Raw genomic sequence first — 57,671 nt, 5'->3', positions numbered from 1 at the left:
ATGGTTTAATTTGAAGAAAACAACTTGTTCCTATGACACGTCACTAATAAAATCTCGGATACAGATGAACTTGTTATTGTTGCATCGACTTCAAAAATTGAAATATTGAAGTTGAAACTCCTAATAGTTTTGAAATTTTGAAGATTTATACAAACACAATCTAAGAAAGACAACAAGGAAATTAATGGTATTAATGACCATACCATTTTTTTCTCCTTAAATGGAAAAATCTTAGTTTACAACCATCACGTCAGGTTATAACATCTTTTATTATAGTAACAAAAAATATTATAAGTCATCTAGGTTTTGCAAGGTTAATTTTCGATGGATTTGAGATAATATCCTTTAATTTTGATACGGTAATAATGGCAAAAAATGCGCAAATTTTGATCATGCTCATTTCAATATCAAAAACAGGAGTAAAGATAGGAATGATATTTTTTTTCTAACTTATTTATTTACAAAAAAAGAGTTTTGCATTTTACCAACTGTTATAATGCCCCATACCTGTTCTACAAGGATTAAAACATTAAGCACTCGGGGAGACCTGCAGGATTGGTTCTGATTATTCGAGAAATTTACAGATCACACACTTACCGAATTAGTGTTCAAGAAAGTCAAAAAGCCCTAATTATGCATTATTATTGCAATTGTATTTTAGCCTGACGGGATGCGGACTGAAAGTTCTGGTAAAGATGATTTATCGGGGAAATAATTGATTCTGTAAGCAATTCCAACAACATCAGCATTTTTGACATCTGAAAATCGCAAGTAACTTATCCGCGGCAGCACTGGATGTTAATGTTCCGGTTTCTACAGCATGTTCTAAGTGGGGAAGAGAGGCTGCGACACCGGGGTGATTGCGAAATGCATCTTCAAGACGCTCACGGATTAATGTCCACAGCCACGTACGCTGCTGTGTTGCACGTAACGCAGCAAGCTCTCCGGTCGATGTAAGCAGATGGCGGTGCTCCTCAATCACGGCCCAAAGTTCGTCGAGACCTTTACCCATTAGACCTGACGCAGCCAGAGCGCGAGGTTGCCAGATTGCACGCTTACGTGGAAGGTAGCGTAATGCTGCATTCAGTTCCGCTAGCGCAACCCTAGCCTGGCGTTCGCCTACACCATCAGCTTTGTTAACAACAAGCATATCGGCTAGCTCAAATACACCCTTCTTTATTCCTTGCAACTCGTCGCCTGAGCCAGGCAACACGAGGACAAGAAAGAAGTCGACCATGTCAGCGACAGCAGTCTCACCCTGCCCAACACCTACAGTTTCGACAAGGACTATATCATAACCTGCCGCTTCACATAGTAGCATTGTCTCCCGTGTGCGGCGTGCTACGCCTCCAGGTGATAATCCGCTCGGCGATGGACGTACAAACGCTCGCGGATCCAGGGAAAGGCGTTGCATACGTGTCTTGTCACCGAGAATCGACCCTCCTGAAATATGGCTCGTGGGATCGATAGCAAGAACTGCTACACGATGACCAGCATTCAGCAATCGCATGCCCAGGTTGTCGATAAATGTGCTCTTACCCACACCAGGGACACCTGTGATACCAATGCGATGAGCACGACCAGTATAGGGCAAAAGCCTTTGTAAGAGGTTATGGGCTATTTGTCGATCCTCATTAGAACGGCTCTCGATAAGTGTGACTGCTCGTGCGAGCGTGCCGAGGTCACCATTAATGATACCGCGCTCATATGCCTCAACAGTAAGACGAGGCGGTCTAGATGTCATAGTTGTTGTTCGAGGCGATCGAGCAACTTCATCGCGGCATCGGCGATAACAGTGCCTGGTCCGAAGATCTCAACAGCACCGGCCTCGCGCAACGCCGGATAATCGTCGGGCGGTATCACGCCGCCAACAACGACGAGGATATCAGGGCGGCCAAGGCTTGTAAGTGCTGCGCGCAGTGCAGGTACAAGTGTCATATGTCCGGCAGCCAATGAACTTACACCAATCAAGTGAACGTCGTTCTCAACCGCGGCACGTGCTGTTTCTTCCGGAGTCTGGAACAACGGTCCGATATCGACATCAAAGCCGAGGTCAGCGAACGCAGATGCTATCACCTTTTGACCACGGTCATGGCCGTCCTGCCCCATCTTTGAGATTAGAATACGAGGTCGGCGTCCAGTGCGTTCGAGGAATTTCTGCGTGCGATCGCGCACCCGTCCGATTGCGTCGGATGACTCTCCTATCTCACCACTGTATACTCCGGAAATGGCTTGGATGTTGGCCTGATGACGTCCCCATACTTTCTCCAGGGCCCATGAGATTTCCCCAACCGAGGCTCGCGCGCGTGCTGCGTTGATGGCGAGTGCAAGCAAGTTGCCTGTACCTGTCTCAGCGCATTTCGTAAGGGCGTCGAGAGCACGCTGTGTAGCTTCTGTATCGCGCTCAGCGCGTAATTTCTTGAGTCGCTCAATCTGTGTTTTCCGAACAGCTGCATTGTCAACTTTTAGAACTGGGATCATTTCTTCATTAGCAGGTCTATAGCAGTTCACACCAATGATCTTCTGACGACCACTGTCAATGCGAGCTTGAGCACGTGCTGCTGCTTCCTCTATACGTAGTTTCGGGATACCCGCTTCGATCGCTTTAACCATACCTCCGAGCTTTTCGATCTCGGCAATATGAACACGAGCCCGTCGTGCGAGCTGGTCAGTAAGCCACTCAACGTAATAACTGCCCCCCCAAGGATCAACTGGACGTGTCGTGTTTGACTCGATCTGAAGTTGAAGTTGGGTGTTGCGTGCTATACGAGCGGAGAAGTCAGTGGGCAATGCGAGTGCTTCGTCAAGTGAGTTAGTGTGTAGGCTTTGTGTATGGCCCTGTGTTGCTGCCATTGCCTCAATGCAAGTACGAACGACGTTATTGTAAACGTCCTGCGCCGTCAATGACCAGCCTGAAGTCTGACAATGCGTGCGCAGCGCCAGGCTCTTGTTGTTCTTCGGCTCGAACTTGGAGACGATCTCAGACCAAAGTAATCGTGCCGCCCTAAGCTTGGCAACCTCCATGAAAAAATTCATGCCGATTGCAAAAAAGAATGATAGTCGTGGTGCAAATGCGTCGACGCTCATACCCGCTGCGATACCCGTCCGGATGTATTCGAGCCCGTCGGCGAGGGTATATGCGAGCTCGAGATCAGCTGTTGCGCCTGCCTCCTGCATATGATAACCGGAAATTGAAATCGAGTTGAATTTCGGCATTCGCTGAGAAGTGAATTCGAATATGTCGGCAATGATTTTCATCGATGGCTCGGGAGGATATATGTAAGTGTTTCGCACCATATACTCTTTGAGAATATCATTTTGGATAGTGCCTGAAAGCTTTTCAGGCGGTACGCCTTGCTCTTCTGCGGCGACCACATAGAGCGCGAGCACCGGCAGGACAGCGCCATTCATCGTCATTGAGACACTCATCTTGTCCAGTGGGATCCCATCAAACAGAATACGCATATCGAGGATCGAGTCAATAGCCACCCCGGCCATACCGACATCACCAACCACACGGGGGTGGTCACTATCATATCCGCGATGAGTAGCGAGGTCAAACGCAATAGACAGACCCATTTGTCCTGCGGCGAGATTGCGTCGATAGAACGCATTAGAGTCTTCTGCTGTCGAGAAACCAGCATACTGGCGCACGGTCCAAGGTTTTTGTACATACATGGTAGGATATGGACCGCGAACGAATGGAGGTATGCCTGGTAACGAACCAAGGTGAGTCACTCCAGTGAGATCAGTGGAGGTATAAACTGAGTGATGTGGTATGTCCTCTGGTGTATCCCACCTATTGTCTAAGCTTCCAGGAAGGTGTTTTCGGGGAGACAGTTCAATTGCGTCGAAATCAATCTCTTCAAAGTGGGGCAGAGTCATAGCAATAACTCCTCAAGCGTTTCAACTACGTTACAACCCAGATACAGAAATGAGTCGACACCGGAAGTTCGAAGCTCGGCTTCGAGCGGACCTGGACGCCCAGCTAGCGCAACCTTTTTCGCTCCGGCAGCTTTCAGAGCGCGTGCGGCAGCCGCGGCTTCGGTAGCATATCGTTCGTCAGTGCCACAGATTACGGCAACATCAGCACTTGTAGGCTGGGTCATCTCACGTGTACGCATGCCGGCTATACCAAAAAGACTGGTTGAATATCCAGTACGCATACGATGCTCGGATGGGGGCCCGAGAGGGAGAAGAATTACATCACGCCGGGCACCTTCGATCCTACTGCGTAACTTCTCGAATATCTCGGCATCGCGATGCTCGGCGAGCGCTGGTGCAGCCGGCACGGAAACGGTTGGGATTGGATCCCCTGGCAGCGTCTCGCCAATTAGTGCGAAGTCTGAAACACCTATTATAGGCTCCTTGCGCTTCGAAAGATTATTCAAGCGCTTAGTCCATGCTGCATCAAGTCTGGCTCGCAGAGCTCCTGATTTGATAAGTTCAGCTACACCTCCATCTTTCTCAATCGCGGTGAACCGTTTCCAAGCCTCACGGGCCAACGCATCAGTCCGGTTCTCGATGTAGTAGCTTCCGCCAGCTGCATCAATAACTCGGCCAAGGTGACTTTCATCACGTAATATGAGAACTGTGTTTCGGGCAACACGGTGACCGAGTGCAGACACCGTTACAAACTGGTCGTCAAACGGACGGGGTGTCACGATCTGTGCACCACCGAGAATCGCAGCAAACATTTCTGTTGTGACACGCAGTATGTTATTCCAAGGATCGTGCAAGGCTTGAGTACGGGCCGAAGCGATGGCGTGAATGGGCGGCGGCGGCTCATTAGGGGCGCCAGAAGCTGCAAATACCTTGTGCCAAAGTATTCGGGCCGCTCGTAGCTTACACAGTTCTCCAAAAGTATCGCGTCCTACGGGTAGTTGAAGCCAAAGCGTGCGAGCAGCATCAGTGATCGACAATCCACCATCAACGAGTGAGCGCAAATAGGCGACACCCGACGAGAGGCCAAGTGCGAGCTCATCGGCTGCGTCCGCACCAGCGCCATGGAAGGTCGTCGTTGACACACGCAACGGTCGAACGTTTGGCAAACTCTTCTGAGAAGTGCAGATGAGAGTTGAAATTTCAGACAATTGTGTGGCTAATGAGTCACTCTGAGTCACTCCTTTCGCAACAGCATTAATAGGATCGATACCAATCCAGACTCGGATGCCCACACGGCTACGTGAAATCCATTCAAGAGAGTTTTGCGGGGGGTTCTTTTCTATTTCAACTATAAGGTTAGCATTGGCGACGACTGCTGCCTCGAGGGCTCCGTCATTGTAAGCATCAATCCACAGAACATTCGCACCTCCATTTAGTTCCTCAACGGCGACCGAGTTTTCTCCATATACACGTATACACAGCTCGGTAGGGGTAACTTGTAGGTTGGTACCTCTCACGTACGGGGCTTCTCCTGGTATCGGAGGGTCAGATGGCCGCTCAGTATACAGCGGCTCTATATCTATATCTTCAGGAGTGCGGTACACTAATTTCTCAAAGGATGATCCAGCAAGCTCTCTCTCGATGAGAGCGCGCCATGCCGCAAGATCTGACATAAATAATTCACCCATTGTGGCGGAATTGGCCGCCAATTAAGTAAATAGCCTGAAAAGTTTGCTCAAGTATATGCATCTTAGATAGCTTCATCGGAAGATTGAATTTGGTTTTGATTCGGAACACCCAACTGTGCATCGCATTGGGAGCCAATACCGTGTGGTCTTTGTTAGTTTTTGAAACAATGTAACACAATTCCGGATCATGGTCTTTTTCGGCCTTGGCGGTGTAGTTCATTGATGAGGAATGTGCTTTTATACTCGGTTTTTTGATTAGGAAATTGTGCTGGAATGGAGGGTCGGAAATATTGCATCGATTTTGGTCAACTCTTTCTAGGGAAATTATTTTTAAATCTTTAATCATAGTTATACGCACTCCAACAAACCACACGAAGCTACTTCGACCGATTTGATTGTTTTAACAAAAAAAACATTTTTTGATTTTTTGATTATCCGTCTGATTTCTCTATGGGTAACCTTTAATAATATGAAGGCTTCTTTCATTTAGAATTCTCCTTAATTCTATTTATTTCAATGTAACTATTGTCACTATTTGAAATGTTATCACTGTTGTTTATTACACGATTTAAATTGCGTCTATGATGCATAGATTTAATCCGCTTATACAAATCGTAAAATTGCATACTAGATATATGTGAGACTATGTTTATATGTTGATATATTTTGCTATTCTGAAGCAGAAGCTTATCTAATCTGCAAATCATTCAAGTATATATTTCAACAAACAATCTACGACGCGGGTAATTATCAAATTGTGGTGGAATATTCATATTTGTAAGGATGTAAATAACTCCTGAGACTCCACTATTATCATAGCCAAAAGTTTGTCCCTTACTTCACGTATAGTTTTTTATATCGGTGTATTCATTTGGCCTTGTCAGATAATATTTTACCAAATTTGACGTAATCTTATCATAGTTGTTATAATCATTGCAAAAAATACTGGGTTGTTTTTTTGTGATAATTATCTAAATGCCTCAAAAAATTTTCAATTTTTGATGAGGGTTACAAATACTAGGTTGACTTTATAATTAATCAATATCAGATCCTGTATTTTTAAATTCAAAAAGTTTTTCTTCCTTTTTTCTTCTTGGATTGTAAGGTATGTGATGGGCAAAAGTAAATTTAAAATTTAGTGGTTACCTTTAGAAAAGTTATCTATTGTTCTTAAACAAATCTTTATTTGGCATAAATTTTTGAAATCACTTTTATTGATAAGTTTTCTTGTTAGTAACACAATTGAGCTGGTTTAGAATAGTTAAGTAATTAAGAATCTAATAAGTGGGCCTGACATTCGATATCTATTTCTTTTATATATTTAGAAAAGCGAAAATTAACAAAAACCAATGCATCGCTTCGCAATAGATATGATGTTACCAATTGCAAAAATTACAACTTAAAAAGTATGGGCTTTCTACAGTGCGTATTCTTAAGATCAAGTAGTAAACGTGTACCACAACTATTTCAATTTTTAGCCCAATAACGCAATTAAGGAAATTTAAACTTGATAAATTAAATGCTTCAATGAGATTAAAATTAACTGGCATTCTCTTATCTTCATCATAAATCTTAACCATCAGTAATCCCAAATTTCAAATTTAATACCATTTATAAATTCCAGAAACCGCTCAAATTGTTATTATAATTGATCTTATCCTAATAAAAAATACAAATACTTGCGGTTTAAATCCTTTGCTTATAACTTAACGGGCAATACTTTGCTGCGTTCTTGAATAAATGTTTTTGAATTTGTCCTACTAACATTTAAGGACATCACACCCAAGATTCCAGTTCAAATATGCTATAAGGATTTGAATATGTGTTCCAGTAGTAATTGAAAATAAAAAACCTACATTTCTGAAGTTAAATAGGGATTATTTTCAACTCGTTTACCTAAACTTATTGCATTATGAAATATTTCTAATTGTTGCGAAATTTAGTATATCTAAACGACTTGTTAAATTATCCTATAAGAAAAGTGTAGAGCAAAATATCCTAATATTAAATCATTAATTTCGTGCTCAGTTAAATTAGAATTAGTTTTTGATAATCGGCTTGGAAACAATAAGGTGTGCTAATTATTATGGAAACCCTTGATTAATTATTTTCAACGATATCAGATATTATTTATTTCCCAATTAGGCAAAGTTATGACTTTGTGATCAAAATTAACTTAAGGTTTCAATGCTTGTGCAGAATCAATTAAATACTAAACTATATTAATTAATGCATTTGATTCTATAGATGGTTCATACATTTTCATTGGGTATGCGCTTGGTAAATCATTGAGGAGGTAAATGAATATTTTAACATGAATATTGAAATAGTGAGTATTCATCACTTTAGCTGATGTTTTTTTATAATAGTATCATGTTGTTTCGCCTTTAAGGAAGATGTCGAAAGTAACGGTGTCTTCTTGTTAGTGTAGACAATTTCAAATGTCAAAATGATGTAGAGACCAATTTAAAACTAGAAGGTTCGCAAATAAAGATCAATCATGTAATTAGGCCACTGTAGTTCATATTAAGTTGAAATGGTAAATGGCATAGTAACTTATCTCTAATCCGACGTATAATACGGAAAGAAAACTAGGTTAACTTATTACTATATACTGCTGATAAATTTCAAAATAGGATTATCTTGGGAATATGCACTCTATTTCAAACTATGCTTAAAACATTTCAAAATATTTGTTTAATATTGCAATTATGGTTCCAGACTTTCGTATAATTTAATGGAATCTTGATTATTGCTCATTATGCTATTGAAAACCTTTCTACCCACTTCAGATTTCTTGTCAATTTTTAATTTTGATCTTTTTCCTATTTGGTTACTGACCAGTGATTCATCATTTAGGAACAAATTTACTTTCTTCCCGATATATGATTCATCAACCAAAAGGTAAATACGAGAACCTGACTCCGTTATCCTAAAAGGAATTTCGTTTCCAATTGAAGGAACCTTAGATTCAACGTCGATTTTTACTCCCAAAATTTTCTCTATTTCAGAAATGGTTGAACCCCCCCTTCCAATTATTTTGGGAATTTTTTCTTTTGCCACTGCTACTTTTATTTTATTGCTTGAAATTATTTTAATTTCAGCTTGTGGGTCAAATCTTGCTATTACTTCACGAATCTTTGACTCTGCAAGTTTATTTATCTTATTGTTTTTCTCTGAACCCGGTTTACTTTCTATATTCTTTAATGGGATTATTATATTCTCTTCCCCATATGAGTAAATTTCATATTCAACCTCCTTTGAGTAAAAGTCTCTGATTTCGACAACAGGTCTGGAAAGGTCCTGCTCGATCATCCCTGATGGTACTTTGACTGTAAGGTTTAGCTCATAAATTTTATCTATCTTTCCTCCGTTAATAAAAATAACCGTGTCTATTACATGTGGTATCATCCCTAGTTCAATTTTTCCTATGAATCGCTGAATGGCGTCTAATGCTTCATTAGCGTGGATTACGCCTATCATTCCTATCCCTGTTAATCGTAAATCCGCAAATAACTCAAAGTCTTTGATCCTTCGTACTTCGTCAAAAATTGTAAAATCGGGTCTAACTAGGAGCAGCAAGTCTGCCACCTTTTCATAACTGTTTTTGAATGACCCATACTGAATAACACTTTCAGGAACTTGCAGATCCCTAGGTGACTCTAAAGTCTTTACTAGTTTACCATTTTGGACGTAATGCTCGGCGATACTACTAGCAAAGGTACTTTTACCAGAACCTGGACGACCTGCTATCAATATTCCTTCCGCATCTTTAGACAATCTTTGTACTAGGTTCTTGTCTAGGTGATAGTCTTCTATAGTCAGCCTTTTTATTGGTCGTGCTGCCGTAATCTCTATTTTGTTAGATACCGGCGGCGTTGTTATTACGATTCTTAAATTTTTATACATCAAAACATAACATCCTTCAAATGAAATTTCTATATTTGAAACTTTTTGTTTGTCATACGCAGAAAAAAGATAGTTAATGATTTCATTTAAGGTAAATTTATCCAGCTTCTTATCAGAAATCGGAACAAGTGAAAAATTACCTGGCATCCCTTTTTTTGCTAATGGCTTTACACCTTCAATAAGGTGGACACTCATAGAATCATTATCAAAATAGTTTTCTATATTGTAGGTATCAGAATAAATTGTTCTATTATGAACGCTCTCGACCCCCGATGCCAGTGCAGTTATATGTTGAATGTAATCGGCAGTATACAAAGCTGCACCCTCCTTCTTGGCTAAATCAAATATTAATGCATCAATCCGTCCGTTTTTAGCCAACCTGATATCTTCCACGCTTGGCATCTCACCATGAATTTTTATTAAAATATTCTTAGGATTGGATAACTCCCTTATTTTTCTAAGTTCTTCTAGACCAACAAATCCGTGCTCTCGATGTTTGCATGCTTGCGATTGAAGCTCGTCAATTGCAACCCTTGGAATTATTATTTCATAACTATCGTCAAATTGATTTTCTAGTATCTTTTTACTTATGAGACCATCAATCAAAATGCTGGTATCTAACACTATTTTTTTGGGCAAACTGAATATGATCTACAGAACAAATAAATTGTTAAAAAAGGTTACTACCTAAAAGATTTATTATCTAGTTTCAAGAAATAAATCTGAAAGTCGTTTTATCATTAAAAAATAACAAATATTTCAAAATTTTTTTACCATCTAACCAAATTTTTCTCTAGATTTTTTGGGATGACAATTAATGAGGATTTAAATTATATTGAGTAAAATTCCATTGTAGAATAATTTACTTGAGCAAGCTGGAACTAAGAAATATTACAAAGTCCTTCTCCGTAAAAGATTCATCCGGAGAAAGAAATAAGGTTTTAGCAATAGACAATGTAAATTTATCCATCGAGGAGGGTCAGTTTGTATGTTTTGTAGGTCCTTCGGGTTGTGGAAAATCTACCCTTTTAAACATAATAGCTGGACTTGATACTCCGAGTCATGGAGAGCTCATACTCAATGGCCAACCGGTATCTGGAACAGGGCCAGATCGCATCATGGTGTTTCAGGAGAATGCATTATTTCCTTGGCTCACTGTCATAGACAATGTGGAATTTGGATTGAAAATGGTTGGTGTAGAAAAGGAAAAGCGAAACAAAATTGCCATGCATTATTTGGAAATGATGGACTTGAGCAAGTTTTCAAAATCATACACTTATCAATTATCAGGGGGAATGAAACAGAGAGTTGCAATAGCTAGAGCCTTAGTAATGGACCCTGATATCCTCTTAATGGATGAACCTTTTGCAGCGTTAGACTCACAGACCAGAGATTTATTACTAGTAGAACTTCAACTAATTTGGGCAAAAACTAGAAAAACTATAGTTTTTGTAACCCATAATATTTCCGAATCTATCTGTCTAGGTGACAAGGTAGTTGTTTTCACAAAGAGACCAGCTCGTGTTAAAAAGGAAATACTAATTGAATATAGGAGGCCGAGACTAACGGAGGACACTAATCTTTTTGAGTATAATAGAATGGTTTTGGATGAATTGAAGAACGAGATCACTCAGCACAAAAAAAAACTCTAACTTATCAGATTACTTAATGATTTTTTTCAATACCTGAACACCTTCATCAAAACTATTGGGCGATGTTAACAAGATCTCCTTGATTCCCTCAGACTCTATTTGTTCTATAAAACTATTAAAATCTCCCTCATATTGGCTCCAATCTAGTCCTATGATTGAAGCTGCTTTTCGGTTCTTTTGAGAGGGTACCATAATACAGGGGATCAAATCAAGTTTATAAGGCTTAAGAATCTCGTTTAGAGTTCGGATTTCAGATATTGAACTGATGCTTTGGGTAATTAAGCTTTTAGGACGTGCCTCAATTTTTTTTTGTATAGATTTTGAATTCGTAATCCTGTTTGGAACGGATAGCACCAAGTTCACGAACTTGTTAAACCCAAAATTATTCAGTGCACGGACTACTTCAGTGGGTTTCTCATTAAAACTTTCAAAATTATTATGACTAAAAGTAGGTTTATCGCCAAGTATAAATAACAAACTTCTCACATTCGCAATTAACGAATCGGCTACAGACTGGATAATGGAATTTAGGTTCCTATCACGAGTTCTGATACTGCAGGAAATATTGAAAGATGAGTTCTTTAATGTGTTTGCTAATAACTGGGCTGCAAAAACACTAGACATTCTTGGAATTCCCAAAACTGAATCTGTTAGATGAATATCATTGGTAATCTCAGAAATAATTGATACTCGTTGCAAAAATTTATCTTTTTCGCTGTTCAGCATGGCTAAATCCATATGCTCTGCTTGAAGAATTTTTGGCGGATTGATTTCGTATATGATATTCATTTTGAAGCCTACCTTAAAGTTTTATTTCTCTATAAAAAAGTTTTATTAAATTCATTTTGGGATAGTATTTCCATATCCAATGAATGAGAAGAAGATTGATGACATTTTTCTAAAGAGCGTACCCCTTTCATTGGATATTTATTATTCGGAAGTTAAGAATAAAATAGTCCATGAAGACGGAGATTCTGGAGTACTAGTAATAATTTTTTTCCCCACTCCTAAAACTCCAAAAATAATATTTACCAAAAGGAGTTCTAAGTTACGAAACCATGCTGGAGAGATTTCGTTTCCTGGGGGTAGATTTTGTAAAAAAGATAAATCGCTGATTGTAACCGCAATTAGGGAAACTTATGAAGAAATTGGATTAAAAATACACGAGGAAAATATAATCGGTTGTTTAACTCCAACTAATACATACACGACAAAAATTTTGATTTATCCTTTTGTTGTCGTGTTGTCAAAACCAATACCTCATCTAAATCCAAATGAAGAAGTCGAAGAAATCCTGGAGATTTCTTTAGAAGAATTAGAAATGTCAATGGATATTGATAAAGAGCATACTACTGGAAATTATGAGATGTTCAAATTCGTAATAGGTGACTACATAATCTGGGGTGCTACAGGTCGTATTCTCAAAGATTTGATAGACATTATTAATCAAGTTCATCTTTAGGTGTGATTTTCGGACGAATCTAAAAATTATTCGTATCCTATTTCGTTGAGATTATTCATGAGTATTTGGTTAAATTCAATTGTTGAAAATTTACCTCCAATATCTTTTGTCTTGACATTGGCCTTGAAGAGATCGTCTATTACCTTCTCGACTTTTGATGCTTGATTTATAAGTTTCCTATCATTGTATTTTTGCCCTAACCAATCAAACATCATTTTCAAGGCTAAAATAAAAGATGTGGGGTTTGCGATATTTTTTCCGGCTATATCAAATGCGGCTCCATGAACTGGCTCAAACATAGCAAATTTTTCTCCAATATTTGCTGCAGGAGCCAGACCTATACTCCCAGTTACTTGAGCTGCTTCGTCAGAAATTATATCACCAAACAGGTTGGTTGTTAAAATTGTATCAAACCTTGTGGGCCTCCTTATCAACTCCATTGCACATGCGTCAACATACATTTCCTCAAATTCAACCTCTGGATATTGTTTTGAAATTTCTCTAGAGGCTTCTATAAATAGTCTATCGCTAATCCTAAGAACATTTGATTTATGTACAATTGTTACCTTTTTCCTATCTCTTTTCATTGCGACTTCAAAAGCATGTTTTGCTATCCTTTGCGAAGCGAATCTGCTTATTTTTCTAAGAGATATCGCGGTATCCTCATCACTTAAAAATTCCCATCCTAAATAGAGATCCTCTGTATTTTCTCTAACAGTTATCAAATCTACATTTGTAGAAATAGAATCGATATTGGCATAATTTTTAGATGGTCTTACATTTGCATAAAGGTCAAAGTATCTCCGCAATACTAGTACCACGTCAGCTGCCGACTCACCTACTGGAGATTTTAAACATGCCTGTGATTCTTTTATCTTTTCAAAAGTCTCGTCAGGTAATGCCTTGCCAAAATTCTTTAATGCATTATCTCCAGCTTCGACCTTTCCAATTGTGAATCTTATGCAAGAAGAGCGATCATGTATCTCATGGAGAACTCTTTCTACACAATCCGATAGTTCCGGACCTATGCCGTCCCCTACAAGTAATGAGATATCGTATGTAGTCATTTTTTGTTATCGAAAATATTTAGGCCGTTTGACTGTTGCTATTACTATGAATCAACTTCTTTAGCATTGTCTTGTTGATGGCATCAATCATAGCTTGAACTGATGTTACCACTATATCTTCTCCAGATTTTCTGGCTGAGATAATATTGCCTGCTTTATCTTCCACTTTTATTGACACTTCAGCCAGAGCATCGGAACCACCTGTAATAGAATCCAGTTTGTATTCTCTGATTTTTATGTTAGCAATGCCTGTTGCTATAGTTTGAATAGCCTTTAAAGCAGCATCCACAGGACCAACTCCTGTCTCGGAAGCTATAAAGTCCTTACCATGAATATTGAGTTTAACAACAGCTGTGGGTATGATGTTAAGGCCAGTTACAATATGAAAATCATTTAATCTAAAATTCTCGTCAAACTTTTTATTTTTTATTACCTCTGAGGCCAAAGACAAAAGGTCTGAAGTTGTAATCGATTTCCCGCTATCTGCAATTATTTTTTGCTTCTCTACTATTTCTTTTAATTGATGGTCAGTTGTCTCAATGCCAAATTCATTTAAAATGGCTTTTATCCCATGTGCTCCAGCATGTTTACCTGCTTGCATCCAACGTTTTCTACCTACAAGTTCTGGACTAATAGGTTCGTAAGTCAAAGGATTGTTTATAATACCGTGAGTATGAATTCCTGACTCGTGACCGAAAGCATTTTCTCCTATAATTGCCTTATTGGGCTGAACGATGATACCCATGGCATTAGATACAAATTTAGAAACATCATAAAGTAGCTCTGTTTTAATGTTATGTTCAATTTGATATAGGCATTGACATGCCATTACCAACTCCTCCAGTGCAGCATTACCTGCTCGTTCTCCCAGTCCATTTATGGTTACATGCGCGCATTTAGCCCCCGCCTGGAATCCTGCAATAGAGTTTGCAACAGCCAGTCCAAAATCATTATGACAATGGACACTTACCGGTAAGCCCGTCATATCGATGACCTCTGTAACTAACTCTGACATATAAGCGGGTGTAGAATATCCTACCGTGTCTGGTATATCAATCCTGTCTGCACCAACTTCGGCAACGGCTTTAAAGACCTTATTTAAAAATTCTCTGTCTGATCTCGTTGCATCTTCCGCAGAAAATTCTACTTTAATACCATGTTTTTTTGCATATTCAACTGCAAATATCGCCTTTTCAAGAACCTGCTCCCTGGTCATTTTTAGTTTGTATTGCATATGTATGTCCGAGGTAGCGATGAAGGTATGGATATAATTCAGATCACTACTAATGGCTGTATCAATATCATTTTTTGTTGTTCGGGCTAATCCACAAACTTCTGCTTTTAATCCTTGCCTATTGATTTTTCTTATTGCATCCACCTCACCTGGTGAAACCACCGGGAAGCCTGCTTCAATTGTATCTACTCCGAGCTCATCCAATTTCATTGCAATTTCTAATTTTTGATTAGGGGATACGGTAACACCAGGTGTTTGTTCCCCATCTCTCAATGTAGTATCGAAAAGCCTAATTTTGTTATTAGAGGTCATCATCTACCGCTCCTCTTGGTAATGCTGATACACCTGTCCTTGCAACTTGGAGAATTCCATAACCTGAAACCAAATCTTTAAACGCATCTATCTTATCAGGAGTTCCGATAATTTCCACAGTTATTGTTTCATTTGTAATATCCATTATATTTCCACGATATATAGAAGCAAAATTGGCAATCTCTATCCTTGTTGTGGGGTCCTTAGCATTCATTTTAATCAAAGCAAGTTCTCTGTAAACAGCATTTTCCTTATTTAATACATTGATCTGTATCACATCAATCAGTTTTTGTAGTTGCTTGACTAATTGTTCGAGGGTCTTTACATCAGAAATAGTAGTAATGGTCATTCTTGACAAGTCTGGCTTTTCAGTAATTCCTACTGTAATACTTTCGATATTGAAATTTCGTGATCTAAATAAATTTGTAATCCTGAATAAGACACCAGGTTTGTTTTCCACTATTACCGACAATATATACATTTTATTGGAATCGTCATAATCAAAGATGGATTTTGATTTACTCAATTCCATCATGCTCCTATAATCATATCCTTTAATCCTGTCCCTGGTGCTACAAAAGGATACACATCTTCATCTGGATCGATTGGGATATCTATAACAGTAGCTACACTTGACTTTAGCGAATTTCGGAGAGCCTTATCTAATTCGTCCAATGTGGATACCCTATAAGCATCAGCACCATATGATTCCGCAAGCTTGCAATAATCGGGACAATTTTTCTGATGAACTCCGCTATAACGTCTGTTATAAAAAGTCCTCTGCCATTGGGCTACCATTCCCAACATTTGATTGTTCAACAAAAATACAATCACTGGAAGATCTTCCAAAACTGATACTGCAAGCGAGTTTTCTGTCATATTAAAAGAACCGTCTCCTGCAATATCTACTACTGGAACATTACTTCTAGCTGCTTTTGCACCAATTGAGGCGGGGAACCCAAATCCCATCGTACCGAGCCCTGTGGAGCTGAAAAAAGTACCAGGTGTTATTACATCAAAATGCAGTGATGCCCACATTTGACATTGACCCACTTCTGTAGTAACAATGCCATCTGCTGGTAAAATCTCTCTAAGTTTTTTTAATGCCTTTTTGGCAGTAATCTCTCTAGAGTAGTCTTTTATGCTGTCTTCATAATAATTCACTAATTCTCTTTTTCTTCCCAACCACAATTTTATTATCTCATCATTGGTCTGGAAGTTCTTTGGAATCAGTTTAATTAGTGACCTTAAAGATGACTTGACGTCTCCTATAACAGCTGCATTTACAGATTTATTTTTACCGATCTCTGCAGGATCGACATCGAAATGAATCACGTTAATGTCCTTACCAAACTCATCAAAACGCCCTACTGTCCTATCTGAGAATCTGGCTCCAATTGCAATAATGCAATCTGCCTCTAATACCATCTTGTTAGCTTCAGCATGCCCGTGCATACCTATTGGTCCCAATGCGAGCTGATGATTTTCTGGAAAAGCTCCTTTTCCTTTAAACGTAGTGACAACAGGGATAGATAAAAGTTCGGCTAACACCTGCAATTCTGAGAATGCTCCCGATAATATCACTCCTCCACCAGCCATGATGATTGGCTTTTCTGCTTTTAAGATCATTTCACATGCCTTGTTAATCTCCGTTAAATCTGCATCAACGACAGGATTATATCCTCTTACTTTGATATAATCTGGAAACTCCATCTTCATAACCTGTTGTTGGACATCTTTAGGAATATCAAGTAATACCGGTCCTGGTCTCCCACTTTCAGCAATATAAAAAGATTTTTTGACCATTTCTGGTATCTCAGTTGCTACTCTTGGCTGAAAAGCATATTTTGTACACGGATTTGTTACACCGATGATATCAGTTTCTTGAAATGCATCTTTCCCAATCATTGGTAGCGCAACTTGCCCAGTGACTGCAATTATAGGTGAGGAATCTGCATATGCAGTCGCTATACCAGTTACCAAATTTGTAGCACCTGGCCCCGAAGTTGCAAAACATACTCCAGCCTTCCTTTTAATCCTAGCATATCCATCCGCCATATGCGCTGCAGATTGCTCGTGTCTTACGAGCACATGGCGTATCTTCGAATCGACTAGCGCGTCATAGATAGGTAAATTTGCACCCCCAGGAAGTCCAAAAATAAATTCAACTTTTTCTTTTTCTAATGCAGCCATTAATGCTGCAGCTCCAGTCATTTCATTCATATACAAAACAACTCCAATCGATAAAACTCAATATTATAGAAGAAGAAAATCTTTAGCATAAATAATACTTTCACATACCAAATTACAACTTATTTTCTCAGTTGAGTTCATCTAATTGTACTAACCCGGATTAATTTATAAATTTTTTTAGAATTTTAATCGTTTCCTTTTAAACCTTGAAATGAAAGGCTAGTTTTGAATTGTAGTAGCCTTTTTCTTTCTTGCAGTTTTCAGTGAGGTATTGGACCTAGAATTTTCTTCATAAAGTTGGAACGCGCTTTCAACATCATGATTATCATGCACAATTGCCCTTACTGCCTTTATCATGGCTACAGGATTTTCTGATTGCCAAATATTTCGTCCCATGTCAACCCCTGACGCACCATTGCTTATGGCGTCAAATGTCAGTTTTAGCGCTTCTTTTTCTTCTAACTTTTTACCGCCTGCAATAATAACTGGCACCGGACACCCATCAACTACCTTTGTAAAATCCTCGCAGTAATATGTCTTGACTAAGTGTGCGCCTAGCTCTGCTGCTACACGGCATGCCAACCCGAGGTATCTTGCATCTCGTGTCATTTCCTTACCTACTGCAGTGACTGCCAATACGGGTATTCCATACTTTTCCCCCTCATTTACCAGTCTTGACAAATTTTTGAGGGTCTGAAACTCGTACTTACTTCCAACGAATATCGATAATGCTAAACAAGATGCATTTAATCTTAATGCTTCCTCTATCGAAGTTACTATTGTTTCTTTGGAAAGATCTTCACCGACAATGCTAGAACCACCGGAAACTCGTAGCACAATTGGAGTATTACTTTCTGGGATAACCGATGTTCTGAGAACTCCTCTTGTCAACATCAGAGAATCTGCGTACTTTAGCAGTGGTTGGATTGTTTCCCTTGGATTTTCAAGTTTCTCAGTTGGCCCCAAAAAGTAGCCATGGTCAACAGCAAGCATGACACATCTTTCATTCTCTGGTCTTATAATTCTCGAAAATCTGTTTTTCATTCCCCAGTCCATTGTTTTTACGAATTTAAGTTTATTTAAAAGCTATAAAAATTTTGATAATTTATTCTGACACAATGATAATTTTCATTGAATCATGACCACTATGTGCACATTCTAGTGCCTTGTTGGATTCAGATATTCTGAATTTATGGGTGATCAATTGCTCCATGTCCACCATTTTATTTTGCATTAATGAAATTGCTTGATGAATTTCCTTTTCTGAAGTTGCATAACTTGGTATTACTCTCAATTCTTTTGAATAGATTTTGTTGAGGTCTACTCCAATTTCAGTCTCTTTTGGTGGAACTCCAAATAGTGATATACCTCCTCCCCGCCTTGTAAATTCCATAGCTTGGAGAAATGCAGAAGGACTACTAGTACAAGTAATTGAGTAATCAGCCCCTTCTGCACCTACCGCATTGTAAATTAACTTTGGTAGAACCTCCTTGTCCACTGTCTCGACGTTGATTGTAGTTACATTTGGACAAATCTTCTTTGCAAATTCTAATCTAAAGTCATTTATATCTAATAGAACAATTCGTGATGTTCCAAACACTCTACAAAGCATCAAATGCATTAGACCTGTCGGTCCGGCTCCGAAGATAACTATAGAGTCTCCTTTGTTAATCTGCAGTTTATTTATTGACCTTAGGCAGCAAGCTAGCGGTTCAATCAAAGATGCTTGATAATAATTCATAGAATCGGGAATTTTAACGACTCCGCCTCTCAAGATATTCCATTCTGGAACAAAAATAAATTCTGACAAACCACATGGTTCGATATTGCTACTTTGGTACTTGTCACACATGGTGAAGTCCCCAGCCATACAATACCGACAAATATGACATGGAACATGATGATGGATGAATACTCTGTCTCCCTTTTTGAATTCCCTTATGGAATTCCCTACCTCCTCTATTTCGCCCACAGGTTCGTGCCCTATTTTGGAAGATTTCATCCCATATTTTCCAAAAACCTTCTCTAAATCAGATCCACAAATACCACAGGCCTTCATCCTTATCTTGATTTCATTTTCTCCTGTCTTGGGATCAACAATGTCTTTAACAGTAATTTTATGATTGTCTAAAATTGCAGCCTTCATCTCAAAAGATAGCACAGTTAATTCTTTATTATTTCATTACTTTGAGTACTTTTTGGGTTTTTTCTCAAAGAGCTTCTTGCATCCCTCGCAGCAAAAGTATATTCTTTTACCGTCGTGTTCCAAAATGGTTGCTAAATCTTCACTAAGTTCTATTCCGCACACAGGATCTACTGGCACATGATGAAAAAAAATATTTAGGTATTTAATATTTCCTAAAGGGAAAGTAACCGGATTGCACATATTTTCTCAAAATGTCAATGTAATTTAACTATCAATTAATTTATAACCAATATTTTGAGAAAAAGGTATGTCTTGTCCGATAATTGAAATTTTCTGCTACCAATGTGGAAATAAAATTAAACATATGATAAACGTCAAACCCATAAGAGATGTACTACGGAACACCTTGAATCGATGCACCAAATGTGGTGTAGAGCTAAATCCCACTGATTTTATAATTGAATTAGAAAAGCAATAGATCCACAATTTCATTTGATTATTTGGGTTCTCTCGATAATTTTAAATTCTCATCTGAACCCAGCTAAACAGTGTCTATTGATACTAAATTGCACAAAGGTTATGCAACTGAAGAAGGGACTACCGCATACCGAGAATATGCTATAACAAATGGGGTTGACCCCTCCCATTTTAAGGAGGTGGAGAATTTGTTTCTGTCCTCAATTGGCATGGGATCGTATCTTGGAAATCAATCTCAGGTAGATGATGAGAACATCAAGAAATCATTAGAATATTCTGTTGGTACTGGAAGTGTAAATGTAATAGATACTGCGCTTAATTATCGAGCAATGCTATCTGAAAAAAGCATTGGAAAGGCGCTAAATAGTTTGACAGATAGGGGTATAATTAGGCGAGAAAATATCTTCATTTGTACAAAAAATGGTTATGCTACTAATGACGGGGAATATCAAAAAGTGGACTTGGAATCCTACCTGAAGGCTATGTATATTGACAAAGGCATAATTCAAGACAAGGATATCAGTCCTTCCTACAATATTATGAATCCTGACTACATCTCAAACTGCATTAATAAATCTTTGTGCAATCTAAGGATCGAAACCATTGACCTCGTTTATATTCATAATTCTCGTGAAAGCTGGTTTGATCAAGTTGATACCAACACTTATCTTGAAATGTTATCAAAGGTTTTTCAGGTTTACGAAAATTTTAGAAGAGATGGCAAAATTCGGTATTATGGAATGGCGACATGGAATTGCTTTACTTCAAATCAGAATGATCCAAAATACCTTTCACTTTGGGATGTAGTGTCGGTAGCGCATAAAGTAGGTGGACCTAAAAATGGGTTTAAATTTATTCAACTTCCATTTAATTACTATATGAAAGAACCATATTTGTTTAATAATCAAGTGGTTCCTGATTCTAAAAATCAGGTTTCTTTATTGGAGGCTGCAACTAGGTTAGGAATTCATGTCTTCACCAGTGTTCCTCTTTTTCAGGGACGTCTATTGACTGAGCAATTCTCTGACGAATCTGTAAATATGATCCCTTTTCAGTCGGCGAGACTCTTGCAGTTTGTTAGGTCAGTTCCAGGAATTGTAGCTCCACTCATAGGTCAAAAACAATTAGAACATAGCAAGCAGAATACAGCGGTATCAAAATATAAACTGCTTGAAAAAAGTGATGTTATAAGATTGTTGAACTTGTAGTTTGGAATAATAATAATATATGACTGTAATTACCTACAGATTTAAAAACGAGATTTTGTAGTTTGAATCAAAAGTTTATTGTTTGGTTAAGGGCAATTCGGTTCAGGTTCTTGGCAGCCTCAGCCTTATCTGTTACTTGTGGTCTATCTTTGACAGTATGGAACAACTTTCAAGAATTTAGCATTGTAAACGCGATTTTGGTTTATGCTGGAATATTCTGTCTTCATTGTAGTGTTGATTTATTGAACGACTACTTTGATTTTAAACGAGGTATTGATCTAAAGACTTTAAGGACTAGGTTTAGTGGGGGTACGGGTGTTCTACCTGAAGGCTTGTTAACACCGAAGGCTGTATATAGAGCTTCAATAATTTTTCTTATTCTGGGTTTAGGTATCGGTGGATATTTTGTATACACAAAGGGATTTGTTATTGGAATAATACTAACTTTTGCTGCATTATCAATACTTCTTTATTCAACAAAACTAGTAAACTTGGGATTGGGCGAAGTATTTGTAGGGACTAAAGGAATGCTAATAGTCATAGGAACATACTTTGTTCAGACCTCTGCCATTACCTTGGAAGCAACATTGCTTGGCATTATAGCCGGACTGTTGTCTTCATTGGTATTATATATTAACTCTATACCCGATATTAAGGCAGATAAAGAGGGTGGGAGAAAAACCTTGGCCATCTTGCTAGAGTCAAAGAGTGACAGACTTAATTACGGATTTTTGATAATTTTGTTCCTGGTAATCTATAGTGTCGCATTAGTATTCTTTGGTGGTATTTTACACAATTTTATACCTGTGTTACTTTGTTTTATCTTAATCCCGCAGACATTGTCAATAGTAATGGATTATCAGAAATTCATTTATAGATTTAACAGGGATAATCTCGAGGAATTTGTAAAAATTATGAACAAAACTGTATTGTTTTCAAGGACTTTTGCTTTAATTTTAATTATTGGAATTTTGATTGCAACCTTTTTTAAGATGTAAAACAAGACCTGTTGTTGTACAAAATATTTTGCTCTAGTAAAGATAAAATTGAGCCTATATCTGCGCTTTTGAAGGAAAGTAGCAATGATTTTTTATTTAAAAACTTTTATCTGCTTGACACCCTAAGCTCAACTCAGGACTTCGCTTATGATTTGATATTAGAATCAAGTACTTTAGAACCTTCAGTAATAATTTCTGACGTTCAAAGCGGAGGCAAAGGTCGCAAGGGATCAACATGGGCTTCTCCTAGAGGCGGAATATGGATGTCACTGGTATTTGATCCAAGTTTGAAAATTGATCAGTTTTTTTTTATTGTTATTATGACATCCTTGCTACTATGCAGCATCATTGCATCATTTATAGATAAGAAAACTGGAATTAAATGGCCTAATGACATTCTAGTGGAAAGAAAAAAGATAGCTGGAATTCTAATGGATACACAGATACAAAGTGGGAATAAATCAACAATTGTCCTAGGGGTAGGCATTAACACAAATAATGACCTTCAAGAAACCTGTTCTCTGATGAGTAAGTCCAAATCATCAAAGTATGAGATAACTACTATAAAACATGAAAACTTAGGAATAAGCATAAACAAGGAAGAATTGGTAACGAAATTTTTATTAAGATTTAGCGATTACTTGCTTAGGTTAAAGGAAGTCTCGTTTAGAAATGAGTTATTGAATAAATACAAGAGAATGATTGAAGAGTCTTCAAAAGATCAGCAGTACACGTTCACGTCTGGTGGCAAGCCTTTCATAGGCGAAATTGTTAAGGTGAATGATGATGGTTCTATCCTAGTACACAAATTACTTGAGCCAGATATGAATGAATTAATCCGGATTGAATCTGCTTTTAATATAGGTTAACACGCTGATTTTTTCATGAGGATTGGGTTGATGAATCCAGTTAGGCTTTGATCAAGAACCTATCATCCCAGGCATCTTGACTGGAGACCGAAATTTCTGGTCGACGCTTACACCTTCTGATGTTACTACGTTAACATTTTCAAGCTTAGCTCCCTGAGGTGGTGACAATATTAAAGTTTGACCTGGATCTATTTTCAATATGTTTTCTGTCAAAGTACGGTCATTATCGTACGTAACAACCAGGTCGTTGAGTGTCATTTTACCTGTATTTTTTAATACCACTCGAGAATTGACGAGCAAAGATTCGGGGTCTCGAAGTGCATCCACACTTAATGAATAATTTTTAAATGGAATATTAATAAAAACTTTATACAAGACGACTATAACAACCACTATTACTGCACTTATAAGCAAAAATTCCAGACTCTTTAACTTTATACCCATATTCCACTATCTACTATTTCATAAAAAAGGATTTTCATTTTTTTGTTGTTTATCGATTGAAATCTTATTTTTAACAGCATTGAATACTTGAATTAGCTTCTCTATATTTTTGCCTTCTTTTAGAATTGGGGAAAAATTGATACGTTTAAATATGATTGCAGATTAGCTATTGGTACATCGACCAAACCGAAGGGGAACATGCCTAACTAATTGATTACGGTCAGTTAGTTAGGCAATTTAAGTTATTAATTTGGCACAAATTTGAAAGAATTTACAATATCTTTTGCTACATTCTCGAAACTACCATATTTGTCGGTCGAAGCTTTGTAAGTTAAAACATAGATATTTTCAAAGTTTGAAACAACCGTTTGCATTGCTTTTCTGTTTTGTAATTTGCTATCTGTTGCTGTAAATACCACTTGAGTAGCTTTTTTTCCATCTAAAACTGTGGGAGTGACAGACTCTTGCTTAAAATCCTTATGGGCAGATTTGATTTGAGATATTAATGTGTTCGTAGCAGCAATTGAGGATACATTTTTACCAGGCGTGGGAACCACCTTTACAACGAATCCAGCCGGGCTGCTGACCGAATCAGTTTCTTTTGGGGCAATAAATATGACTTCGTCATTGAGTTTTACAGATTTTTCCCAATTATTTGGGTATTTAACTTCGTAATGGAATTTGTTGTCTGTATATGTAAGCATAGCTTGGGTTTGGCTTTCGTGAAAAAAACTAAATGCTACATTTTGATGTGCTGGTAAGATTGTAAAATACAATACAAAGATACTCGTAATAATAAGAAATGAATTAATCGTGAATGAAATCTTTGTCATAATGTAATTTAGTAATACCCTAATATCAAATTATTTTTATTTAACAGAATATTTCACTATGAAATTGAAAAATCTCGAAATATAAAATTATTTTGATCTAGAAATCGATACTTCAATAGTAGAAACATTTCTAGGTTTATCATCTTCATTCCCACTTAAAGTATCCGAACCCAACTTGACACTCTCAACTCTGTATCCCAAAGTATTCATCCTCTTTACAATGATTTGAGCCACATCTACAGCTCTAGTAATGCTTTTTCCTCTTGCTTTAATTATTACAGTCGGTTCGTTTGCTAGCTGCACCAGGGTTGCTGTGACATAAGTCATTAATGGTTTTTTCCCGATAAAAATTTCATTGCTCTTCCTATTTCCAGTTTCGTATTTGCCATGTGACATGCAATATAATGGAAAATTCAATAATATAATGGTATATCATTTGTCAAGTTCTTCGATTATATCAATAATTTTTTCAGGATTTTTCTGTGCCTTTTGCACTATTTCTTTGTCTACAACTTCGTAGCAATTTATCATCTCATTTTCATCCTTATAAAATAAAAAAATTGAATTATCAATCAAAATTGGATATATTTTTTCTACTATCATCAATTCAGGTTTTAGTTTTATCTTATTTTCTTCATCAATGAGAACAGGAGAATCAGACATAAAGGTTCACAATTGTAAATAATGCTTTTAAATATTTTTGATTATGGTCCGGAATAAGTTTATGGTAGAATTTTTTATTTTGACCTTTTATTTGTTAACAAACAGGAGTTCGCCTACAATTTTTATGATAAAGCCAATTCCACCCACTGCTCCCAAGGCTAATAGAACCAGTCTTAGGTGAGTGAAATAATCGTCTTTGCTAGTCTTCTTTGCCAATTTCAGTGTCTGAAATATTTCAATTATTTTTCTCTGTACTGTACTGCCAATTGATGATAACAAATGAATTCGAGATAGTTAAAGTCCTAATATAATTTTAATATTTCTACTCGATCATTTGAAAGGGTTTTCTTGAAGTTCTCATAGATAATTACTAGGGTTATTTTGTATCGAATAAACCGGTTCTTTATCTGTTCGTTGCATCTCTACAAAAGTTTCGGTAGCTTGAATTCCTTCGATTTTCCCAATTCGTTCGATTACAACTTTGTGTAATTCTTCAAGAGTTCGTGCATACACAGACAAAATAATATCAAATCTCCCTGTAACTTCAATCAATGATCTCACTTCGGGTATTCTCATTAATTCATTGTGGATGGGCTCTTTCAATTTGGGATCGCGGTTGATTCCTACAGTAGCTTTAATATTAATTCCTAGCTGTGATTCATTAATAATAACTGTAAATTTTCTTATTAATTCTCTTTTCATTAACCTCTTTATTCTGCTATATAAAACCGATGAGTTTATACTCAATTTCTTACTTAATTGCGGAATTGAGATGCTGGCATCCTTTGTTAATTCTGACAAAATCTTCATATCTAAATCGTCAAATCTTTGCAAGATTAACTCATCCTTATAATTATTGGTTACATTAATAAATGTAATTGTATTATTTGCTGAAAATCAGTGTCATAATTAAAAAATCTACCAATCTATCGGTTATACAATTAGTAAATATTATATTATTATAGACATTTATTTTCGCTATGTTTGGGATGTCAAAATTAAAACCTGGAAGTTTTGCTTTTGTAGTTAAAAGAGATGAAACCTCTAATTACATTGTTATAGGAAAAATACTTACCGATTATAACAAATTATACCGTATAAAGGGCACTTTCATTCGACCTACAGGTCTAATCGAGAGGGTTAATGCTGGACGCGCACAAGGGAAACCCGTTGAAGCCCTTAATAATCCTGATCCTAACAATTGTGTATTTTTTATCATTGACCGGTTAGATGCTGGTGAATTTGATGAAGAAGTTGATCCAAGGTATGATAAAATTATTCCAATAAATGAAAATCGATTTTTTGTATTGGATGGTTGGGTTAAGGAGGGCTTGTCGGATTTGTTTTATAACTATTTTAATTCATCTACGGCAGAAGAAAGAGACGAGGCCAGGACTTTATTGATTGGTAGGATGAATTCACTGGTTTCTCAAGAGTTAAAGGAGCACGTGTATGCAGTTGCGAGAAGTTCGCGAATTTTATAAAGTTTTATATTATGGACGTAGCAAATTTTTCATATCATGGAATATGTGTATGCTGCTTTATTATTGCATAAATTAAAGCAAGATATCAATGAAGATAATGTAAAAAATGTTATCAAGTCAACTGGTGTTGAACCTGACGATGTTCGAATTAAATCATTGGTTGCTGCACTAGGTGAGGTTAACATTGAAGAAGCTTTAAAGGCTGCTCCAATTGCTGCTTCTCCAGTAGCTGCTTCAGGTGGCGCAGCCGCACCAAGTGGCGCAGCCGCACCAAAAGAAGAAGAGAAGAAGGACGAAAAGAAAGAAGAAGAAGCCCTAGAAGGTTTATCTTCTTTGTTCGGTTAATTTTCTTTAACCTTTTTTTTGAAATTTTATTATTAAAATAGACCTTAGAGTCGCTACCGAAATTTGTTAAATGAATGATATGTATACAGGTAGATGAACGATTAAAAGGTACTTCTTATTACTTTAGATTTTATTGGAAACAAAAAAAAGAATATTATTTAACTGCTGGTAGAAAATCCTTTCGAGCCCAATTGCTGTGCTAAATTACCTGCAACCGCATTGGCTTTTGAAAGTACCAGATTAACTGTTTCCGGTGTAAGATATCCAGACTCTGTTGACAATGAAATTCCATGCTGTTTGGCCTTCATTAAAAGTAATGGCACCGATTCCTTTGTAAAGTAAACTGCCTCAACTGATAATGACAATGCTTCCTGAAATGACTTTACTATCTCATCAACATAATCTTGGATTACAATCTTAAGATCTTTTTCCCTATATTCTAGTCCTTCCGAAATTGCATAATTGACAGAGATCCCTGCCTCAATTGGCTTTACATCTAATTTGCTTAACAAGGCGGCTAATTTTTGAGAGATCACATCGCCCGGTTTAGCTACCACTGTATCCTTCGATACCCATATAGTTCCCTGATCAATTCTTGTGGGAACGTTTGATTCCTTGAATTCAGACAATACGGGACCGGGGTTAATACCGGTATTACCTGCTGGGATTAAAAGTTCGTTAGGGGCTATATCTCCGCCTTTGGCTGCCATGAGAATTTTATTCTTATCAAAAGTCAAGTTCATCTTAAAGGGACTAATGTTGGTGAACATTAGAGCGCACTGACCTTCAAGCTCTTTGTTGAGTAATTCTAATCCTTTTACATCACCAAATATCTTCTCAAAAGCTCTCTGTGCTACCTTATTTTTAATTGTCAAAATCTTTATCTCGTTTTTGAACTTCTTTCTGATGGCCATTAACTGGGCTGACCTAACTTTAGTCATTCTAGATAGAGCAATAACGTTATATGATTTTGCAAGTTCCTGAAGTGTATTGTATAATTCTACTTTTCTCTCAGGATAGGATGTTCTGTTTAGCTTATTTGTTACAACTGTTTGACTCATTCTGATTCAACTCTTTTATTTTTGTAGTTCTGATGCTTTGATTGCTTTTCCCATAGTGAACTTTACAATGGCATTTCTGAAATTTTTGTCGCCTTGAGGCAATTTTTTCTCTACAGACGCAATTACTGCAATTGCATTAGCTGCCAATTGTTCATCCGTCATTGATTCATCGCCAATTTTTGTAGACATATTTAATTGATTCTTTGATCTTATTCGTGTTGAGGATTTCAGTCTTGACGCAATGTTTTCAATCGGAGCTCCAAAAGGCACTGGAGTTGGCATTTTACCTTTTGGACCCAAGAACTGACCCAAAGATCGACCCACGGAAGACATCAAATTTACATCAGCTAAGAAGAAATCATGGGCTCTAACGACTTTTCTTGCCTCTCTTTTATTTGTACCAATTCTGTCCAAAGTATCTGGTTCCATAACTGTCTCTACTCCTGCTTTCTTAGCTCTTAGGCCCATATCACCAGTAGCGAGAACACATAGTGATGATCCTTTTTTGCTTGGGTTTGGCAAAGCAACTATCTCATTAAGACTAAAACCTTTTTTTACATCAATATCTTTTAATACTAATGTTAATTCAGCCGATTGAGCGAAATTTCTTTTAGGAGTGGCTTCTCTAGCCTTTTTTATGAGCTCCATTAATTGATCATTGTTAAACATGAGTATATACCATAGACGCGCACAGGCCATTTAAAATCGTTTTTACGATGTTCAGGGTAACATCGAACAAAAAATGCCTCAATCTATCGTAGAAATCAATGCAATCAACCTTATTGTCTAGCCTTTTGCAAAAACCTGAAAGATAAATTATACTATTCAAATCCAATACATAATAATTGGATGAATTCGATTATTGCAGTAAAATCATGTCAACATATTTCCTAAATACCTTTGATAAACAAAAAAATTAATTCAAGGAAGAAATTTTCTTTATTTGAAATATCTGAAAGATTCTGATTCTTGGTTTCTTCTCATTTCCTATCAATTGATTTCCTGTCAATTGATTTTCTATGACTTTTTTTTATTTATTAGATAATGATAGCATGACAAAGCATAAATTTAAAAAAATATTTGAGAAGTAAAATTGTTAGGTAAACTTTAATTTTAAATCAAAATAATAATAATTTTAATAATCTGAATCAATGAAAGTGTGATATTTTGTCAAGCGTAACATCGTTTTCACTTTCATTCTTTACTGCCTCGGTTATTTTCTTCCACATATTTTTTTCAAATTCATATGCCATAACGCCCCCGACCGTAGCACCTGCTGCCAATCCTATAGGACCTCCTATCAAAAGCCCGGCTACACCTGGAATCAAAAGACTTCCAAACCATGCTCCTGAGGCTACCTCAATTGCATAATCGTTTGGATCCCCTGTAACGGATACATGAATTTCCCTTAATGACCCTACAATTACTTTTGGGGAATTATTCAAGGCAATTATGCTTCTAAGTGGTACACCATTTAAAAACCCCTTGTATTCTTCCACAATTTTGAGATTCTTTTCCTGTTCAATTGTGTTTTTTATTGTCTCATAAATCCTTTCTAAATTTGAATTCAATCCCTTATAATGCTGAATTTTGCCCATTTCTTTTTATTTTCATTTGTGCTGGCCCGAAATAATAATCTTTGAGTAGACAGATCCACACTTTTCTAAATAAATTAGAAATGAAAGAAATTTTCTGGTTACTATAGATTACTTATCTTGTTTATATAATTTAACAGTCGTTTATCTAGAAAGTCAAACTGAAAATCAGTTAATGAGCCACGACGATAAGTGTTAAAGATATCGCGTCTCAGGTTTTCTAATTTTATAATGCTTTCAGTTTTATCTCCAACGTCTGCATCTGCTATTGCAGTATTCGTTATTTGGATTAGTTTGTTAAATTTACGTCTTTGACCACCCTTAAAGAACCAACCCAGGAGAACAGATGACATACCTGTGATACCTCCTATTAGGAATACATATTGCTCGGTGGATAATGTGGGTCTAAAATTAGCTACTATGTTGCCATACTCTGCAGAAGTAAATTTTAGCGGATTTGAGTTATTTATTGCTAAACCTGACCATGAATCAAAGGAATATCCTCTTTCTGGAGTGGCATAACAGGTAGTTAATTTGTCCGTTGTAATTACTGTGTTATTTTGATTTAAATTTTTTATCCCATTACATTCTACGAAACCTGAATTAGGGGGTCGAGTTTCAAACCCGATTCTCACAATGCTTTCATCAATCACACCATCAATGAGTGAAAGAGTGTTGGAGGCAGTATTCGTAACATAAACTAGATTCGTTGAGGGATCCAGTGCCACAAAACTTGCAATTAGTGGAAATTTAATATTAGTCGGAATCGCATATGGGTATTCCACCCTTTCTGTAATGGCTGATGGATTTACTGTAATATTCTTAATGTTTTTGTAATTGGATTCATTGATTACATTTACAGTATTTGAACCTATGTTACTAACATACATTTTTTTTGAAACCGGGTTTATATTTATGCCGACAGGAGAATTGCCTACGTCAACTGTCTGAACGACCTGGTCGCTGGTCCCATTGATAACGGATACTGAATCCGATAAGTAATTAGTAACATATACCATGTTTTTCTTTTCGTTAATATCAATACCGACAGGTGCGTTATCTACCTTGATATTTTTGATAAACCCTAAAGTCTCTTCATCTATAACTGTCACGGTGGAATTTCCAATATTTGAAACATATATTTTACTAGTTAGTGGATTAACACTTATCCCGTAAGGGGCATTGATTCCATTTATTGTTCTGATGACCTCATTCGTAATTCCGTCTATTACTGAAATAGAATTGGAGTCAATATTGGTAACATATACCATATTACTTGATTGATCTACCGAAGCCTGGACTGGAGACTTGCCAACAGTTATATTATCAATCACAGAATCGGTCGCTCCATCAATAACGGTAACATCATTTGAACCTCGATTTGTAACATAGATTCTATTGTTAAACTGATTGGAGTCAATGCTGTAAGGAAATATGCCTGTGGGAATAGTTTTTAATAGTTTGTCAGTCTTTGAATCAAATACAGATACCGTGTTAGAATACTGATTTGCTACATAAATTTTTCCTGTAAGCGGATTGATTGTTATTCCAACAGGATAGCTGCCTGTATTGAATCCTGATATGAATTTGCTGGTATTGGTAGTTATACCTTGAACATAGTTGAATGGGCCAAGACCTATGTCAAATTGTTTTGTAATACTGATCCCTTCATGAATTATATTCAAACTAGCAGGTAGTTCATTATTTGATTTTGAACCAATAAACACTATTAAAAGAATTAATACCAGAACAACGAGGATCAGATTCATATGATCTGTTCATTTTAATCAATTATAATTTTTTGTGTTGAGTTTTTGAAGGGAAAAAACTTATTGATGATTCGTACTTAAAAAACATCCTTAACAAATATATCTTAATTTTCCATTATTAAATTAGTCAAACATAAGTTGGCAAGCATATATAATAAAATCTCCTCCATGAGGATTCTGCTGTCAATTGCTATATTGATATCATTGTTCATGGCTTGTTTTGTAAATCAATTTCCTGTTAGTTCTTATGAGGTTACCGATCAGAATAACAAAGGCTTATTCAGTTCCTTAAGCCGTAATTTTGATAAAACCTTGGAAAGTATTAGTCCTAGTGATAATTCTGAAACCTCTCCTGATGATAAGGATGATAAGAAAATTTCAGATAAAAAGAAAGATGAATCCAATGCTAAAGAATCTGAATCAACCATTCAAAACAATAATGTGTTAGGGAATTCTAATGTAACGCAGACAGATGTACGTGAAAATGATTTTATAGAAAAGCCCTCACCAGTCAATTCTACAGAGTCTATAAAAATAGAGCCTCTATTGATTCAAGAACAAGACTTTGAAAATTAAATACTCTTTATTCAAAATACATATTATTCGAAATGTACCTTAACGAAATATGAATGATTTTTTTATCTAGCCATGGCTTTTTTGCGATTTAAAATGTTTATTTTCTGAACAAATTCAATAAAAATAATGGTATTTTGATTTTAAATCACAATGTCAGCCACTGCACTTGAAGTGTTTGGGGTGTTGGAGCTATTTGTTTGAGTTAAACTTACACTTCCTGCTGTATTTCCTATAGGCTGGAGACCCTTCTCTGTAAGAACTTCATCTAAGATTGTCGTGTCATATATACCTGAAAGATTTGGTCTGTCTTTTCCCTTTTCTATGAATCCGAGATCATATGCATCGTTTGCGCTCTTAAATAACGTCAATTTTAATGGATCATATGTGATTTCCAGATGGCTATAAGATTCATCCAGAACAGCCGGGTTTATTTCCTGACCTGTAATCTTTTTAAGCTGAGTGTTAAATTCAGTGGCTGCGGCTTTAGTATCGTTATTTATCTTGAGGGTTTCTTCAACATGAGCCTCAAGTAATTTCTTGATTACATCTGGGTTTTGCTCCAAATAATCTGTTCTAACTATAATGTTACCTGTTACAAATTTGCCATCTGGCCATAGATCTCTTTCATCTAGGAATACTTTGCCATCTGCTTCTTGAACTAAGCGGGATGCCCATGGTTCCGGTACCCATGCACCATCGATATCTCCTTTTAAGAACACCGTTAGAATATCGGCATTAGCTATGGGCAATATAGTTACATTTCCTCCGTTTTCAGTTGTTTTAAAACCGTTATCCTGCAAATATTTTCTTAAAGCTACATCCTGTGTGTTACCTAACTGTGGACTGGCGAATTTTTTTCCACCCAAGTCGCTTGGTGATTCTATACCTGAGTCATTCCTTACAATGAATGAAGCTCCACCGCTAGCAGCTCCTGCAATAACTCTGACAGCTTCTCCATTAGTTTGTAGGTATCCATTAATAGCGGGATTAGGTCCAATATAGGTGGCATCAATTCTACCCGCCAATAATGATTCTATTGCTGAAGGACCGGCATTAAATCTGATTGTTTCAATATTAATGTTTTCACCAACTATTTTTTGAAAGTCACCATTATTCAATCCTATTACTGCTTGTGAATGGGTAATATTAGGAAAATAGCCAATTCGGAGAGTTTTCTTTGAACTGTCAGGTGATTGGGCACTAGCCACTGAAATTGGAGCAGAGATAAGGGCCACAGCAGTTACCACCATTGTCAACAACAATGGAATGGAGTGTTTCTTTTGTTCAGTAACCCTGAGGCTTTTGAACAATGAACTTTTAACTTTATGATTCATTGTTTATTTTATTGGATTAGTCATTTATTATTTATGTTCAATGCGCTAATTTTAAAAATTATATGCAGTTTAAGCGTAGATTTTGTATGTAGCATAAATTATAATAAGGCCCAACCTTGTCTAACTCAAATAATTGGGGTTTTTCCACGATAGCGGAATGAAACGATCTTTTGGGTAGACTTTTCGACGAATACCCTTTTTAAATAATGTCTGAGAAAATTTAGATACATTTTTAGAGGATGGTCAGATATGCATTGAATTAAAAGTTTAAATGATTTCTTTAATTCAAAACCTGAGGCTTCCAGATTATTGGTATAGTGATTTAATGCAAATTTATTTAATTTTGTTTGTGTTCGTTAATAGTTTATTTGTTTTTCTCCTTTTTCCTCTAAAACCTGATTGAGTATCCTTAGATCATATAATTTGGTGATTTCGTAATCCCAATTCTTTCCAGTTTTAATAAATCCTAAATCATTAGAACTATTTGAAATGGAAAGGAGTGTGTCTGCAAGAGGATCAATGGTATAATCGATATGTGAGAGTGCTTCTCTTAATTGATTTTCAGGATAGGTTTTCCCTGTGATTTTTGATAAACCCTTATTGAAGTCAGTTACAACCTCATCTACATTTTCAGTATTGTTTGTGTCTGCTAGTTTTTCGGAAATCCATTTAGTTTCGTCAACATGTGCCTCAAGTAATTTCTTGATTACATCTGGGTTTTGCTCCAAATAATCAGTTCTAACTATAATATCGCTGGTTACAAATTTGCCATCTGGCCATAGATCTCTTTCATCCACAAGAATTTTGCCTTGATAAAGTTGGTGTAGTATAGTGGCTATAGGTTCGGGTACCCATGCACCATCAATTTCTTTATTTTGGAATTGAGAAATTATATCGCCGGGTTTTAGGTTGATTACAGTCACGTTACCTCCATTTTTTAGTGTGTCAAAACCGTTATCCTGCAAATATTTTCTTAAAGCTACATCCTGTGTGTTACCTAACTGTGGACTGGCGAATTTTTTTCCACCCAAGTCGCTTGGTGATTCTATACCTGAGTCATTCCTTACAATGAATGAAGCTCCACCGCTAGACACTCCTGAGATGATTTTAAACCCATCTGACCCTGCTAATATGTATCCATCAATAATTGAATTTGGGTTCACATATGCAACATCGATCTGTCCAGCGTATAGTGCTTCGATAACTGCTGGGGATGAACTAAAAACTCTCTCATTTATGGATATGTTTTTGGAGTTGTTAGCCGAATCTAGAATGTTTTTGAAATTTCCGTTTTGAAATCCGATAATGGCTGATGCATGATTGAGATTTGGAAAGTATGCTACGTTTAGTGATATATTATCACTCGCAGTATGTTGATTACTATGCTCATTAGATCTGTTCGAAATTCCTACAAGAGATTCCCAATTAATGTTAGAAGATGAAGACAATATCACTGCTACTATTATAATTGCCGAAATCCCTAGTTTTGTTGCCGAATTCAATTACAAGTAAAGAATTGTAATGACTATCTATTAGTAATTAGAAATAGGCAAAAAATGCTAATTATATGATGATTTTGCACTTGTAGGAGTCCTTAACTCTAAAATACAAGTGTGATGTCAGTAAATCATATATTTACCGATTATTGGTTTATTTGTTTTCAATATCTTGTTCCTGTCTTAATCCCCATTTTTCTCTGACCTTGTCCTCTAATTTGGCAAAGATTATTTTGTCAAATATCATTCCTAAAGCAAAAATTGTGATCATGGATGCTATTATCTGGTCCATTAACTGAAATTCCCTGCCTATTAACATTATGTGTCCTATTCCTATGGATGCGGCCATCAATATTTCTGCTCCTACCAATGCGTGCCATGCAAAAGACCAAGCCTGTTTTATTCCTATTATTAGCGCTGGAGTAGCCGCTGGGATCATCAGATGTCTGAATAAAGAGAAACCTTTAGCTCCCATATTCCTTGCAGCTTTTAGATAGATTGGTGGTATATTTCGTATGCCGCTATATGCAGACATCATTACTGAAAATACTGAGCTCATGATAACCACAAACAGAATCCCCGCATCATTTAGACCTATCAAAAGTATCGCAAATGGAACCCACGCAACACTTGGAAAAGATTGTAACCCTATAGCAAAAGAACTCATTGTTTTACCAAATCCTGTAAACTTTACCATTGCAAGTCCTATACCTATACCTATAGCTATTGAAGCTGCAAATCCGATCAATAATCTATAAAGTGTCACCCCGATACTTACTAGTAAGGTATTATCTTGAATCAACTCGATAAATGATTCTAGAACCAGCAATGGTGATGGTAATGATACTTTGGGCCAAATGCCACTTAAATATGCCAACTGCCATATACCTATAAAAACTGCAATGAATAAGATTGTGTTAGAAAGTTCTTCTATTTTGATTTTTTTTTTGAATGGTGATTTAATTTTATTATCATTCTTATCTTCTATAAAACCTATATCCGATTCTTCAATACCGCCTGGATATGTTTTTTCATTGCTTGAGTTCTTAGAGGTGGTCCTATCCTTGTCTCCAGGTGGTGAAATCAAATGAGTCTTTATTATTATTAAAACGCGGTTATATCAATTTTTATTACCCAGATGCAAAAGAGGCACTTACAATGGTTATCAAATTTTTAATTGCATTTTAGCTAATTTTATATGATTAATTACAGCATGAGTTTACAAGAGGAAGATTTTTTGAGGAATTTCTATTTCATTAATATATTTTGTACAGTTCTACAATCATGATTACACAATTTTAAAAACTTGTGTCACTACGATAGGAGGTAATCTAAAACTATTCATTTAGGTTTTTTGAAAGAAAAGATTCAATGAAAGCTGTCTAACTATATCCATTCATTCTTGACCAAATTATATACTTTCTTTCTAGTATCGTCTAGACTATTTTTTTCAATAATCAAACCTTGTTCTTTCAACTCTTCAATTGACGCTTGAACTGTCCTTCTTGGGAGATTAGTTACATAAATCAATTCACTTTGATCAATTGGGTGTTTACTTCTTATAATATAGTGAATGAATTTAGTAGCAGGACTGCCTTCTGGTCCTTTCTTAACTGGCGTAATACTAAAACTTGCCTTTGAAAGGAATCCTCTTCTTTGAGATTCAACTGATAATACATTATTTAATCGGATTTCTCCTAGATTTACCCTCTGTCCAAATTCCGCAACTAGTACAGCTTGTTGAATTTCCAATGGAGCTTCAAATATTATACTATTTGGAGAGATCTTAGATGTAATAGCTGATAGGAGGTTCCATTTTATATCGCCTTTTTCATCATATATTCCTACATTATATCCTAGATTTGCCTCAAGAATTATTTTTTCATGACTAATTTGCAAAATTTCGTTCATTTTTTTGACAGTCTCATCTACTGAAAGTTGTCTTCGTGGATCTTTCTTTCCAATTTTCCATTGTCCTCGCATGTCATAGAGGTCGAGAAGTTTGATTATTTTCTTCTTTTCTTCTAAAGATAGGCTAATGCTGTTTTCACTTATTTCTATCAGGTCAAAACCGATTCTTTTAGCACTCTCTAAAAACTTTTCAAATACTTTTTCTCGGATTGCGAATTCAGTTAAAGTGCTGCCGGTAGATACCAATACATTAGAACTATGATAAAAATCAATTCTCTTCATCAGACTGTCTTCCTTTAATAAGAGAGGAAACGCACCATATATTTTGACTATATCAATATAATCTGCTATGGTTTCAAAATTCTCTTTATCAAAACCTTGAAATTTATCTATTATGTATGTCATTCCATCATGACGCGGTTTTTTATGATCAATTCTATCCTCGCTTAAAGCCTCTAACATGAAAAGTTATACGCAGAATTTACATATATTGAAATTGATATATGCATTTTTATTATTTTAAAATACTTTTCTAGCAGTAATTTTCGCATAATAAGCGAATTTTTCATACTGTTGATCAAAGTATTTAAAATCTGATTTCACATACGATAGAATAGTTCCTATAAAATGGCCTACGTATCTTTTTCATACTCTATATCACCCAGTTCATTTGATGTGTTTTGTTTCTACGGTGCAATATTCAATAATGAAACAAATCCAGGTACGTGCATGCTTCAACTTACAATTCTTTGGCCTACAAAAATACAATAAATAAAACGTTTAGGAATCCTGAGATATTGTTTTGTTCTTTTAATCAGGTTTTTCTCTAACAAGAATGAATATAAGTTTGAGTCTATAATGTCTACAAGGTTGTGATACCAAATTCCATCTTCTTTGGATAAAGGGCGTTTTCCGTAGCTTTTGACAGACAACTCCTGACAGAAGTCCTTCTGAATTAAGCATGTTTCTTTCTTGAGTTATATTTTGTGAGAGTATTTCCCTTTATCAGGCTCAATTGCCTTGCAAATTATGATGTATTTTTTAGAACTCACTTTGACTAAAGTTTCATCTACAATATGATCTAGAATTTTTCTTTTCCCAGTGGATATCTTTAGTTACTAATATTTTTGAATTTAATTCTACTTTTTGGTAAATAAAATGTGATTTCATTTTGATAATTGAAATGGTCTTTCGGAGTCTTCTTTAAGAGAAGGGCCTGTAAAAAAACAAATTTAGTCCATTGTAAACATATACTTTGAAGGTATCATGTTTCTTGTAAAGATAATAGAATAGACCATATTTAAGCTATAGTTTTCGCTAAATGAGCGAGTCCATAGATGAAATATATATAGTTAAAAGGCTTGATCAAAGCATATCCTTGCGCTACAGTTGTATACTTTATAATTATCAAAAATTAAATGTTATTCTAAAGACCAATTCCTATTTGAGAAATAAATGACCTGAATCTATTAAATCACGATTTTAGAAGAAATTAATCATGATCTGTGTTGTTTTGCAGAATGGAGAATCGGAATTGATAAATCGTACCTTTAATAGACATCACTACTCAAAATATCAATCGATTATCCCATTTTAAAGACGTTTTCGGGTTAAAAAATGTTCTATGCGCTTTAGTTGACGTTACTTTTGGTAAAGTTAGGTGAATATACTGTTGTGCTTAACATATTTTATTTGTTTTCAATATCTTGTTCCTGTCTTAATCCCCATTTTTCTCTGACCTTGTCCTCTAATTTGGCAAAGATTATTTTGTCAAATATCATTCCTAAAGCAAAAATTGTGATCATGGATGCTATTATCTGGTCCATTAACTGAAATTCCCTGCCTATTAACATTATGTGTCCTATTCCTATGGATGCGGCCATCAATATTTCTGCTCCTACCAATGCGTGCCATGCAAAAGACCAAGCCTGTTTTATTCCTATTATTAGCGCTGGAGTAGCCGCTGGGATCATCAGATGTCTGAATAAAGAGAAACCTTTAGCTCCCATATTCCTTGCAGCTTTTAGATAGATTGGTGGTATATTTCGTATGCCGCTATATGCAGACATCATTACTGAAAATACTGAGCTCATGATAACCACAAACAGAATCCCCGCATCATTTAGACCTATCAAAAGTATCGCAAATGGAACCCACGCAACACTTGGAAAAGATTGTAACCCTATAGCAAAAGAACTCATTGTTTTACCAAATCCTGTAAACTTTACCATTGCAAGTCCTATACCTATACCTATAGCTATTGAAGCTGCAAATCCGATCAATAATCTATAAAGTGTCACCCCGATACTTACTAGTAAGGTATTATCTTGAATCAACTCGATAAATGATTCTAGAACCAGCAATGGTGATGGTAATGATACTTTGGGCCAAATGCCACTTAAATATGCCAACTGCCATATACCTATAAAAACTGCAATGAATAAGATTGTGTTAGAAAGTTCTTCTAGGTCTATTTTTCTGACCGAGCTAACTTGATCTTGTATTTTTAACATGTTAGGCTAAAATGTGGTTGTAGAATTATCATTTTCCTGATCCTTATTTTTTGGATCAATTCCAATTAGACCATTTTTTATTGATAACCCATCTGATTCAGAGATTATTTCTTTTGTAATTGTCTCTACAAAGGGGTGGTCTATACTCCTTGGACGCGGTATATTCACAGATATTTCCTTCTTTATATTGGCTAATTTTGGAGACATGATAATCACCCTGTCACCCAAGGCAACTGCTTCGTGAATGTTATGAGTCACAAACAAAATAGTCTTTTTAGTTTCATCATGTATTCGCAAAAGGTGAGAGTATAGCATTCTTTTAGTTTGAACATCCAAGGCTGCAAATGGCTCATCCATCAAAAGTATTTTTGGATCTAACGCTAAAGCTCTGGCAATAGCTACCCTTTGTTTCATTCCTCCCGAAAGTTGATGAATATATGCATTAGTAAAATTGGTTAGCTGGATCATCTCAATAAGTTTCTTGACTTTTTCATTTCTTTGTTTTTTTGGAACTTTGCCGATCGCTAAGCCAAACTCTATGTTGCCGTAAACGGTTAACCAAGGAAATAAAGCTCCTTCTTGAAATACCACCACACGGTCCGTACTTGGTGATAACGCCAGAGGTTTATCATCAACTTGGATAGATCCTCCAAAGGTTTGATCAAGTCCTGCAACTAAATTTAATAATGTGCTTTTTCCACATCCTGATGGACCAACAATGGTAACAAACTCTCCATCTTTGATATTTAAATTAAGATTGTTAATAACAGTGTGCTTTGTTTTAACTCTGCTCTTGTTATCTTGATATTCTTTTGTAATATTCTTAAGTTCAAGAACTGATTTGTTTTTCGTTTGAATGAGGCTCTCCAAGTTAGACATACTGTATTATAAAACAGGAAATTATTTAATCAAAGTCATGTATGCAATTTAAACTACTATACGCAAATATTGCATATTATTTGTACATTAAATTTAACAAATAATTTACTTATTATACGGGAATTGAAAAGTTCATTATATGCCTTTTAGTTGAGTGTTCTTATCCAATTTATTCGATGGGTTTATTATATCGACATTCTGTGAACAATTGATGTTTTCATTTCTCTAAGCAGCAATTATTTGTTTTAGAAAAAGTGCAAAAAAAGAAGCAAAAGAATGATTAGTCTTACATGTAATCATAAATGGGTAACAACTAAATTTAATTAATATTTGTTGTGTTTTCAGGATTACAAAATAATAATTTTTGAAAATAAACTTGAAAATTACAATTTGGCTGGCCAGAGAGCTTAATGACTATGAAGTGGTATTATTAATGATTGTAAATTCTATCCAATCAATTATCTGTTCATAAAAACTATAGGAATAGTTCAAATTCATTATGGTTTGTATAACGGTGATGGTATACTTTCCTTTTTTTTTGAAAAGTCATTGCTTGAAAAATGGTGTATATATTTTCTCAACATCGGTACTGTGGATAAGGACCGTAAATTTTTTCAACTTTCGCCATATCGTTACCTTATCTGATTCATAACAGTAAATAGGAGACAGAATACTTCAATATTTTGAGTAAAACCTTTTGTCTATTTTTTTTGTTAAAGTGAAGACAACCAAGACATATCTATTATATCGTTTAATCCTAACAATTGTTTTATAGACTCTAACTTAACGAAAAATCTATAGTTTGAAGATGCTTTAATTCTGTTATGTTAAACAAAAGAAACAGAACACCTTCGTCAAATATTAGTCGTGCTTTGTATTTGTATTTTTTGGGTTTGTCAACCAGAGGCGTTGCCAAAGCAATGTTCTTTTTACATAAGGTCAAGAGAAGCCATGTTGCAATCTGGAATTGGATTCAAAAATATAAACCGCAAAAGATATCGATCAAAAGGAAAAGCATTTCAGAATTCATCGTAGACGAGACACTGATTAAAGTTGGACCTAAGTACATTTGGTTATGGGTTACAATTGAGCCGGAAAACCGGCAAATTCTCGCACTTTTTTTGCTAAAAATATCTAAGGAGAGAAACATGTTTGTTGCTGAGAGATTCTTATCAGGACTAGTTGAAATTCATGGAAAGCATCCAGTATCAACAGATGGTGGCACCTGGTACCCACAGGCTTGTAGGTTCCTAAAGATAAGACATCATCTTAATTCCTCCTATGAGAAAAGCATTATAGAAAGAACCATTCAATATATCAAAGACAGGACTGAAAGTTTCGATGATTACTTTCCATGTCGAAAAGTAAACAGTAAACTAAATCATATAATAAATTGGTTGAATCTATTTGTTGATTATCATAATAATGAATTAAAGGTGCTTAAATGAACAGATCCGTTTTATCAGATACGGTTTTTTAGATAGTCTTTATAATTATGATACTACTTTATTTTTTTAAGTCGCTTCTTTAAATGTCAAATAATGGATAATAAATGAATGCGGGATAGATAGTCTCAGGTCCAACTACCTCTTCTGTTTGGCCACAGAAAAAATGGCTTATTTTTTCCTTCTTAGTTTGCTACATACTCTTTATTGACCTAGCAGGAACACCTGCGACAATATCTTCGTCATCGATATTATAAATCACTGAACTTCCAGAGCCTACAATCACTTTATTGCCTATACTGAGTTTATTTTTTACAGTACTATTTAGTCCTAACCAGCAGTTCTCGCCAATATTGGTACTTCCACCTATTATTGTTCCAGCAGTGAGCTCGGTATTTTTTCCTACGTGTACGTTGTGTGCCACATGACAGAGAGCATCTATTTTTGTTCCTTGTTCTATTACTGTATCGCTTAAAGACCCTCTTGCTATTGAACAATTCGAACATATCTCAACATCATTTTCTATGACTACCTTGCCAAAGTGTGGAAATTTTTCTAATTTCAGATTTTCATTTTCACGCTCATATGCAAATCCATCAGAACCAATGACGACGTTTGGTTGAATGATACAGTTATCCCCTATTTTACAATTCTGCAAATTTACTCTAGAATCAATGAATGTATTATTACCAATTTTGCAATCGTCCCCGATAACAACAAAGTCTCCAATATAGCAATCCTTACCTACTTCTGCTGATTCAGAAATTACGGATTTTGAAGATATTCCTATCTTGGGCGGCATAAATCTAATTTCGTATGGAAATCTATCAGACACAAGATATGGAGGTCGCAAAAATTGTGAATTGATATTTTGCTTTACATAGATAAATTCTTGGATCTTTTTTGCAAAGGATCATTTACAGTATTAGACCTTGGGTTCTTAAGGAAACCTTTATGATTTTTTAAAATGCAGGTTGAGATATGAACAAATAACTGGAGTTCCAGATGAATTATTTATTGTGGATTCCGATATTATTTTTGCTTCTTTAACTTGAACCATACGCCTAATTTGATTATGGATCTGAGAATAGATAAATTTCAACTAATTCGGAATCTGTATCAATATTTTATGATGGCTATGTTATGCGAATGTTTGAAATTATTACAAAAGAGATTTAATCCATTCTAACTCATTATTCTTACAAAGAGGACACACCATCTTATGACTTGCCAAGTGCAGGCTCCCTGATGCTTCATAAAAAGATGTGTTCCATAAACATTCATTACATTTCAAGGTATACCTAAAAATTGAGCGGACAAACTTGTTGTCATTCTGAATCCTGTTCTGCATTGGTGCTAATGGATGAACATCTTGTAAAGTCATAATATTTTATAGTGGGGTATAAATAAAAGCAGTTTTGTATGTGAATTCTATTTGCAATGTATGCAAAAAATTCGCATTATTTCTAATGAATTTGTGACTTTGATGCCCATATTAAAATTATTAAACCAGAGACATCCTATCATTTTGGTCTCTTCGGGTCAAAAATAAAGGTGATACTAAACCCATGACGCCAAATGTACATATCTTTACAGATTTACTTCCAAAGAAGTTTTTAACCCTACCGTCTGTTTGAACGATAAAACTGCTTCTTGGCATCGAGTTTTATCACGACAATTAGTAGTTTTTAGTTGTAACGATTAAACGTTTTACAATTAAATAAAATAAAATATTTATAAAATTTGGTGTCAAGAAACTTGAGTAATATTTCCGGTAGATACATCATATATAAAACCCGATACAGATATTATTTCGGATAAGAAAGGAACAGATCTTATGTGTTTTATTTGATTTTTAACATTGTCTTCGACACTCTCAAATGCATGAAACCGGATATTAGTTGTATCGTTATTGTATTTTTCTGAAATTATCTTCTGAAGGTCCTCATCTTTAAATGTCACCATGCTACAATTCGTGTGATTTACAACTATTATCTCTTTAGTTCCAAGAAGTTCATGTGAGATAATTAATGATCGAATCGCATCGTCTGTAGCAATTCCTCCGGCGTTTCTGATAATGTGAGCTTCTCCTATTTTTAATCCTAGGACTTGGTCTACTAAAAGTCGAGCGTCCATACATGCTAATACAGCTATCTTTCTTGAAGGGGGTAACGGTAGATTTCCGTCCTTAAATATTTCTGAATGCTTTTTGTTTTCATTTTTAATGTATTCCAGTTGAGACATTATGATATGGTTCGAATCCAAATTAAACTACTTTCTCATATACGCCATTTGTTGTAGATTTATACAATTATTGCTTACATTTAACAAGAAAATCACACGATTGTAAAACCCTTCAAACTACAACATGAAAGGATTATGTCATTTATATTGCTGTTCTTTTAGAAAATAGGTTTTTACAATTGCGGTTCAGTTTGCAGATCTATTTGTAATTTATGTCGTGGCTCTTAGTCAGTATTTGGAAACTTTGGCCAAGAATTCACTCTTAAAGGCTATAAAGATAAAATTGCATCAGTATTGGTTAATTTTAGAGTTATAGATAATATTTTTATGGTCCGCATACTTCTTTATTAACACACGACATAATAGTTGCTTGATTTCTTATCCTTTTTATCTACCAACACTCGACTTTGTACCTTATAATTATCCCAAAAAAATATCTAAATATATCTAATGGATACCAATCGTCTTACCCCACTTTTCAGATTGTTTTATTATTTTGATTATTGATACATCCAATAGGATCAACATCTGCTTTTCTAACCATTCCTAGTCCCGAATTGCTGAGTAAGTATTCCTTTTAAGGTTGAATTATGTAAAAGAGTCTGATATTTGTACTTGCTTTAAATTCAAAGATACTTTTAGGTGCGTAATAAGCATATAATATACGAATAACTCGTACTGCTAATTGTAAATATACAACAGGCTCAATATTTCTGCTATGAGACGTTTCAAACTTGACACTTTGTCAATGCCAATAGATGAATTTGATCCCTTGGATATCTCCTCAATCAACGCAAGTAAAATTAAATTGAACTCTGATGCGTATGACAAGAAATTTGACGAAGACCTTGCACACATATATGGATACTATTAAATAGAGGCAAAGTCTAAAAAAAGGATCTATCACGAGATCTCGGATATTATCTATTTTTTATTTTGTGTCTTGCGGACTGTCTCAATAATTGAATAGAAGGTCTGGATTTTATCTTTTTTATCACTAACTGACCCACATTGTCCTTCATACCCTTACTTGAATGAGGGGATTAGATCCAACAATGATAAAATTCGGTTGATAAAAGGTTAAAAGCCGGTCGATAGATATAAACATTAGAATAATCTCTCGGTTAATTATAAATTTTTTTCGTTTGAGTAGTATAACCTCACTATTTATCTTACAAGAGTGGACAACAAAATCCATAGTAATTGAATATACAGAGAACATCTATCTAGAAAACAATGGATTATCAAGATATTCAGGATAATTTCAGATCGCAGTTTTATTCTACCCGATAACTTTTAGAACAAAACGAAAATTCATACATGTGAATTAATGACCACTTTGTGGTTACCAGAACACACAAGTATTGAATATTTATTAAATAGAACTAGATTCATTTTATAATACCTTTCGTTAAGAACTTAATCAATTATTAATTTAATTACTATGTTAAGGAAAATCGAAACGATTTTTGAATGATTTTAACTGATTTATTATGAAGTGATTGCCTAAAAAACACTAGTAGTCAGTATAAAGGGAAATTAAAACATATATTGTATTTTTAATACATATTTTAATTTGGTAATTGTGTTTATCTAATCAAAAAGAATAACCAATTCCAAATGACAAATAATTTACGCTCTTTTAATAATAGAAGTTTATTTATTAAGTATTAAATATATTAGCAACCTTATCTGAATTAAGTGGAACACATTAAGAGATTAGTATACAGGGGACAATTTGTTATGTCGACACTGTTTATTTGAGCAATGGTAGTCCAAATTACGAATGAAATTTTTTTTTGAATTAGTACAGTAAAATTTAGTCAGACTTATAAAGAATTTTTTAAATATGGAAATTTTAAATTTGATGAAAAGGGGCTACGCCTTTTATTGTTTATGAGATTTACTTCGTAAATAATCCATAATCAGAGTATATCCTTAACTTTGAAATCCCATCATATCCATTGAGTCAAGGCAATCATAAATAATAATTGTAGTTGGATTGATGAGGTAAATAACTTTGTTAGAATTTAATGTTGTAAATAGGGTATGAAACACTTCATATTTATTCTGGTGCCAAGGCTTTAATGCTCATCCATTTTCGTTAGAGTTGATTACTATTTTGTTCTCTTTCATAGCCATTTTATAATAGCAATTTGTGAATGGTAAATAATTTTCGAGTACAATTATAGAAAATATGCACTTACGATCTGTTAACCTAATTTTAATACTAACCTGTAGTGAAAATTCGTTACCACAGGGCAACTAACTGATTCTCCCTGTAAACTGCTGAAAAAGGAAATTAAGTTACAAAACCTATTACTGAACGTGTTTATAGCACTTATTTTTATTTGATAAGTCAAGGTCTATCATTATAATGAATTCTTGCAGAAATAAATGCGAGTTTAAACTGTAACATAAGCGTATATATTATTTATGTTTAATTTGTAACATTTCTTCATAGGATTCTTTTATTTAATCATCATGGTTCCATACTACAAATTTGATTTCATAGTCAATAAACTTAATTCACTTTCTTTTTAGACTAAAAAACAAAGAAAATTGATCTAAGAATCGATTAAGTCTAAATAATAAATTGTCAATCGAACCCAAAGGTATTGTGAATAGTTAATGGTAACTGTGATGCCAAGTATCCAGATGATTCTATTCACAATATCATTCGAAATGGAAAGGATTGTTTGGTTAATGAGCTTAATCATATATAGTATAAGAAGTTAATATAACTTGTTAAATATGCAAATTAATGAATTAAATAGCCAAATACTCAAATATCTTCTCCAGGTTGATGTGTAAATTATTTACGATACATGTAGATAATCCTATTAGGTGGACTATGGCAGTCCACTAGGATTTTGTATATATTCTAAAACTAAACGATTTAACACTGGATGGATATTTAGGTTATAATCTCGTAAATTTCCGTCCTCAAAAATGAAAACCCAATTGAAGTTTATTGTGCCTAACCATTAGTTTATTCATTTATTTAGTAAAATAAAACTTAAAACTATTTCTATGCTAAACACTGGACAACGAAGTTATTAATCGCCCATATAAGGTAAAATGTCATACTATGTAAAAAAATAAATTTGAAAACAATTCGAACTACTTTATTAAGCTAAACGACTTCAATTATGGGTAAAAATTGCCTAATTAATTCAAGAATTAGAGAGCATAGTAAACTATCAATTTTTTTGCATAAGACGGTTCGATGTTTGTATTTAATTGCAGTAACAAAATTAGCCGTGAAATATAAAATTAGGCAAAGAAAAGTTGGTTAGCTCATCATGTTTCTACATTCTTGGGCGCATTTTCTACACATTTCAGCACATTCTTTGCATGCTGGCATCTTCTCACCCATCTTTTCACATTCTGTTGCACATGCATCACATACTGTCGCACACATTTCACACATTTGTTTTGCAAATTCACTTCCTCTACATATCATCATTGAAGACATCATACACATACTAGCACAGTCTCTGCACATCATCATACATCGGCCCATTATGCCAGACATTTCAGTATTTGACATAGACATGCACTCCGTACAACAAGCTTCGCAAGCACATGCACATTGGTTACACATGTCTATACAAGATTGATTTTTTTGATTCATAAGAGAAATATTCATAACCTTATTGTTATTGAAATTATTGTATAAACATTTCTAAAAAATACGTTAAAAATGTAAAATATATGCAAATATTGCGTATATTTATGGATAAAATATGAGAATTACAATAATTATATGCAGATTATGCGTATATTAATTATCGCCCTATTAATTCACTTACTAAAACTTCCCTGTATTCAAACCTGGTTAATTATTCAAAATGAAAAATCGACTTTTTGACATGTTTGATTTAGTATTTATTTAGAAGAAAAGGTGCGAGAACGGATGAATACATTTTGGATAACAAGTGCCATTGTTATCATGAAACAAATTTATTATTGAGAAGAAAATATATGCTAATCAGAAATAATTGAGAATTTTAACTGACTATTATACCAATTGATGATTTTTTTCTGTGGTTGATGTTCTCGTCCTCGAGTCCCCATATAATTTATAAAATTTATGTCAACAAAAAGGTGAGTATTATCTACTTGATTGAAGAATCTAGCCCTTGAATCTCACTATCTATCAAAAATTTGTCTTCTAGAGAAGCAGGTTCATATAATAGTTTCTTGCACGCTGCTATCTGAGCCAACAGTATCTCCTTTCTACTAAAAAAATAGTTGTTTAACGGGTCAACGAATGAGTAAATAATATTTCTGTTTTCCCTCTTTCCAGTGATTTTAGCTTCTATCATATACTCTGATTCAAGTCCAAAGATATTCAATTATTTATCCTCCACCAAACGTCGTAAGAATATTCATTCTCATTTGAAAGACCATTTAAAAAAAATTGTCCGACTGGATTTCGGATAAAATGTGGAATATCGGTTACTAGCTTTACTGAATGATTCTTTGTCATTATTGTATTATTCAACTAATTTGTTAAAAGGGATCCTAAATACGCTATAAAATCCATTTTTGCGAGGCTATTACGCAAATCTGCTTTCTCAACCAATCGGGCTGGTGAATTTTTGGACCATATCAGTTAATTTAATAAGCTGAAATCAAACCTGTGGTGGAATAATGTAATGTATTAATTTGCATATATTCATAAATTTTTTCACACAACATAAGTGTCTTAAATATCAAACACTATAAGTAAAATGTATAGCAATAATCATGGCATATGGAATTTTCAAAGATATTGAAAGGCTCATCGAGTATGTACCTATAGAAATTTCAAACGGTGGTATTGGAAAATTATCAGAAGCAGTCGACATAGATACCGAGTTGTATTTTGAAGATATCGATCGTATAGCCGTTAGACTCGGTATTTTAGAAATTGGAAAAGATACGTTGAGAGTTAGAGATATAATAAGATTGTTGAATAAATTTCTCAAGGATGCTTCGGTAATTAATTTAGTTGAAAGTCCTAGAAAGTATTTAGCAATCCTTGACAGTGGTTCGGGTGTACCATTAAAGAATCTCTTGTTTGAGTTTTCATTATCTGCTCTAAATGGTGATACTTTTGATGCCAAAATCAATTTGTTACATTCTTATCATATCTTAGGCCTTCGCAGAAATTTGGTATTATTATTGTCTGTGATTGTGAACGAATATGTTCGACTAAAATATGACCCCGAGGTAAGACAATTACTCACACGTTTTGCATTAATATCGGAGCCTGACAATATTGATATACATTTCGACGCGGACGAGACTGGTTTTAGCAAGAGATACAGCAACTATTTAGGTGAACTTCAAAAACTGTCTCATTCTTACCACAGAATGAATCAATACGATTTGCAATCGATAAATTTTAGGTGATCAATCAGAATTATCTTTTAACTAAAAGTATTATTCTTATTTTCGTGTATTTTTTATATATCCCTACTAATTAATCTCTGCTATTATCTTTCAGATAGATTTAACCTGTAAAATTATTGTGCGTCAATAGTGCGTATGAATTTTCTGCAATGCATATAAAATAACCGTATTATAAGGTGCAGAATATTTTACTATGATGACAAACACGATTGTTTTAAAAGACGTTTACCTTGGAACCACTATGGTTTTGTTGGTCGGTATCCTAGTTGTAGGCGGAATTGGAAACGTATTCTCTCAAAATAAGACGGACGCCTCTTCGACTATACCACCATCAAATAATGATTCTGGATTCGGCAATCTGAATATCACTGACGGAGGAAACGCAAAGAACTGGACAGACGCTAATTCCACAATAAACGCTCAATAATAAAAGGAAAATATTTTTTTTATTCTGTGGGTTAACTATGATGACTCTTTTTATTTCTTTCAAATTTTTTCCACTACAATCTATTAAGGAAATAGGATAAATTGATATTGATTTAGTCAATACATTTAAAATAAATAGATAAATGAATAAGCAAAAACTACATCTACATAACAAAATTTTCCTATAAGATAAGAATATTATTCAGCTACAGTATTATTAATCTTGGTGCAGTGAAATCACTGTGCGCAAAATTTGTTCATGCAGTTCTGTAGAATTGGGATAAAATCAAGACTTAAACTTGCTTTTGTTTCAATCCTACAGAATTTTAACTCCTTTATTTACAAGATTGCATTTTACATCTTTGCGGATATATTGAATTCGACCCTTGACTGAAATAGTGATGATACTACCATTCCAAATAATTCGAAAGGGACTGCTGCCGATAAGGGGCATATTGAAACAGAAACCAATTCAGAGAATATTATTATTTATCATAGTGACATCATCTGTATCAAAAGTATCAACATATCCACCTTGAGGGTTTACAAATTAATCCTGATTAGGTACCATAAATGATAATTTTTATCCTCTGTGAATTTCTAATTACAATGATCTCTCAATATATCATGGTTTTAATTATATTGCATCAACAATATCAAATGCCAAATGACTAAGAAAACAGAAAAGGAAAATTCAACAAAATACTTTAGGGGAACCTGAAGACAAAAATTAAATCTGGTGCCAAGGCATTAGTTAACGAATTTTATTACATACCTTGAAATGCAGACACCGCCTATAGGAAAGCAAAAAAAATAAGTAAAGACTTGAATTGATGACTTATATTCTTTAAATTAATAATACTGATCCTTAGCATCGATATAGCCAATCATTTTTGACTAGGCCTGTTTAAATTGAAAATATGGTTAGATATTCTTTGAGAGATATCCAAATAGTTTACCACTGGATGTGCTCAAGTAACTTATCTGATGGCTGCCACAATTAACACATGCGTTGTGATGTAGATTAAAAGTGGTGGTAGAGTGTACAAATGGAGCAAAATCATAACAACCATTGCATCTAACAAAACCGTGATACCATGAAGCTCCATAATGTATTGACTCTTGTTTTGCCTCGGATTTTGCCCTCTGGATAGTAACGATGTTCGAGGGTCGATTGAACCGCGATTTTAGATATTCTTTTGTTCGTTTTGGATGTGCAACTTTTGTTACAGACATGCAATAATATTAACGTGTATTGAGAGATATTGTCTTCTAAAAGTGTAGATTTTTAGAAAAGGGCGTATAATTTGCTCATTCTTTTTGTCTCATAGGTATACTTTGAAAGATAATTATCGAGTTTAAAGTAATATTTCTGCGCATAAATTACATAGATTTGTTCCAAACATCACAATGCGGATCAAAGAAATTCTACAAGTTTATTATCAAATACATGACACAAACATCTGTTCTTGAATACTCTCATCCTGATGTATTGGTAGATACAAAGTGGATTGAGGAACACTTACTCGATAAGAATATAAGAATTGTAGAAGTGGACTATGACTCTCAGGCAAATTATTATTTAGGCCATGTACCTGGAGCCGCTTTGCTTGAATGGAAGAAGGACATTAATGATGACCTGACAAGGAATATATTATCGCCAGAGAAATATGCCCAAGTTATTAGAAGATTAGGTATTGATCATGATGATACTTTATTAATCCTTTATGGGGATTTCAATAATTGGTTTGCAGCATTCGCATTTTGGGTATTCAAATACTATGGTTATGCAAATGTAAGATTGATTAACGGTGGAAGAAAAAAATGGATAGAAGAGGACCGACCAATAACAAAAGAATCGCCCCCCATCACAGAAGGGACCTTCAAGCTTTTAGAATCTTTTAAACCAAATGAAAAAATTCGAGTTTACTTGTCCAACATTAAAAATGCATTGGTTAGTCGAAGAAAATTTCAAATCAGGTTAGTCGATGTAAGGAGTCCTGCAGAATATAATGGAGATATCACTGCGCCACCTGAGTATCCAACGGAGCATGCACAAAGAGCAGGTCACATTCCTACTGCACAAAATGTACCATGGGCACAGGTATTGAATGAGAACGGTACTTTTAAATCAGCTCGAGAATTAAGAGACCTTTATGAAGCCAAAGATATTCGTCCCGAAAACGAAATTATCACATACTCCCGAATTGGAGAAAGATCCTCTCACACTTGGTTTGTATTAAAATATTTGTTAGGCTATCCCGATGTTAAAAATTACGATGTCTCATGGACTGAATGGGGAAACTTGATAGGTAATCCCATTGAAAAACATGCCAAAACCGGCCAAGAAATACCAGAAAAATGAGTGACTTGATTTAGAGACAACTACGTCATCTGCTATTTCTTCCTTTTTTTTAAATTTGTAGCTTGATTTTATTCCAACAACTACAGACTTTTGGACTTAATTCGTTAGTTTAAATTAAACAATAAAATACATGTCATTCTGATTTGGGGATCAAGGAATTTTATACTAAATATAAAGAATATATTCTATTTAATAAGAACATTATCATTTCAGGGATATGTGCTTTTTTTGCAGGAGCCATATTTACTCAGATATATTCGTTATTTGACAAAAGTAGCTTTAACAATTCCTTGGTCACTCTTATGTTTGAGTATGCAGTATATCTTCCCATTTTTGGATATTTATACTATACCGACAATAAGACACGTTATAGTGATAAGATAAGTGGAAAAATTGATAGCAGGAAGGTCCTACGAGATTTTAAAAAATTAGTGGCTGCTTTTGCTATTTCAGAAATAATTTATTCAATTTCAAAGATAATATTTCATTATCAGTTATTGATTATGGGAATTTTAGAACCATATCAGGCTTCCATGATTGGATCGCTTATTGCCTGGGCCATATTCTTAGTGATAATTAATATTAGTGTTAAAGCAGTGAATCTGTTTCGCTCAAAGTGATAAATGGAGAATGGCCATTAAATCTCAAGCACTATAATTTTATCCTTGTGGTTTTTTTATTTTGCAAGAAGGATAGAAAGAAACACTGTAAGATATGATCATCAGTTATCAATATTACATGTTATAAATATAATATGACAATGAAAGTGGGCGCGGGAATAGTTTTTTTTGAAGATGCGAGAGGACTAGGAAGATGTTTAAAATCCATAAGTCCAGTCGTCGATATAATAATAGCAATAGATGGAAGATTCAGGGATTTTGAGGAAATCCATGATACCAGTAAAGATGGTTCTAGGGAAGTGGTAGAATCATTTCAAAATGCAAAATATTATAACTTTCCAAATTTAACCGAGATTGAAAAACGAAATAAATATTTGGAATTGGCCCAGGAACATAATCTTGATTTTTTAATTGTAATTGATTCTGATGAATATGCTGTTATCGATGAAGATGTCTTCAAGACCAATTTGCAGGCAATTCTTGTGCAAAAAAAGTATGACGAAAGTATTTGCGGTTCTGTCCCTGAGGTCTACGGTATTAAGATGTATGACGAACAGTTTGAAAAACAAAATTACATCGTCGAGCGCTACAACGAACGATTACTTTATAAACCAGGTAAATTGAGATATCATCAAATTCATAGTAACTTGATAGATATTTGTGACACTAACCGAAACTTTACCACTGCGAAGTATACCTCTATTGTAGACGGAATTACTTTATATAATGATGATAGATTACGTACACCTGAATATATTAAGAAAAGCATCCAATACCAGACTTTGCTTTTTAGCGCGGAAAGATTAGATAGAAAAAGAATTGTGGGCTATGATACATTGAGGTACAAATGATCCAAAGATAATATTCTTAGATTATTGGCTGCATTTTACTGCAATTAATATTTGAGATATAGGAAAAAGATTCTTTTATTGATTTTATATCGTGCTTAATAAGATAATTTTTGCTAGCAAAATATTATTCGTAATTCAGATTTTTTGTTATGAGATAGATAATGATGATAAATAACTGAACTATTTAACAATATTTTCTCTACATTTTTCTACCTTCTTAGATTGAAAATTGCAACACATATTAGAAAATTTTACAAAGTAGTATAGGAAAAACATTGTCATTATGTTGTCCTTTGGAAAATGGTCATCCTAAAAAAAAGATTTGTAAAGTTGAATTGACAACTGAAATACTTTTTTAATGCGTTTCTTCATTCTTCTCAAACGGAGTTTATTTATGATCAGATTTTGTTTTAATCGACTATCTATGATACTAAAACAATTAGTTTAAAAATAGACTCAAAAAGAAGACTCGATCTGTGGACGCGGGCCCGAAGGGCTTCGATCCCTCGACTTCCGGCTTTCTTCCAAAATTTGTATGTTAGAAGGCAGGCGCTCTATCCATGCTGAGCTACGGACCCACAAAAAAAGGTGAATTGGTGTTCCTTATAAAATTGTTGGGCTTGGTGGCAGGAATATTGCAAAGGATGATGTAATTCTAAAAGTGCCTACTAACTTGAGGCTGATGGGGTACTAAATTTATGGAAATCGTTTCCTTTTAATCACGCTATCCAATAGGTTACGAAATAATTCGAAAATTTTTATAAACTAGTGCTAGAATGCTGCCTTGGAAAAAGTCTTTCATATAATTCAATAATTCTATGGTAAATGCTTCAAAATCTCTTGTTTGTTCTTATCAATACCAATTTTGATTCTTTATAAATAAACAAGCTATGTCTTAACATATATGACTGCCTATAGTCCAGGTATGGTGAATATTCTACAATAAATTTGATAGATTAAAATTATTAGAGGCTATTTGCATATGATCACAAGCGTATTTACCCTTGACTAATCACGAGCTTAATCATTGACAGTTAAATTTTGAATGTAGTAAATGGTTAAGGAGTCTATCGAATATTTATACTAGAAGGCAAATCTTATTAATTATGAGAATAATGATTACAAAAATGAGGTGAAAAGAATATTGGAAAATAAGAATAGTACTAATAAAAAAATTGAAGAATTTTCATCTGCTTTACCTTTTGTTAATGAAAAATTTGTCGAATTATTCGAAAATTTTTATAATCAACTTACAGAATTAAATAAAATTTCAACTATTGGACCGTTTATCTCTCTGATGAATGATCCTCAAATTAACTTAAATAATATGAGAGAGTATGGAAATGTTTTAATTAACTACCAAATTTTTCTCAATAAATATCTCACTCAAATGATTAACTCCTATTTCCAGGCCCTTGAAAGGGTTTCTTCAAATATACAGGAGAAAACAACTGAAGAGGCTAGAAAACTTATAATAAATTCTTTCGAAGATGTCTTTTCTAAAATGTTTGAATCAGCGGAGTTTTCAATAAATTATAATAATTTAATTAATGTTATTATTGATCTTAACAAGAGTTATCAAAAATTTGTCGATGCTTCTAGCCCTTTGTTGAATAGACAATCATTGTCAAAAGAGGAAAAAGATTTATTATTCAATAATCTATATGAAATAAAGAAACTAACTCTTGAAATCAAGAATAAGATAAATGAACGCAAAAATGACTAAGACGATTATAGATTATTATTATAATGAGTATTTGAGTTTTGTAAACGAAAAAGAAAATTTTAAGAAAGTAGCGGAAATGAAGCGATTGCTATCAGATATTGAAAAAATAGAAACTGGAACCACTGACTATGAGGTAATTAAAGAAACGAATCTCTTCAGATTATTGCATTACAAATCCGACAAGGAACGAACGTACAAATATCCACTACTGATCGTATATGCATTAATTAACAAATCATACATACTTGACCTACAGCCAAATAAGAGCTGGATCAAAAATCTTTTAGATCAAGGAATAAATGTATATTTAATTGATTGGAAAGCACCCAACAAGTTTGACAAATACACAACCATAGATGATTATGTGAATCTTTTCATTTATGAATGTGTAGAGTTGGTCAAAAGTATAGAGAATATAGATAAAGTTTCACTTCAAGGCTACTGCATGGGTGCTACTATGTCTTTGATATACACGTCACTTCATCAAAAAAATGTAAAAAATTTGATAACCATAGCACCGGTTGTGGACACAGAGAAAGACAAAACCGTAATCAAAAATATGGCACAACATATGGATATAGATAAGGTTTTATCACATTATGAAAATTTTCCTTACGAGCTGTTGTACAGCACTTATGCTTCTTTAAAGCCTTTTAAACAAGGCTTAAACAAGTATCTAAATCTATTTGAAAATTTGAAAGATGATAACTTTATTCAAAATTTCTTGCGAGTAGAAAAATGGCTCTATGATACACCTCCAATAGCTGGAGAAACTTTCAGGCAGTGGATCAAAGATATTTACCAAAAAAATTTGTTTGCTAAAAATAAGCTTGTTGTCGGCGAAAAGAGAATAAATTTAGGCAACATTAGAATACCTCTGCTGAATTTAGTTGCTGATCAGGATCATTTGGTATCTCCTGAATGTAGTATTTCGCTAAATACTTTAGTATCTAGCACTGATACTAATTTAATGAGATTCTCAACAGGACATGTTGGTCTTATTGCAAGCGGATACTCTCAAAATGTTGTTTTACCAAAATTAGGTAATTGGATAAAAATCCATTAGAATTTTTGCTAATTTTTGTTTGCTGACTTCTGCTTCCTTGCAAGGGGTATTATGATTACCTGAACTAGATCTCCCTCTTCTATTCCTAGGGCCTGCCTCTCGGCTTCAGGAATTGATATTCTTCCTCCGCTTTGAACTGTGGTCTTAAACATCGCGTTGTAATTTGTGAATCCTTGTAGTGATGAAAACATATTTTGAAATGCATTATATTGAAAATTTGTAAATTGACGTAACATGTCTTGCTGAAATTCAGTTGTTTTTTCGATGGTTTTTTTTAAATCCATGTCTTTTTCATTATTTTCACTGCCGCTTGCCATTCTAAACTAAATATTGGATCAAACATTATTTTAATGTTGTAAGTTTCAAATTATCATTCTGAATCAATGAACTTTTCTATAATTCTGAAAAACTCTTTTGGTTTTTCCACATATGGGGTATGCCCGCATCCTTCCATTACTAATGTTTCTACCATTGGTATTTGTTTGAAATATTCGATGTTTTCAACCGGTATGGTTGTATCATCACTTCCCCAAATAACCAGTGCGGGAATCGAGATCTCTACCAGTCTTTTTTGCAAGGATTGGTCCCGTCGCATAGCCAATAATGTCGATATCAATGCATATTTAGCATTTGGCAATTTCATTCGATTTATAAAATCCTTAACAGTATACGGATCCACTTTATAATTTTCATTGTTTGCCATTCTTTTAAATGCACTTTCTACATTTTCTACCGTGGGGTAAAGACCTGAAAAGATATATTGACTAAGTACAAAGGTTGGTCTCTCAAGAGTACCTGCTGGAGAAACTAAAATTATTCTATCAAAGAAATCTTTGTGTTTTAAACTATATTCTATTACTAATTGACCTCCAAAAGACGAGCCTACAATTATGGGATTTCTAATATTGAGCTTTTCAAAAAATTGTTCTAGCGATTTAATAAAAAAATCTACCGTATATTCGACCAAAGGTTTTTCACTATAACCAAAACCAATTAAATCTGGGATTATTACATTATATTTTTTCATTAAAGGCCATAATTCTGACCAGCGCTCAGCAGAAGCTCCCAATCCGTGTAACAATACTATGGTTTTTGTAGATCGTATTCCACTAAATTGTAAATATCTTAAATTGTATCCCAGTATTTCAATGAACTCCATCTTGCTATCTTCAGAATTATGGTGATTGAAAACCAGGCTCATCGTTGAATAACTAAGTATGATTAACCATGTTTAATATAGATAATTTTTGAATAAAATTGTAATATTGATACGAAAATTATAGGATAAAAAACCATCAAACTTTGTTACATATAACATCAATTTCTTTATAATTTTTCTTTACGCATGTGACAAGAGATCTTGTGTGATATTCTTGTAGTAGTGAAGCAATAGGCCACAATTTTTCGAATCAGGTGCGTTGGGCTATTGGTGATGGCAGGCTGAATACCTCGCCCGAAGGCTTGATAATTACACCTCCATTCCATCAACGCCATCTTCTATGGCCGCCCTTCTCCTTACGGA

General features: G+C 34.8%; 53 protein-coding genes and 1 rRNA gene. 17 read left to right on the top strand and 37 right to left on the bottom strand.

What is annotated here, in order from left to right:
• Positions 1-742: 742 nt before the first annotated feature.
• The 5 genes from meaB to F1Z66_RS12460 form a co-directional block, all read right to left on the bottom strand.
• Positions 743-1,744: a methylmalonyl Co-A mutase-associated GTPase MeaB gene (meaB, locus tag F1Z66_RS12480; RefSeq protein ID WP_149863953.1), complete on the bottom strand. Its 1,002-nt coding sequence runs from the start codon at positions 1,742-1,744 to the stop codon at positions 743-745.
• On the bottom strand, positions 1,741-3,885 hold the full coding sequence (scpA, locus tag F1Z66_RS12475) for a methylmalonyl-CoA mutase (protein ID WP_149863952.1): 2,145 nt from the start codon (positions 3,883-3,885) through the stop codon (positions 1,741-1,743). The genes meaB and scpA overlap by 4 nt, the downstream gene beginning before the upstream one ends.
• Positions 3,882-5,573, bottom strand: a complete 1,692-nt coding sequence (locus F1Z66_RS12470) for a methylmalonyl-CoA mutase family protein (RefSeq protein WP_149863951.1) — start codon at positions 5,571-5,573, stop codon at positions 3,882-3,884. The genes scpA and F1Z66_RS12470 overlap by 4 nt, the downstream gene beginning before the upstream one ends.
• Positions 5,566-5,919 (bottom strand): hypothetical protein, encoded by a 354-nt coding sequence (locus F1Z66_RS12465; protein WP_149863950.1) that lies wholly within the window; start codon positions 5,917-5,919, stop codon positions 5,566-5,568. The genes F1Z66_RS12470 and F1Z66_RS12465 overlap by 8 nt, the downstream gene beginning before the upstream one ends.
• A gap of 2,363 nt (positions 5,920-8,282) precedes the next feature.
• On the bottom strand, positions 8,283-10,121 hold the full coding sequence (locus tag F1Z66_RS12460; protein WP_149863949.1) for a PINc/VapC family ATPase: 1,839 nt from the start codon (positions 10,119-10,121) through the stop codon (positions 8,283-8,285).
• Positions 10,122-10,348: 227 nt separating this feature from the next.
• Between F1Z66_RS12460 and F1Z66_RS12455 the strand changes: the two genes are divergently transcribed.
• Complete coding sequence (locus F1Z66_RS12455) at positions 10,349-11,134, top strand: ABC transporter ATP-binding protein (protein ID WP_149863948.1); 786 nt, start codon at positions 10,349-10,351, stop codon at positions 11,132-11,134.
• Positions 11,135-11,143: 9 nt separating this feature from the next.
• Here F1Z66_RS12455 and F1Z66_RS12450 read toward each other — a convergent pair whose 3' ends face one another.
• Positions 11,144-11,923 (bottom strand): hypothetical protein, encoded by a 780-nt coding sequence (locus F1Z66_RS12450; RefSeq protein WP_149863947.1) that lies wholly within the window; start codon positions 11,921-11,923, stop codon positions 11,144-11,146.
• A gap of 79 nt (positions 11,924-12,002) precedes the next feature.
• Between F1Z66_RS12450 and F1Z66_RS12445 the strand changes: the two genes are divergently transcribed.
• Positions 12,003-12,596: an NUDIX hydrolase gene (locus tag F1Z66_RS12445; protein WP_149863946.1), complete on the top strand. Its 594-nt coding sequence runs from the start codon at positions 12,003-12,005 to the stop codon at positions 12,594-12,596.
• 26 nt (positions 12,597-12,622) lie between these two features.
• On the opposite strand, the gene F1Z66_RS12440 is transcribed toward F1Z66_RS12445, so the two are convergent.
• From F1Z66_RS12440 to F1Z66_RS12410, 7 genes are all read right to left on the bottom strand, one after another.
• A complete protein-coding gene (locus F1Z66_RS12440) occupies positions 12,623-13,663 on the bottom strand; it encodes an isocitrate/isopropylmalate dehydrogenase family protein (RefSeq protein WP_149863945.1) in 1,041 nt (346 codons plus the stop codon).
• Between the two features lie 19 nt (positions 13,664-13,682).
• Positions 13,683-15,212: a 2-isopropylmalate synthase gene (locus F1Z66_RS12435; RefSeq protein WP_201448478.1), complete on the bottom strand. Its 1,530-nt coding sequence runs from the start codon at positions 15,210-15,212 to the stop codon at positions 13,683-13,685.
• Positions 15,199-15,690: an acetolactate synthase small subunit gene (ilvN, locus tag F1Z66_RS12430; protein ID WP_149863965.1), complete on the bottom strand. Its 492-nt coding sequence runs from the start codon at positions 15,688-15,690 to the stop codon at positions 15,199-15,201. The genes F1Z66_RS12435 and ilvN overlap by 14 nt, the downstream gene beginning before the upstream one ends.
• 50 nt (positions 15,691-15,740) lie before the next feature.
• Positions 15,741-17,432, bottom strand: a complete 1,692-nt coding sequence (gene ilvB, locus F1Z66_RS12425; protein ID WP_149863944.1) for a biosynthetic-type acetolactate synthase large subunit — start codon at positions 17,430-17,432, stop codon at positions 15,741-15,743.
• Positions 17,433-17,621: 189 nt separating this feature from the next.
• Positions 17,622-18,446, bottom strand: coding sequence for a 3-hydroxy-5-phosphonooxypentane-2,4-dione thiolase (gene lsrF, locus F1Z66_RS12420; protein ID WP_230207549.1), 825 nt, complete (start codon positions 18,444-18,446; stop codon positions 17,622-17,624).
• A gap of 61 nt (positions 18,447-18,507) precedes the next feature.
• Complete coding sequence (locus tag F1Z66_RS12415; protein ID WP_149863942.1) at positions 18,508-19,563, bottom strand: alcohol dehydrogenase catalytic domain-containing protein; 1,056 nt, start codon at positions 19,561-19,563, stop codon at positions 18,508-18,510.
• A 21-nt stretch (positions 19,564-19,584) separates the two neighbouring features.
• Positions 19,585-19,788 carry a YHS domain-containing protein gene (locus F1Z66_RS12410; RefSeq protein WP_230207548.1) on the bottom strand — a complete coding sequence of 68 codons (204 nt, stop codon included), beginning with the start codon at positions 19,786-19,788 and terminating at the stop codon, positions 19,585-19,587.
• 308 nt (positions 19,789-20,096) lie between these two features.
• Between F1Z66_RS12410 and F1Z66_RS12405 the strand changes: the two genes are divergently transcribed.
• From F1Z66_RS12405 to F1Z66_RS12395, 3 genes are all read left to right on the top strand, one after another.
• Positions 20,097-21,233 (top strand): aldo/keto reductase, encoded by a 1,137-nt coding sequence (locus tag F1Z66_RS12405; protein WP_149863940.1) that lies wholly within the window; start codon positions 20,097-20,099, stop codon positions 21,231-21,233.
• A gap of 62 nt (positions 21,234-21,295) precedes the next feature.
• Positions 21,296-22,231: a prenyltransferase gene (locus F1Z66_RS12400; RefSeq protein ID WP_201448477.1), complete on the top strand. Its 936-nt coding sequence runs from the start codon at positions 21,296-21,298 to the stop codon at positions 22,229-22,231.
• Positions 22,232-22,242: 11 nt separating this feature from the next.
• Positions 22,243-23,100 (top strand): biotin--[acetyl-CoA-carboxylase] ligase, encoded by an 858-nt coding sequence (locus tag F1Z66_RS12395; RefSeq protein ID WP_159357296.1) that lies wholly within the window; start codon positions 22,243-22,245, stop codon positions 23,098-23,100.
• 51 nt (positions 23,101-23,151) lie between these two features.
• On the opposite strand, the gene F1Z66_RS12390 is transcribed toward F1Z66_RS12395, so the two are convergent.
• The 6 genes from F1Z66_RS12390 to F1Z66_RS12365 form a co-directional block, all read right to left on the bottom strand.
• Positions 23,152-23,544, bottom strand: a complete 393-nt coding sequence (locus tag F1Z66_RS12390; RefSeq protein WP_149863938.1) for a hypothetical protein — start codon at positions 23,542-23,544, stop codon at positions 23,152-23,154.
• 245 nt (positions 23,545-23,789) lie between these two features.
• Positions 23,790-24,320, bottom strand: coding sequence for a PsbP-related protein (locus F1Z66_RS12385; protein ID WP_195907538.1), 531 nt, complete (start codon positions 24,318-24,320; stop codon positions 23,790-23,792).
• Between the two features lie 144 nt (positions 24,321-24,464).
• Entirely contained in the window at positions 24,465-24,773 is a 309-nt protein-coding gene (locus F1Z66_RS12380; RefSeq protein WP_149863936.1) for a DNA-binding protein, read from the bottom strand.
• 36 nt (positions 24,774-24,809) lie between these two features.
• A complete protein-coding gene (locus F1Z66_RS12375) occupies positions 24,810-25,040 on the bottom strand; it encodes a hypothetical protein (RefSeq protein ID WP_149863935.1) in 231 nt (76 codons plus the stop codon).
• Positions 25,041-25,127: 87 nt separating this feature from the next.
• Complete coding sequence (locus F1Z66_RS12370) at positions 25,128-25,319, bottom strand: SecE/sec61-gamma family protein translocase subunit (RefSeq protein ID WP_201448476.1); 192 nt, start codon at positions 25,317-25,319, stop codon at positions 25,128-25,130.
• Between the two features lie 78 nt (positions 25,320-25,397).
• Complete coding sequence (locus tag F1Z66_RS12365; protein ID WP_149863962.1) at positions 25,398-25,850, bottom strand: Lrp/AsnC family transcriptional regulator; 453 nt, start codon at positions 25,848-25,850, stop codon at positions 25,398-25,400.
• A 179-nt stretch (positions 25,851-26,029) separates the two neighbouring features.
• Here F1Z66_RS12365 and F1Z66_RS12360 point away from each other — a divergent pair, with 179 nt between their 5' ends.
• Complete coding sequence (locus F1Z66_RS12360) at positions 26,030-26,524, top strand: hypothetical protein (RefSeq protein WP_149863934.1); 495 nt, start codon at positions 26,030-26,032, stop codon at positions 26,522-26,524.
• Positions 26,525-26,560: 36 nt separating this feature from the next.
• Entirely contained in the window at positions 26,561-26,869 is a 309-nt protein-coding gene (gene rpl12p, locus F1Z66_RS12355) for a 50S ribosomal protein P1 (RefSeq protein WP_149863933.1), read from the top strand.
• A 158-nt stretch (positions 26,870-27,027) separates the two neighbouring features.
• On the opposite strand, the gene F1Z66_RS12350 is transcribed toward rpl12p, so the two are convergent.
• The 4 genes from F1Z66_RS12350 to F1Z66_RS12335 form a co-directional block, all read right to left on the bottom strand.
• A complete protein-coding gene (locus F1Z66_RS12350; RefSeq protein ID WP_149863932.1) occupies positions 27,028-27,930 on the bottom strand; it encodes a 50S ribosomal protein L10 in 903 nt (300 codons plus the stop codon).
• Positions 27,931-27,945: 15 nt separating this feature from the next.
• Positions 27,946-28,599, bottom strand: a complete 654-nt coding sequence (locus tag F1Z66_RS12345; RefSeq protein WP_149863931.1) for a 50S ribosomal protein L1 — start codon at positions 28,597-28,599, stop codon at positions 27,946-27,948.
• Between the two features lie 479 nt (positions 28,600-29,078).
• Positions 29,079-29,528, bottom strand: coding sequence for a tripartite tricarboxylate transporter permease (locus tag F1Z66_RS12340; RefSeq protein ID WP_149863930.1), 450 nt, complete (start codon positions 29,526-29,528; stop codon positions 29,079-29,081).
• A 101-nt stretch (positions 29,529-29,629) separates the two neighbouring features.
• Positions 29,630-31,294, bottom strand: coding sequence for a YncE family protein (locus tag F1Z66_RS12335; protein WP_149863929.1), 1,665 nt, complete (start codon positions 31,292-31,294; stop codon positions 29,630-29,632).
• Positions 31,295-31,462: 168 nt separating this feature from the next.
• Between F1Z66_RS12335 and F1Z66_RS12330 the strand changes: the two genes are divergently transcribed.
• On the top strand, positions 31,463-31,870 hold the full coding sequence (locus F1Z66_RS12330; RefSeq protein WP_149863928.1) for a hypothetical protein: 408 nt from the start codon (positions 31,463-31,465) through the stop codon (positions 31,868-31,870).
• Between the two features lie 140 nt (positions 31,871-32,010).
• Here F1Z66_RS12330 and F1Z66_RS12325 read toward each other — a convergent pair whose 3' ends face one another.
• From F1Z66_RS12325 to F1Z66_RS12300, 6 genes are all read right to left on the bottom strand, one after another.
• On the bottom strand, positions 32,011-33,180 hold the full coding sequence (locus tag F1Z66_RS12325) for an ABC transporter substrate-binding protein (protein WP_230207546.1): 1,170 nt from the start codon (positions 33,178-33,180) through the stop codon (positions 32,011-32,013).
• Between the two features lie 380 nt (positions 33,181-33,560).
• Positions 33,561-34,706 carry an ABC transporter substrate-binding protein gene (locus F1Z66_RS12320; RefSeq protein WP_149863926.1) on the bottom strand — a complete coding sequence of 382 codons (1,146 nt, stop codon included), beginning with the start codon at positions 34,704-34,706 and terminating at the stop codon, positions 33,561-33,563.
• 148 nt (positions 34,707-34,854) lie between these two features.
• The gene (locus F1Z66_RS12315; protein WP_230207545.1) at positions 34,855-35,787 is read right to left on the bottom strand and encodes an ABC transporter permease; all 933 of its coding nucleotides are present in this window, start codon (positions 35,785-35,787) and stop codon (positions 34,855-34,857) included.
• A 299-nt stretch (positions 35,788-36,086) separates the two neighbouring features.
• Positions 36,087-37,073, bottom strand: coding sequence for a phosphosulfolactate synthase (locus F1Z66_RS12310; RefSeq protein WP_149863925.1), 987 nt, complete (start codon positions 37,071-37,073; stop codon positions 36,087-36,089).
• A gap of 1,226 nt (positions 37,074-38,299) precedes the next feature.
• The gene (locus tag F1Z66_RS12305) at positions 38,300-39,124 is read right to left on the bottom strand and encodes an ABC transporter permease (RefSeq protein ID WP_149863924.1); all 825 of its coding nucleotides are present in this window, start codon (positions 39,122-39,124) and stop codon (positions 38,300-38,302) included.
• Positions 39,125-39,130: 6 nt separating this feature from the next.
• Entirely contained in the window at positions 39,131-40,003 is an 873-nt protein-coding gene (locus F1Z66_RS12300; RefSeq protein ID WP_149863923.1) for an ABC transporter ATP-binding protein, read from the bottom strand.
• Between the two features lie 824 nt (positions 40,004-40,827).
• Here F1Z66_RS12300 and F1Z66_RS12295 point away from each other — a divergent pair.
• Positions 40,828-41,451 (top strand): DDE-type integrase/transposase/recombinase, encoded by a 624-nt coding sequence (locus F1Z66_RS12295; RefSeq protein WP_149863922.1) that lies wholly within the window; start codon positions 40,828-40,830, stop codon positions 41,449-41,451.
• A 190-nt stretch (positions 41,452-41,641) separates the two neighbouring features.
• Here F1Z66_RS12295 and F1Z66_RS12290 read toward each other — a convergent pair whose 3' ends face one another.
• Complete coding sequence (locus F1Z66_RS12290; RefSeq protein ID WP_159357295.1) at positions 41,642-42,283, bottom strand: UDP-3-O-(3-hydroxymyristoyl)glucosamine N-acyltransferase; 642 nt, start codon at positions 42,281-42,283, stop codon at positions 41,642-41,644.
• A 914-nt stretch (positions 42,284-43,197) separates the two neighbouring features.
• The gene (locus F1Z66_RS12285) at positions 43,198-43,692 is read right to left on the bottom strand and encodes a beta-class carbonic anhydrase (protein WP_149863920.1); all 495 of its coding nucleotides are present in this window, start codon (positions 43,690-43,692) and stop codon (positions 43,198-43,200) included.
• Positions 43,693-44,434: 742 nt separating this feature from the next.
• On the opposite strand from F1Z66_RS12285, the gene F1Z66_RS16295 reads away from it, so the two are divergent.
• Positions 44,435-44,566, top strand: a complete 132-nt coding sequence (locus F1Z66_RS16295) for a hypothetical protein (RefSeq protein ID WP_255437924.1) — start codon at positions 44,435-44,437, stop codon at positions 44,564-44,566.
• A gap of 2,421 nt (positions 44,567-46,987) precedes the next feature.
• Here F1Z66_RS16295 and F1Z66_RS12280 read toward each other — a convergent pair.
• Together F1Z66_RS12280 and F1Z66_RS12275 are read right to left on the bottom strand one after the other, a co-directional pair.
• Entirely contained in the window at positions 46,988-47,245 is a 258-nt protein-coding gene (locus F1Z66_RS12280) for a four-helix bundle copper-binding protein (protein ID WP_201448475.1), read from the bottom strand.
• Positions 47,246-47,813: 568 nt separating this feature from the next.
• Positions 47,814-48,053, bottom strand: coding sequence for a hypothetical protein (locus F1Z66_RS12275; RefSeq protein ID WP_149863918.1), 240 nt, complete (start codon positions 48,051-48,053; stop codon positions 47,814-47,816).
• 394 nt (positions 48,054-48,447) lie between these two features.
• Here F1Z66_RS12275 and F1Z66_RS12270 point away from each other — a divergent pair, with 394 nt between their 5' ends.
• Together F1Z66_RS12270 and F1Z66_RS12265 are read left to right on the top strand one after the other, a co-directional pair.
• A complete protein-coding gene (locus tag F1Z66_RS12270; protein ID WP_149863917.1) occupies positions 48,448-49,095 on the top strand; it encodes a hypothetical protein in 648 nt (215 codons plus the stop codon).
• A gap of 193 nt (positions 49,096-49,288) precedes the next feature.
• Positions 49,289-49,522 carry a hypothetical protein gene (locus F1Z66_RS12265; protein ID WP_149863916.1) on the top strand — a complete coding sequence of 78 codons (234 nt, stop codon included), beginning with the start codon at positions 49,289-49,291 and terminating at the stop codon, positions 49,520-49,522.
• 923 nt (positions 49,523-50,445) lie between these two features.
• Here F1Z66_RS12265 and F1Z66_RS12260 read toward each other — a convergent pair.
• Positions 50,446-50,757, bottom strand: coding sequence for a hypothetical protein (locus F1Z66_RS12260; protein WP_149863915.1), 312 nt, complete (start codon positions 50,755-50,757; stop codon positions 50,446-50,448).
• Positions 50,758-50,971: 214 nt separating this feature from the next.
• On the opposite strand from F1Z66_RS12260, the gene F1Z66_RS12255 reads away from it, so the two are divergent.
• The 5 genes from F1Z66_RS12255 to phaC all read left to right on the top strand — a co-directional run bounded on the left by F1Z66_RS12255 (position 50,972) and on the right by phaC (position 56,149).
• On the top strand, positions 50,972-51,886 hold the full coding sequence (locus tag F1Z66_RS12255; protein ID WP_149863914.1) for a sulfurtransferase: 915 nt from the start codon (positions 50,972-50,974) through the stop codon (positions 51,884-51,886).
• Between the two features lie 143 nt (positions 51,887-52,029).
• A complete protein-coding gene (locus tag F1Z66_RS12250) occupies positions 52,030-52,506 on the top strand; it encodes a hypothetical protein (RefSeq protein ID WP_149863913.1) in 477 nt (158 codons plus the stop codon).
• Positions 52,507-52,640: 134 nt separating this feature from the next.
• A complete protein-coding gene (locus F1Z66_RS12245) occupies positions 52,641-53,357 on the top strand; it encodes a hypothetical protein (protein WP_149863912.1) in 717 nt (238 codons plus the stop codon).
• A gap of 1,144 nt (positions 53,358-54,501) precedes the next feature.
• Positions 54,502-55,083, top strand: coding sequence for a hypothetical protein (locus F1Z66_RS12240; RefSeq protein WP_149863911.1), 582 nt, complete (start codon positions 54,502-54,504; stop codon positions 55,081-55,083).
• Positions 55,076-56,149, top strand: coding sequence for a class III poly(R)-hydroxyalkanoic acid synthase subunit PhaC (phaC, locus tag F1Z66_RS12235; RefSeq protein ID WP_230207544.1), 1,074 nt, complete (start codon positions 55,076-55,078; stop codon positions 56,147-56,149). The genes F1Z66_RS12240 and phaC overlap by 8 nt, the downstream gene beginning before the upstream one ends.
• Before the next feature lie 8 nt (positions 56,150-56,157).
• On the opposite strand, the gene F1Z66_RS16115 is transcribed toward phaC, so the two are convergent.
• The 3 genes from F1Z66_RS16115 to F1Z66_RS15895 all read right to left on the bottom strand — a co-directional run.
• A complete protein-coding gene (locus F1Z66_RS16115; protein ID WP_201448474.1) occupies positions 56,158-56,466 on the bottom strand; it encodes an AbrB/MazE/SpoVT family DNA-binding domain-containing protein in 309 nt (102 codons plus the stop codon).
• Positions 56,467-56,519: 53 nt separating this feature from the next.
• A complete protein-coding gene (locus F1Z66_RS12225) occupies positions 56,520-57,350 on the bottom strand; it encodes an alpha/beta fold hydrolase (RefSeq protein WP_149863909.1) in 831 nt (276 codons plus the stop codon).
• 205 nt (positions 57,351-57,555) lie between these two features.
• Positions 57,556-57,671, bottom strand: a 23S ribosomal RNA gene (locus F1Z66_RS15895); the annotation flags it as partial.

It is taken from the genome of Candidatus Nitrosocosmicus agrestis (genome assembly GCF_008389435.1).
GTDB lineage: Archaea > Thermoproteota > Nitrososphaeria > Nitrososphaerales > Nitrososphaeraceae > Nitrosocosmicus > Nitrosocosmicus agrestis.
This window is presented reverse-complemented; position numbering and strand designations above follow the sequence as displayed.

Bases quoted from the DNA above. Each gene is read 5' to 3' on its own strand.
- meaB (WP_149863953.1), bottom strand. From the start codon at position 1,744: ATGACATCTAGACCGCCTCGTCTTACTGTTGAGGCATATGAGCGCGGT.
- scpA (WP_149863952.1), bottom strand. From the start codon at position 3,885: ATGACTCTGCCCCACTTTGAAGAGATTGATTTCGACGCAATTGAACTG.
- F1Z66_RS12470 (WP_149863951.1), bottom strand. From the start codon at position 5,573: ATGGGTGAATTATTTATGTCAGATCTTGCGGCATGGCGCGCTCTCATC.
- F1Z66_RS12465 (WP_149863950.1), bottom strand. From the start codon at position 5,919: ATGATTAAAGATTTAAAAATAATTTCCCTAGAAAGAGTTGACCAAAAT.
- F1Z66_RS12450 (WP_149863947.1), bottom strand. From the start codon at position 11,923: ATGAATATCATATACGAAATCAATCCGCCAAAAATTCTTCAAGCAGAG.
- F1Z66_RS12445 (WP_149863946.1), top strand. From the start codon at position 12,003: ATGAATGAGAAGAAGATTGATGACATTTTTCTAAAGAGCGTACCCCTT.
- F1Z66_RS12440 (WP_149863945.1), bottom strand. From the start codon at position 13,663: ATGACTACATACGATATCTCATTACTTGTAGGGGACGGCATAGGTCCG.
- F1Z66_RS12435 (WP_201448478.1), bottom strand. From the start codon at position 15,212: ATGATGACCTCTAATAACAAAATTAGGCTTTTCGATACTACATTGAGA.
- ilvN (WP_149863965.1), bottom strand. From the start codon at position 15,690: ATGTATATATTGTCGGTAATAGTGGAAAACAAACCTGGTGTCTTATTC.
- ilvB (WP_149863944.1), bottom strand. From the start codon at position 17,432: ATGAATGAAATGACTGGAGCTGCAGCATTAATGGCTGCATTAGAAAAA.
- lsrF (WP_230207549.1), bottom strand. From the start codon at position 18,446: ATGAAAAACAGATTTTCGAGAATTATAAGACCAGAGAATGAAAGATGT.
- F1Z66_RS12410 (WP_230207548.1), bottom strand. From the start codon at position 19,788: ATGTGCAATCCGGTTACTTTCCCTTTAGGAAATATTAAATACCTAAAT.
- F1Z66_RS12390 (WP_149863938.1), bottom strand. From the start codon at position 23,544: ATGGGTATAAAGTTAAAGAGTCTGGAATTTTTGCTTATAAGTGCAGTA.
- F1Z66_RS12380 (WP_149863936.1), bottom strand. From the start codon at position 24,773: ATGTCACATGGCAAATACGAAACTGGAAATAGGAAGAGCAATGAAATT.
- F1Z66_RS12375 (WP_149863935.1), bottom strand. From the start codon at position 25,040: ATGTCTGATTCTCCTGTTCTCATTGATGAAGAAAATAAGATAAAACTA.
- F1Z66_RS12365 (WP_149863962.1), bottom strand. From the start codon at position 25,850: ATGAAGATTTTGTCAGAATTAACAAAGGATGCCAGCATCTCAATTCCG.
- F1Z66_RS12360 (WP_149863934.1), top strand. From the start codon at position 26,030: ATGTCAAAATTAAAACCTGGAAGTTTTGCTTTTGTAGTTAAAAGAGAT.
- rpl12p (WP_149863933.1), top strand. From the start codon at position 26,561: ATGGAATATGTGTATGCTGCTTTATTATTGCATAAATTAAAGCAAGAT.
- F1Z66_RS12350 (WP_149863932.1), bottom strand. From the start codon at position 27,930: ATGAGTCAAACAGTTGTAACAAATAAGCTAAACAGAACATCCTATCCT.
- F1Z66_RS12345 (WP_149863931.1), bottom strand. From the start codon at position 28,599: ATGTTTAACAATGATCAATTAATGGAGCTCATAAAAAAGGCTAGAGAA.
- F1Z66_RS12340 (WP_149863930.1), bottom strand. From the start codon at position 29,528: ATGGGCAAAATTCAGCATTATAAGGGATTGAATTCAAATTTAGAAAGG.
- F1Z66_RS12335 (WP_149863929.1), bottom strand. From the start codon at position 31,294: ATGAATCTGATCCTCGTTGTTCTGGTATTAATTCTTTTAATAGTGTTT.
- F1Z66_RS12330 (WP_149863928.1), top strand. From the start codon at position 31,463: ATGAGGATTCTGCTGTCAATTGCTATATTGATATCATTGTTCATGGCT.
- F1Z66_RS12310 (WP_149863925.1), bottom strand. From the start codon at position 37,073: ATGTTAGAGGCTTTAAGCGAGGATAGAATTGATCATAAAAAACCGCGT.
- F1Z66_RS12305 (WP_149863924.1), bottom strand. From the start codon at position 39,124: ATGTTAAAAATACAAGATCAAGTTAGCTCGGTCAGAAAAATAGACCTA.
- F1Z66_RS12300 (WP_149863923.1), bottom strand. From the start codon at position 40,003: ATGTCTAACTTGGAGAGCCTCATTCAAACGAAAAACAAATCAGTTCTT.
- F1Z66_RS12295 (WP_149863922.1), top strand. From the start codon at position 40,828: ATGTTAAACAAAAGAAACAGAACACCTTCGTCAAATATTAGTCGTGCT.
- F1Z66_RS12285 (WP_149863920.1), bottom strand. From the start codon at position 43,692: ATGTCTCAACTGGAATACATTAAAAATGAAAACAAAAAGCATTCAGAA.
- F1Z66_RS12280 (WP_201448475.1), bottom strand. From the start codon at position 47,245: ATGTCAAATACTGAAATGTCTGGCATAATGGGCCGATGTATGATGATG.
- F1Z66_RS12270 (WP_149863917.1), top strand. From the start codon at position 48,448: ATGGCATATGGAATTTTCAAAGATATTGAAAGGCTCATCGAGTATGTA.
- F1Z66_RS12265 (WP_149863916.1), top strand. From the start codon at position 49,289: ATGATGACAAACACGATTGTTTTAAAAGACGTTTACCTTGGAACCACT.
- F1Z66_RS12260 (WP_149863915.1), bottom strand. From the start codon at position 50,757: ATGTCTGTAACAAAAGTTGCACATCCAAAACGAACAAAAGAATATCTA.
- F1Z66_RS12255 (WP_149863914.1), top strand. From the start codon at position 50,972: ATGACACAAACATCTGTTCTTGAATACTCTCATCCTGATGTATTGGTA.
- F1Z66_RS12245 (WP_149863912.1), top strand. From the start codon at position 52,641: ATGACAATGAAAGTGGGCGCGGGAATAGTTTTTTTTGAAGATGCGAGA.
- phaC (WP_230207544.1), top strand. From the start codon at position 55,076: ATGACTAAGACGATTATAGATTATTATTATAATGAGTATTTGAGTTTT.
- F1Z66_RS16115 (WP_201448474.1), bottom strand. From the start codon at position 56,466: ATGGCAAGCGGCAGTGAAAATAATGAAAAAGACATGGATTTAAAAAAA.
- F1Z66_RS12225 (WP_149863909.1), bottom strand. From the start codon at position 57,350: ATGAGCCTGGTTTTCAATCACCATAATTCTGAAGATAGCAAGATGGAG.